This is a genomic window from Mesorhizobium sp. ESP-6-2 (assembly GCF_020164675.1).
In the GTDB taxonomy this organism is placed as follows: Bacteria; Pseudomonadota; Alphaproteobacteria; order Rhizobiales; family Rhizobiaceae; genus Mesorhizobium.
In genome coordinates, this window is record NZ_JAIUGT010000009.1 from 110917 (window position 1) to 166534 (window position 55618).

The window sequence follows — 55618 nt, forward strand, 5'->3', positions numbered from 1 at the left end:
CCTGGCTCGGCGGCCTGCCGTTCCGGCTGCTTTCAGCCGCGATTTCGGCGGTGATCTTCTATGAATGGACGCGCATGTCCCGCCCCTCCGGGACAACCGGGCTGGGTTTTTTGCCGGAAGCGCTGCTGCTGGTGTTCCTCGGTGCCATGATCGCCGGCCTACCGGCCTTGTGGCTGCTGCTGCTGATGGCTGCACTGGTCGCCGTCACGGCCATTGCCGCCCAACTGCGCGGGACCGGGCAGTGGGATGCCTCCGGCCTTGCCTATGCAGCCGTCTCGGGTCTTTCCCTTGCGCTTCTGCGTGACGGCGACCATTCCGGCCTCGTCGCCATCCTGTTCCTGTTCGCGGTGGTCTGGGCGACCGACATCTTTGCCTATTTCGTCGGCCGGGCCGTCGGTGGCCCGAGGCTGGCGCCGTCCATCTCTCCCGGCAAGACGCGGAGTGGCGCGCTCGGCGGCGCCGTGGGCGGGGTCGTTGCGGGGCTCATCCTGGCCGCCGCCGCCGGTGCGGGCAACCTGCCAATGCTCGGTCTCGTCGCGCTCGCGCTTTCAATCGTCTCCCAGGCTGGCGACCTCCTGGAATCCTGGGTCAAGCGCCGCCACGGCCGCAAGGATTCGGGCGCGCTCATTCCGGGCCATGGCGGCGTCATGGACCGTGTCGACGGGCTTGTCGCGGCGGCTTTCGCCCTATACGTCATCGGCTGGATTTCGGCGGGCGCCGATCAGCCGGCACAGGGGCTGTTTCCCATTTGAACGGCATCGTTCCACGATCGATGCGGGCGCGCCTTGGATTCGCCTGGATTGATGTCACAGTCGCGGCGCAACGATGTCGCGGAAGAACTGAGGATTTGAGTTGAACGAGATTCTTCACGCGATCTTCGGCATGGAAGGCTTCCTTCTCGGCACGCTTGTGCCCTTTCTGTTCGTGCTGACCGTGGTCGTGTTCGTCCACGAAATGGGCCACTATCTCGTCGGCCGCTGGTGCGGCATCGGCGTCAGGGCCTTTTCGATCGGTTTCGGCCCGGAACTCTTCGGCTTCAACGACAGGCACGGTACGCGCTGGAAGCTCTGCGCCATACCGCTTGGCGGCTATGTCAAATTTGTCGGCGACATGAACGCCACGTCCAGCCAGCCGACGACGGAAGAGATCGAAACGCTGACCGACGAGGAACGCAAGGTCGCCTTTCACACGCAGCCGATCTGGAAGCGGGCGGCGACCGTGGTGGCCGGGCCGCTGTTCAATTTCCTGCTGACGATCGTCGTCTTTTCGGTGCTGTTTTCAGCCTATGGGCGCTATGTCGCGGAACCCATGGTGGCCGAGGTGACCGCCGACAGCCCGGCGGCGAAGGCCGGCATCCTGCCCGGCGACCGATTCGTCAGCGTCGACGGCAGCAAGATCGAAACCTTCGGTGACGTCCAACGCCTGGTTTCGGGCCGGGCCGGCGACAGCATCACCTTCGTCATGCTGCGCGACGGCAAGGAAGTGACCGTGACCGCCACGCCGCAGTTGATGGAGCAGCAGGACGCGCTCGGCAACAAGGTCAAGGTGGCCGTGATCGGCGTCGTCAATAACCAGGAACTCGGCCAGCCCAGGCTGATCACCTACAGCCCCACCGGCGCGTTGACCGCGGCGGTGGAGGAAACCGGTCACGTCATCCAGCGCACCGGCCAGTTCCTGCAGCGCTTCGTCGTTGGGCGCGAGGACAAGTGCCAGCTCGGCGGCCCGGTGAAGATCGCGGACATGGCCGGCAAGGCGGCGAAGCTCGGCTTCGAATGGCTCGTGCAGCTCGTCGCGCTGCTGTCCGTAGGCATCGGCATCCTCAATCTTTTGCCGATTCCCCCCCTCGACGGCGGCCATCTCCTGTTCTACGGGGTGGAGGCCGTCATCCGCCGGCCGGTGTCGGAACGGATGATGGAAATGGCCTATCGGGCCGGTCTGCTTCTGGTTTTGGGCTTCATGGGTTTCGTGTTCTGGAACGATCTGTTTGGATGCTGAAATCATGAAGAAATTTGGCTTCGGCATGGTCGATGTTGAGACGCCGTTTACCATGCACGGGGATATGAGTGACGCGAAAGCCACGCACCAGGGTTAAGTAAATACAAATTAACCAGAAGCCTTGCGTGTAGGGAAAATCCGGTTAATACGGTACGGGAAATTACCGCACGTCCGGTTTTCTCGCCGTGGGGACTACGAGAAAAGGTTATTAAGCCCGATGAAGGCAGCATCCAAGTTTTTGAGCGCCGCTTCCGCGGCAGCCCTGTCCGCGGCTTTGGTCGTGCCAGGTGCGCTCGCAGTGCAGTTCGTTGCCACATCGGCGGCCGAAGCCGCTGTCGTCAGCAGGGTGGAGGTGAGCGGCAACCAACGTGTCGACGCCGATACCATCCGCAATTACATCACCATCAAGCCGGGCAAATCCTTCTCCAGCTCCGACATCGACAGCGCGGTCAAGGCGCTGTTCGGAACCGGGTTGTTCTCGGATGTGCAGATCAATCAGGTCGGTTCGACGCTGGTGGTCAAGGTTTCCGAGTACCAGGTCGTCAACCAGGTGTTGTTCCAGGGCAACAAGAAGCTCAAGGACAACGCGCTTGCGGCTGCCGTGCAGTTGAAGCCTCGCGGCACGTTCTCGCAGGCGGCGCTCGACGCCGATGTAGAGTCGGTCAAGGCCGCCTACAGGCGTATCGGCCGTGACGATGCCGCCGTAACCACCGAGGTCATGCAGCTCGGCGACAACCGCGTGAACGTGGTCTTCCATGTCAATGAAGGTGATCGCACGCAGATCGCGGCGATCAATTTCGTCGGCAACAGCGCCTATTCGAGCCGCCGCCTGTCAGATGTGATCACGACCAAGCGCTCGTCCTGGGTTTCGTTCATCCTGCGCGACGACGTCTATGACGACGACAAGCTGCGCGCCGACCAGGAGCTGCTGCGGCGCTTCTACTACAATCACGGCTATGCCGACTTCCAGGTCGTATCCGCTGTCGGCGAACTCGACAACGCGACCAACAAGTACACGGTCACCATAACCGTCCAGGAAGGCGAGCGTTATACGTTCGGCGACATCAGCGTCGAAAGCACGATTCCGGAAGTCGACTCGAAGGCGCTTGAATCGGTGGTCGAGACCCATAAGGGCGACGTCTACAACGCCAAGAACGTCGAGGACACCATCATTGCCCTGACCGAGAAGGTGGCCGGCTCCGGCTACGCCTTCGCGCAGGTGACGCCGCGTGGCGACCGCAATTTCGAGAATCATACGATTTCGGTGGTCTACACCATCGACCAGGGCACCAAGGCCTATGTCGAGCGTATCGAGATCCGCGGCAACGACCGCACACGCGACTATGTCATCCGCCGCGAGTTCGACGTCAGCGAAGGCGACGCGTTCAACCAGGTGCTGATCCAGCGCGCGAAGAAGCGGCTGGAAGATCTCAATTACTTTGACAAAGTCGAGGTTTCGACGGTGCCCGGTTCGGCGCCGGACCAGGTCGTGTTGGTGGTCGACGTGGTCGAGAAGTCGACCGGCGAATTCTCTGTCGGTGCCGGCTATTCGACCGGTGGGGACACCGCCGGTCCGTCCGTCGAAGGATCGATTACCGAACGCAACTTCCTCGGCCGCGGCCAGTTCATCAAGGTGTCGGCGGGTGGCGGCAAGAACTCGCGCGATTACAGCCTTTCGTTCACCGAGCCCTATTTCCTCGGGCGCCGTATCGCCGCCGGCTTCGATATCTACAAGCGGACCCGCGAATACGACGATTACGACAGCGATACGTTGGGCGCGACGGTGCGCTTCGGCCTGCCGATCACCGACAGCATCTCGACCCAGCTGGCCTACAATATCTCCCGGGAGAAGTATGAAGTAGACGATGGTTGCGGTCCCACCGATCCTCCAAATCCTCCCAGCGGCACCTGTGACATTTCCCGAGCCGTGTTGGATGGCATCGAGCAAAGCCCGTGGATCAAGTCGTCGGTCAGCCTGGGACTGGTCTACAACACCATCGACGACATGAAGAACCCGCATGAGGGTATCTATGCCACCACGACCGTGGAAGTGGCCGGCCTCGGTGGTGATGCAAAGTTCGTAAAGGTGACGGGACGCGGCAGCGTCTATCAGACGCTGTCCGAGCAACTCGACCTGGTTGGCCTTCTTTCGGGCGGTGCCGGCCATGTCGAGGGCTACGGCGGCGACGGCGATCTGCGCATCTTCGATCACTTCCAGAGCACCGACCGCATGATCCGCGGCTTCGCTTATGGTGGTATCGGCCCAGTCGATAGCGACGATGCGGGTGACCACCTTGGTGGCACCACTTATTTCAACGCGTCGGCAGAGGCTCAATTCCCGCTGCCGGTCGTTCCAGAAAGCTTCGGTCTGCGCGGAGCGGTCTTTGCAGACGCAGCAACTCTCTATGGCAGCAAGGTTGCCAATGATTTGGTTGACCAATCATCCGTGGGCATGAAATGGCGCGCCTCGGTCGGTGTCGGCCTGATGTGGGCTTCGCCGTTCGGCCCGATCCGTATCGACTATGCGATCCCGGTCAAGAAAGAAGCGAGGGATGACGTGCAGGAATTCAACTTCGGCATATCGACCCGCTTCTGATCGGCGGATAACGATGCTCCCGGGTCGTTGAGATCCGGGAGAAAATGTTCCGACCTAGCTGGATATAGCTTCTGGAATGACCGATCCGGTGTTCTTCGCGCCATCACGCCGGTATACGGCGGGCGAAGTCGCGAATCTGACCGGCTCGGTGCTTGTCGATTCCGGCCAGTCCGGCGTTTTCATCGACGCGCTGGCGCCTGCCAACGAAGGCGGCGAGAATGCGCTCGTTTTCGTTGATGGCAAACGCAATTCCGTGCTGATGCCGTCGCTGCGGGCGGCCGCTGTGCTGTGCCCGGCGGAGTTCGCTGGCAAGGCGCCAGCCGCCATCGCCGTCCTTGTACATCCCCGTCCGCAACAGGCATTCGCGCTGGTCGGACGACTGCTGTTTCCGACAGCGGCGACACCGGGGCCGATGACCGGTGAAACCGGCATCTCGCCGCATGCCCATGTCGATCCGAGCGCACATGTCGAGGAAGGTGCTGTCGTCGAAGCCGGGGCGGTGATCGGTCCGGCAGTGTCCATTGGCGCCGGCACCGTCATCGCGCCTCATGCCGTCATCGGCCGTTCCTGCCAGATCGGGCGGGACGGCTATATCGGCCCGGGCGCCAGCGTCCAGTATGCCTTGATCGGCAACCGCGTCATCATCCATGGCGGTGCCCGGATCGGCCAGGACGGCTTTGGCTTCGTTGCCGGTGCCAAGGGACCGGAACGTGTTCCGCAGATCGGCCGCGTTATCATCCAGGACGACGTCGAGATCGGTTCCAATTCCACCGTCGACCGCGGCGCCATGTCCGACACGATCATTGGCCAAGGCACCAAGATCGACAATCTCGTGCAGATCGCGCATAACGTCCGCATTGGCCGCAACTGCATCGTGGCCGGGCTTTCGGGTATCTCCGGTTCCGTCGTCGTGGGCGACAATGTCACCATGGGCGGCGGCGTCGGGCTCGCGGATCACCTGACTATCGGGTCGGGAGCGAAGCTTGCCGCGAGAAGCGGATTCATGAGCAATGTGCCCGCGGGCGAGATCTGGGGCGGCTATCCGGCACAGCCGATGGCGGAAGCCATGCGCGAGATAGCCATGCTGCGCAAGCTCGCCAGGACCCGCAAACAGGGCGAGGGGAGCAATGGCTGACATCACCGGGACGACGCTGGAAGCAGTCGACATATTGGGACTGATGAAGCTCCTGCCACATCGCTATCCGTTCCTGATGATCGACCGCATCGTCGACATCGATGGCGACGCATCCGCCACCGGCATCAAGAACGTGACCATAAACGAGCCGCATTTTCAGGGTCATTTCCCCGAGCAGCCGGTCATGCCGGGCGTGCTCATCGTCGAGGCGATGGCACAGACTGCCGGGGCCATCTGCATCCGCAGTCTTCGCACTGAAAAGCCGTCGCTGGTCTATTTCCTGACCATCGACAACGCCAAGTTCCGCAAACCGGTCGTTCCCGGCGATCAGTTAAAGATCCATGTGAAGAAAATCAAAAAACGCGGCAACCTGCTCAAATTCGCCTGTGAAGCCCTGGTCGACGGCAACAAGGCCGCCGAGGCCGAGATTTCAGCCATGATGGTCACCGGCGACTGACAAATCGAATGCTTATGAAAATCAACACATCCATCCATCCTTCTTCCGTCGTGGAGGAAGGCGCTCAAATCGGCCAGGGCGTCCGCATAGGACCGCTCTGCTATGTCGGCGCAGATGCCGTGATCGGCGACGGCGTCGAACTGGTCAGCCATGTCTCGGTGATCGGCGCGACGACGATCGGCGCGTCGACCAAGGTCTATCCGATGGCGATACTGGGCGGGCCGCCGCAGAACACCAAGCACAAGGGGGGCCGCACCACGCTCGTCATCGGCGAGAATTGCACCATTCGCGAAGGCGTGACCATGCATGTCGGCACCGATACCAGCCGCGGCGAAACGACGGTCGGTGACAATGGCAATTTTCTCGCCTACGCCCACATCGCCCACGATTGTGTCGTCGGCAAGAACGCCACCTTCGCCAACGGCGCGACGCTGGGCGGACATTGCGAAATCGGCGACAACGTCTATATCGGCGGTCTCAGCGCCGTTCATCAATTCGTGCGGGTAGGCGACAACGCTTTTCTTGGCGGGTGCTCGGCTTTTGTTGGTGATGTCATTCCCTATGCCATGGCGGCGGGGAATCGGGCCAGCCTGCGCGGCCTCAACATCATCGGGCTCAAGCGCTCCGGCCTGCCAAGATCCGAGATCTATCTGCTGCGCAGGGTCTACAAGATGATCTTCGATCGCTCCCGCACCGTTGGCGAGAACATCGAGTTCGCCAAGGCGGAGTTTGCGTCGTCCCCGACCGCCATGAAGATCATCGATTTCATCTCCAGTCGCGGCAAGCGGCACTATGCTGTGCCATCGCTCAAGCGGAGCGATGGCGATGACGGCGATGAAGAAGACTGAGGCGGCGGCAGCGGATTTCGTTCTCTCGCCGGGGGCCAGGGTCGGCATCGTCGCCGGCGGCGGCAGCCTGCCGGTGGAAGTCGCGCAAGGCCTGGCCGGGCATGGCTACCCGCCCTTCATCCTCTTGATGGAAGGTGAGGCCGACCGCCAGCAGGAGTTGCTCCGATACGAACACGACAGCCTCGCCCTCGAGCAGATCGGTTCACTGGTGGCGACGCTGAAGCGCCACGGCATCACTCATGTGGTCCTTGCCGGCGAAATCAGACGCCGGCCCCGGCTGACCGACATCCGCCCGAGCCTTGGCCTGCTGGCGATCGTGCCATCGGTGATCATGGCGCTGGCGCGCGGCGATGACGGACTTTTGAAGGTGGTGACACGCGGCCTGGAGAAGCGGGGCATCAAAGTGGTCGGCGCGCATGAGGTCGTTCCCGAACTGGCGGCCGGCGAAGGCACGCTGACCACGGCGAAACCAAAGCAATCGGACTGGCGTGACATCGAGGCGGCCAGGCTGGCCGCCAAGGCCATCGGCGCGCTCGATATCGGGCAGGCGGCGATCGCGATCGGAGGCCGGGCGATCGCGCTGGAAGGCATTGAGGGCACGAGCGGCCTGCTCGAAAGAGCGCGCGCGCTGCGTGGCCATGGCAGGCTTGCCGGAAAGACCCGCGGGGTGCTGGTCAAATGCGCCAAACCCGGCCAGGAGCTGCGGGCCGACCTGCCGTCGATCGGGCCGCAGACCGTGGAAGCAGCCCATGCGGCGGGGCTTGCTGGCATTGCCGTCGAAGCGGGGCGCTCGCTGATCCTGGAGGGACCCGCCACGCTGTCGCGGGCGAACGCGCTCGGCCTGTTCATCGTCGGGCTGCCAGCGGCGGAGCCGGCGCATGGCTGACAAGGCCCTGAAGATCGCAATCGTGGCCGGCGAGGAATCCGGCGACCTGCTTGGCGCCGACATTGTGCGTTCGATCAAGCAGTCGACGGGCCGGGAGGTGCAGCTCGTCGGTCTCGGCGGCCGCCATCTGCAGGCGCTCGGGCTGGTCTCGCCGTTCGACGCCGGCGAGATCGCGCTCATGGGCTTCAGTGCCATCCTGCGCGACCTGCCAAGGCTGATGCGGCGGATCGGCCAGCTGGCCAGGATGGTCGCGGATGAGAAGCCCGACTGCCTCATAACCATCGACAGTCCCGACTTTTCGCTGCGCGTGGCCAGGAAAGTGCGCGCGGCCAACCCGTCCATCCCGATCATCCACTATGTCTGCCCCAGCGTCTGGGCATGGCGGCCGGGCAGGGCGGTGGCGATGAAGCCCTATGTCGACCACATCCTCTGCATCCTGCCGTTCGAGGTGAAGGAGCTAGGCAGGCTCGGCGGACCACCAGGCACCTATGTCGGACATCGTCTCACCCATGACACGGGCGTGCTCTCGGCGGCCAGGACGCAGGCCCAACCGCGGGACCTTTCGCCGGATCGCCTGAAGACGCTGCTCGTCCTGCCCGGCTCGCGACGCAGCGAGGTGCGGCGGCTGCTCGAGCCGTTTGGGGAGACCGTGTCGATGCTGCGGGCACGCGGGCATCGCCTGCGGCTGATGTTGCCGACCGTGCCGCATGTTGCCGATGTCGTGCGCTCCGCGGTCGCTCGCTGGGACGAGAAACCAGAGATCATCCTCGACGCTGAGCGAAAGTGGCAGGCCTTCGGCAAGGCCGACGCGGCGCTGATCGCGTCCGGCACGGTTTCGCTTGAATTGGCGCTGTCCGATGTGCCGATGATCTCCTGCTATCGGCTGGACCCTGTTGCGCGCATCGTGGCGCCATATCTCGTTTCGGTCTGGTCGGCGCTGCTGCCCAATCTGATATCGGACCGGGCACTGATCCCGGAATTCTACAACGAGTATGTCAAGCCGAACAATCTGGCCCGCCAGCTCGAAGCGCTGTTCGCCGACACAGGCATGCGCAGATGGCAGAAGGACGGGTTCGCCGAGATCGCGCGTCGCATGACAACCGCCAAGCCGTCAGGCGACATCGCCGCGCAGGTGGTGATGGGGTACATCAAAAGAGTGAGTAGTGAGTAGTGAGTAGTGAGTAGGAAATGCCGCTCTTTTCCCTACTGACTACTGACTACTCACTACTGCCTTATCTTACCGCTTCGCGATCGGCACGTAATCTCGCTCCGGCGCGCCGGTGTAGAGCTGGCGGGGGCGACCGATCTTCTGGCGCGGATCCTCGATCATCTCCTTCCACTGCGCGATCCAGCCGACGGTACGGGCGACCGCGAACAGCACGGTGAACATGGTGGTGGGGAAGCCCAACGCCTTCAGCGTGATGCCGGAGTAGAAGTCGACATTGGGATAGAGCTTCTTCTCGATGAAGTATGGATCGGTGAGCGCGATCTTCTCCAGTTCCATGGCGATGTCGAGCAGCGGATCGTCCTTGATGCCGAGTTCGCCCAGCACTTCGTGCGCGGTCTTCTGCATGATCTTGGCGCGCGGATCGTAGTTCTTGTACACACGGTGGCCAAAACCCATCAGCCGGAACGGATCGTCCTTGTCCTTGGCGCGGGCGATGAATTCGGGAATGTGATCGACATGGCCGATCTCGCCCAGCATGTTCAGCGCCGCTTCGTTGGCGCCGCCATGCGCCGGACCCCACAGGCAGGCGATGCCGGCGGCGATGCAGGCAAACGGATTGGCGCCCGACGAGCCGGCGAGCCGCACGGTCGAAGTCGAGGCGTTCTGCTCGTGGTCGGCGTGCAGGATAAAGATGCGTTCCATGGCGCGGGCCAAGACCGGGTTGATCTTGTATTCCTCGCACGGCACGGCAAAGCACATATGCAGGAAGTTGGCGGCGAAATTCAGCTCGTTCTTCGGGTAAATGAAGGGCTGGCCGATATGGTATTTGTAGGCCATGGCCGCGATCGTCGGCATCTTGGCGATCAGCCGCATCGACGCCACCATGCGCTGGTACGGGTCGGATATGTCGGTGGAGTCGTGGTAGAAGGCCGACAGCGCACCAACCACGCCGCACATCACCGCCATCGGATGCGCATCGCGGCGGAAGCCGGTGAAGAAGCGCGACATCTGCTCATGCACCATGGTGTGGCGCGTCACGCGGTAGTCGAAATCGTCCTTCTGCGCCTTGGTCGGAAGTTCGCCATAGAGCAGGAGATAGCAGACTTCCAGGAAGTCGCCATGTTCGGCCAACTGGTCGATCGGATAGCCGCGATGCAGGAGGATGCCGGCGTCGCCATCGATGAAGGTGATCTCGGACTCGCAGCTTGCCGTCGACGTGAAGCCGGGATCGTAGGTGAAGGCGCCGGTGGTGCTGTAGAGCGTGGCGATATCGATGACGTCAGGCCCGACCGAACCGCTTCGCACCTTGAATTCGTGCGTCTTGCCGGCGAATTCCAGCTTTGCCGTGGCTTCCTGGGTCTTGCCGCCCAGTTCCCGTCTTGTCGCAGCTTCGGTCATTGCAAACTCCTTCTTGTTTCCTCATGCCGGCAAAGGCAAATTCTGCAAAGCGACACGTCGAAGTCACCGAATGCGCGTATTTCGCGACCGCATTTTAGGGGGTGCGTGCCAGATTGGGCCAAGGCCCAATGTTGCACTGCGAAACGCGCCTTTCAATGCCAATCTTCTTGGGCCAGATTGCTCCTAATCGATTTGATCCGCGATGCGCGCCAGGCTCTCCTCGCGACCAAGCACGGCGAGAACGTCGAACACGCCGGGCGAGGTGCTCTTGCCGGTCAAGGCGGCGCGCAAGGGCTGGGCGACGGCGCCGAGCTTGTGGCCGCCGGCCGTCGCATAGTCGCGGATCGCGGCTTCAGCCGAGGCCGCCGTCCAGTCGCCTGAAACCGCCTCGAGGGCGTCGTAAGCGCCACGCAGAACCTTGCGCGCATCGTCATTGAGCAGCAGGGCTGCCTTCTCGTCGATCGGCAACGGCCGCGCGGCAAACAGGAAGGCGGCGCCGTCGACAAGCTCGACCAGCGTCTTGGCGCGCTCCTTCAGCCCCGGCAACGCTGCCAGCAACTGCGCCCTGTTCCTGTCGTCGAGGCGTGCGGCCATTGCCGGGCCGCCCTCGAGATAGGGCAGGGTGGCGATGAAGATGTCGAACAGCTCGGCATCGTCCATGCGGCGCATATGGACGCCGTTCAGCGCCTCGAGCTTGGCGAAATCGAAGCGGGCGGCGCCCTTGTTCACGTCGCCGATGTCGAACCAGGCGATCATGTCCTGGATCGACATGATCTCGTCGTCGCCGTGGCTCCAGCCGAGCCGAGCCAGATAGTTCAGCAGCGCTTCGGGCAGGTAGCCCATGGCGCGGTAGGCCTCCACGCCCAGCGCGCCGTGCCGCTTCGACAGCTTGGCGCCGTCGGCGCCGTGGATCAGCGGTATGTGCGACATTGAAGGCACATCCCAGCCCATGGCGTTGTAGATCACGGTCTGGCGGGCGGCATTGGTCAGGTGGTCGTCGCCGCGGATGATGTGGGTGACGCCCATGTCGTGGTCGTCGACGACGACGGCATGCATGTAGGTCGGGTTGCCATCCGAGCGCAGGATGATGAAGTCGTCCAGATCCTTGTTGGGAAAGCGCACGTCGCCCTGGACACGGTCATGCACCACCGTCTCGCCCTTGGTCGGCGCCTTGATGCGGATCGCGCCCTTGACGCCAGGAGGCGCCTGCGAAGGGTCGCGGTCACGCCAGCTTCCGTCATAGCGCGGCGGCAGGCCCTTGGCCCTGGCCGCCTCGCGCATGGCCTCAAGCTCGGCAGGAGTCTCGTAGCTGTAATAGGCCTTGCCCATGCGCACCAGCTCCTCGGCCACCTCGCGATGGCGCGGCGCGCGCTCGAATTGCGAGACGGCCTCGCCGTCCCAGCCAAGACCGAGCCAGGAAAGGCCGTCCAGGATGGCGGCCGTTGCCGCATCGGTGGAGCGCTCGCGGTCGGTGTCCTCGATGCGCAGCAGCATAGTACCGCCGGTGTGCCTGGCGTAGAGCCAGTTGAAGAGCGCCGTACGCGCGCCGCCAATGTGCAGGTAGCCGGTGGGCGAGGGGGCAAAACGGGTGACAACCTTGTCGGACATACAACTCTCGGGAAACGTCTGGAGCGAGGTGCGGATCACGCGCACTTTCGCGCGTCGCGCGTTCATGTAGCATAGGGTGTCGAGGGCGCAAGGGGCAGACCCGATGGCTGGAGCGGGCCGGGGCGCGGAGGAAGGCGAGGACGTCGTTACCGGCGTCAGCGAACGCTCTCTCTTTGTCATGCCCGCGCCGGCCTCATTGCCGCTGGCGCCGTCGCCCTTACAGCAGCCCGGCAAGTCGATGCCGCCGGATGTTTCCGCGCCGCCTGGCGTCCCTGCTGTCCGCGCGGCCTCGCGCCTGCGCCGGGAGTTCGGTCGTGCTTCATGGCCTCGCCTGCGCAACGGCGTGGCCAGAGCCGCCGAGCTCGAACTCGATCGGGGCATAGCCTTCCTGCTCGTCCCGGTGTTCCTGGCGTGCGGATCGATTGCCTATTTTTCGTTGGCGGCGGAGCCGGGCTTTGCCAAGCCCGTCGCGGTCGCGATCCTGATGGCACTGTGCGCGCTCGTTTCGCGCTCATGGCCGAAAACGCACCTGTGCTTCATGGCGGCGCTGTTGTGCGCGCTCGGCATGCTCGCCGGCAAAGTCGAGACTTGGCGGGCGGGAACGCGGATGCTGGGCTCGGAAATCTCCACGCAAGTGACCGGCCGCGTCGTTTCGGTCGACCAGATGGAGACCGGCCGCATCCGGCTGACCATCGACGTGACATCGACCGCGCGGCCGAAACTGCGCTACGCGCCGGAGCGCGTTCGCCTTTCGGCGCGCAAGGTGCCGGCTGAAGTGACCGCCGGGTCCCTCGTGACCGGCTATGCCAGGCTGTTGCCGCCAACCGGACCGGTGCGGCCGGACAGCTATGACTTTTCCTTCGACAGCTACTTCGCCGGCATCGGCGCCAGCGGCTTCTTTCTCGGCAACCCCAAAATCGTCTCGGCCGATGACAGGCCGCTGTTGGCTGGCCTTTCAGCCGCGATCGAGAGCGCTCGCGAAACCATTGCCGACCATATCAGAGGCAGCATCGGCGGCGCCGAGGGCGAGATCGCCGCGGCGCTGATCGTGGGTGTGCGTGCAGGTATTCCCGACGAGATCAACGAAGCGATGCGACGCACCGGCATCTATCACATCATTTCCATCTCCGGGCTGCACATGGCGCTGGTCGCCGGCACAGTCATGGGTCTGCTGCGCGGCGGCTTCGCCTTGTTCCCGAACTTCTCTTCCCGTCGGCCGGTCAAGAAATACGCGGCCGCAGCCGCCCTTTTCTCGATCGCTGCCTATCTCGTCATTTCAGGCGTCGTCGTTGCCGCCGAACGGAGTTTCATCATGCTGGCGGTGATGCTGATCGCCGTGCTGTTCGATCGTGCGGCACTCACCATGCGCAACCTGGCGATTTCGGCGATCGCCGTCATCGTGGTGTCGCCGCACGAGGTGGTAGGGCCGAGCTTCCAGATGTCGTTTGCCGCCACCGCGGCCCTGGTCGGCGCCTATGCCGGCTGGTCGGATCGCAAAGCCGACAAAGCGCGGACCCCGCCGCCGCAACGGACCTTGCCCGGCCTCCTGACGCGAAAACTGCTGCTGGCGACAGGTGGGCTGGCAATGACCTCGATCATCGCGGGAAGCGCCACGGCGCTTTTCGCCATCTGGCATTTCCAGCGCGTGTCGCCGCTCAGCCTGTTCGCCAATCTTGCAGTCATGCCGATCGTTTCCGTCGTGATGTTTCTTGCGGTTGCCAGTGCGCTGCTGATGCCGTTCGGGTTCGATGGACCATCGCTTTATCTGATGGGCAAGGGACTGACCGCGATGATCGCCATATCGGGATGGATCTCGCAACGCTCGCCGGTCGACGCGGTCGGGTTGATTTCGCAGCAATCCGTTCTTCTGGTGGCGATCGCCCTGGTCATCGCGACGATGGCCACGACATGGCTGCGGCTGGCGGCACTTCCCTTCGCGCTCGCCGGCCTGTTGACCGTCTCGGACACGCGCACGCCGGACGTGCTGATTTCGGAGGATGCCCGCTTGGTGGCGCTGCCGATCGGCGGCGGCGAGCTCGCGATCAACCGGGCGCGCCCGAACGAATTCACGGTCGACAACTGGAAACGCGCGCTGAAATCCGAAACCATCGTTGCGCCGGAGCTGTTCGGCAGCGGAGACGGACAGTTCGACATCTTCGATCCCGCGCAACTTCCGGCGGGAGCGCCTTTCTATTGTTTCACCGGCCTGTGCATGGCCCGGCATCCCTCCGGGGCGATCATTGCGCAGGTGGAGGATCGCAAGGATGCCTGGAGGGCCTGCGCCTATGCGGATCTGATCGTCATCAACGACCCCGGGGGCTACGACCCCTGCCACAATCCGCTGGTTCTCGTCATCACCAAGCGGCAGCTCGCTCGCAAGGGAAGTGCCGCCGTATTCTTCGACCAGCAATCGGCGACGGCACCGGCCCAGGTCAGCTTTGCCGTCGACAGGCCATATCGGCCCTGGCACGAACAGCGAAAATTTTCACGTGAGGCAAGGGGACTGCCGCCTTACCGTAAACCCGAAAAGCCCACCGCCGAACCCGCTCAGTAGCGCCTGATCAGTCCGACCAGCTTGCCTTGCACCTTGACCCTGTCCGGTCCGAAAATACGTGTTTCATAGGCCGGATTGGCGGCCTCAAGCGCAATCGAGGCGCCCTTGCGACGGAAGCGCTTCAGCGTCGCTTCCTCCTCGTCGACCAGGGCCACGACAATCTCGCCGGGACTTGCGGTGTCGGCGTTGCGGATGATGACCGTATCGCCGTCGAAGATGCCGGCCTCGATCATCGAATCGCCCTTGACCTCCAGCGCATAGTGCTCGCCGCCCATGATCATGTCCGGCGGCACCGAAATGGAATGCGTCTGATGTTGGATAGCGTCGATCGGCACGCCCGCAGCGATACGGCCCATGACCGGGATCGACACCGCTGAAACCGCGTCGTCGTCATTGCCGGCAGCGGGCAGACGCGAAGACGTCGCCGGCTTGATCTGCCGGCTAGGGCTGCCCTGTCCGAGGCTGCCCTGGATGACGCTCGGGGAGAACTTCTTTGCCGCGTTAAGACCCGGCGCGATCGAGTCCGGCAGGCGCAGCACCTCCAGTGCGCGCGCCCGGTTGGGCAGGCGGCGAATAAAGCCGCGCTCCTCCAACGCTGTGATCAGCCGATGAATTCCCGACTTGGAGGCGAGGTCCAGCGCTTCCTTCATCTCGTCGAAGGACGGCGGAATGCCGCTTTCCTTCAGCCGTTCATGGATGAACATCAAGAGTTCATGTTGCTTGCGCGTGAGCATGGCGGCCCCCAAAGGCATTGCACGAAGGGTCTGGAACCAGAATCAGAAAACAAACCCAGAACAAACACTATCTGTTCCAGTTGTGTTCCGCAACCATTTAAAGTTTAATGAATTTGTTAAGGCGGCGGAAACGAAACGCCCTCCCGCAGCCAGCATCCTGCCAACGCGATCCGTCGTCAATGCGCTCTCAGGCTCTTTGAAACTATTTTGGTTAATGGCCTGTGGCCCGGCCGATCTCCACTCTTGGTACAAGCCTGAAAACTGTGTGACCGGCAGGTGCCGGCTGCCTTTCGGGGCGGATCAAAATCTCCGCGGCTCGTGAACGAAACGAAACCAAAATGCCAACTTCCTGCCGGAAAGTGGCCAGACATCACCGGACGCGACGGGCTGCGTTCGTTCGCTCCTTGCTTCCCGTTCGCTTGACTAAACCGTATAATAATGTACGGTTTTCGAAGAGGAACACCAATGACCACGCCGAAGCAGGCCGCGCGACGCGAACGGATAGAGGAGGCCGCCTATGCGGTGCTCCGGGAAACCGGCTACAAAAGCGCCTCCCTGCTTGCCATCGCCAAGCGGGCATCGGCCTCGAACGAAACCCTTTACAACTGGTACGGCAACAAGCAGGTCCTGTTTCGATCCTTGATCGAAGCCAATGCGGGAGAAGCAAGGAAGCTGCTGGAGGACGCTCTTCACCAAGCGCGCGATCCACTCGAAACCCTGAATTCGCTCGGGCCAGTCCTGCTGACCCTTGTGACGGGCGACAAGGCGGTGGCGCTCAATCGCGCCGCAGCCGGCGACGTCAACGATACAGGCACGCTGGGCCAATCGATCGCGCAATTCGGCCGCAATACCATAATGCCGCTTGTCGGCGACCTGCTTCGAACCGCAAGTCGGGCCGGCCTGATCGCCTGTGACGATCCTGTCGAAGCCGCCGACATCTACATCAGTCTTTTGATCGGCGATCTCCAGGTTCGCCGGATCGTCGGGGTGCTCGAGGAGTTGCCTCGGCCGGAAATCGAGCAAAGATCGAACCGGGCGTTCACCCTGTTCTTGCGCCTCTATGCGGCCAGCCCTTGCCCCGGCGGCAAAACAGCCGGCCCGTTTCCGGGGCGCTCTTCTCACCGAGGAACATCGTGACCATGAGCAAAATTCCCGATCTCGCAGCGATCGAGGCAATGGACACCGCGGATCCGCTGCGTGCCATGCGTGACCGCTTCACCTTGCCTCAAGGGGTGATCTATCTCGACGGCAATTCGCTGGGCGCCGCTTCCCCCGCCGTGTTCGGCGAGCTGCAGAAGGCCGCCACGCAGGAGTGGGCGCAGGATCTGATCCGCGCCTGGAACACCGCCGGCTGGTTCGACATGCCGGTCGAACTCGGCGACCAGCTCGGGCGCCTGATCGGGGCCGCCGCCGGCCAGACGGTGGTCTGCGATACCACCTCGATCAACATCTACAAGGTGCTGCATGCGGCACTCGGGATGCGGCCGGACAGGTCGGTCGTCGTCGCCGAGGGGGACAGCTTTCCGACCGATCTCTATATGGCCGAGGGCGTTGCCTCGACACGGCCGGGCACGGTGCTGCGGCTCGAGGGTGTCGATGCGCCGTCCATAGAAGAACTGATCGACGAGCGGGTTGCGGTCATCCTGGTCAACCACGTCAACTACAAATCCGGGCAGCTGCGCGACATGGTCGCGCTGACGCGCAGGGCGCATGAAGCCGGCGCGCTGATCGTCTGGGATCTCTGCCATACCGCCGGCGCCTTGCTCGTCGAGCTCGACCGTTCGAACGCCGATTTCGCCGTCGGCTGCACCTACAAATATCTCAATGGCGGCCCGGGTGCCCCGGCCTTCATTTACGCGGCCGAGCGCCACCATGGCGATGTCCGCCAGCCGCTCAGCGGCTGGTGGGGCCATGCGCGGCCATTCGCCTTCGAACAGGGTTTTGCTGCCGGCACCGGCATTCGCCGGTTTCTCTGCGGCACGCAGCCTGTGCTGTCGATGCGCGCGCTCAAAGGGGCGCTCGATGTCTGGAACGACGTCGACATGGCAGAGGTGCGCAGGAAGAGCATCGCATTGACCGATCTGTTCATCCAGCTCGTCGAGGCAAAATGCGGCGCCTACGGCCTCGAACTCGAAAGTCCGCGCGACGGCAATGAGCGCGGCAGCCAGGTGTCGTTCCTCCACCGGCACGGCTATCAGGTGATGCGGGCCTTGATCCAGCGCGGCGTGATCGGCGATTTTCGCGCGCCATCCACGATTCGCTTCGGCTTCACGCCGCTTTATGTCGGCTATGTCGATGTCTGGCAGGCGGTCGAGGTGCTGGAAGACATTTTGCGCACGGACGCCTGGCAGGAGGCGCGTTTCGCCGTCAAGGCGGCGGTGACTTAAGAGCCCGTCGCTCAGAAAAGCGCAGCGTTTTCGAGATAACGATCTGCACTCGGCAAAGCTACGTCAGAGCCGGGTACGAACCTTCCACAGCTCCGGGAATAGTTCGACCTCCAGCATCTTCTTCAGGTAGGACGCGCCTGATGTGCCGCCGGTGCCGCGCTTCATGCCGATGATGCGCTCGACCGTGGTGACGTGGTTGAAGCGCCAGCGGCGGAAATAATCCTCGAAGTCGACCAGCTTCTCGGCGAGTTCGTAGAACATCCAGTAGCGTTGCGGGTCGCGGTAGATGGTCTGCCAGGCGACAAGGACCTCTTCGTTCTCGGTCCGCGCTTCGCGCCAGTCCGTACGCCTTGCGTCGCCACCGATGTCGAAGCCGTTGCGGGCGAGCAGCAGCAGCGCCTCGTCGTAGAGCGACGGTTGCGCCAGGATCGCCTCCAGTTTCTCGCTGAGGTCTGGCCGGTGCTTGTGCGGTCCAAGCATTGCGAGATTGCGGTTGCCGGCCATGAACTCGATGGCACGGTACTGCCACGACTGGAAGCCCGAGGACTGGCCAAGCGCGTCCCGGAACTCGGTGTATTCGCTGGGCGTCATCGTGCGCAGCACGTCCCAGGCATTGTTGAGCTGCTCGAAGATGCGCGCGACACGCGAAAGCATCTTGAAGCTCGGTTCGAGACGGTCTGCGCGGATGGAGCGGATTGCGGCGCCGATTTCGTGCAGCGCGAGCTTCATCCAGAGTTCCGACGTCTGGTGCTGGATGATGAACAGCATCTCGTCATGGGCTGACGAAAGCGGCTCCTGCGCCTCGAGCACCTTTTCCAGATGCAGATAGTCGCTGTAGGACATGCGCTCCTTGAACGACATTTCCGCGCCCTCGGTGGAAGGGTCGTAGGGCTTGCTCAATTGATCTTCTCCGCGCGCAGCCGGAAGCGCTGGATCTTGCCGGTCTGCGTCTTGGGCAAAGCGGCGATGAATTTTACCGAGCGCGGGTATTTGTAGGGCGCGATCGTCGCCTTGACATGGTCCTGCAGGCGCTTGACGGTCATTGCGTCCGGCGCCACGCCTTGCACGAGCACCACATGCGCCTCGACGATCTGGCCGCGCTCGGCATCCTCGGCGCCGACCACCGCGCATTCGGCGACATCGGCATGCGCCAGCAGCGCCGCTTCGACCTCTGGGCCGGCGATGTTGTAGCCGGCACTGACAATCATGTCGTCGGAGCGCGCGGCGAAGTGGAAGAAACCGTCCTCGTCCTGCCAGAACGTGTCGCCGGTGAGGTTCCACCCGTCGCGGACATAGTCGCTCTGCCTGGCATCGGCCATGTAGCGGCAGCCGGTCGGTCCCCGCACCGCGAGCCTGCCTGCGGTGCCGCGCGGCACTTCACGCATTTCGTCGTCGACGATGCGCGCCTGATAGCCGCCAACGGCCTTGCCGGTGGAAGCGGGCTTCATGTCGTCGAAACGGTTGGAAATGAAAATATGGAGCATTTCCGTGGCGCCGATGCCGTCGAGGATCGGCTTGCCGGTCTTTTCAGTCCATTCCTCGAAGACCGGCGCGGGCAAGGTCTCGCCGGCTGAAACCGCGACCCGCAGCGACGATAAATCGGCCCCTTCGTCCATGGCCTTGAGCATTGCGCGATAGGCGGTGGGCGCGGTGAAGGAGATCGTCGCTTTGTAGGTTTCGATGATTTGGACCATGTTGGGCGGCGTGGCCTGTTCCAGCAGCGTCGCCGCGGCGCCGAAACGCAGCGGGAAGATGGCGAGCCCGCCAAGGCCGAAGGTGAAGGCCAGCGGCGGCGAGCCGACGAAGATGTCGTCGGGCGTCACCTGCAGGATCTCGCGGGCGTAGGCGTCGGCGATGATCAGGAGGTCGCGGTGAAAATGCATCGTCGCCTTCGGCACGCCCGTGGTGCCTGAGGTGAAGCCGAGCAGGGCGACGTCGTCACGCCCGGTCTCGACGGCGGTGAAGGTGACCGGCTTGTCGAGGGCGGCGCGATCGATTTCGGCGTCGTGGTTGGCGGTGCCGTCGAAGCCGATGACCTGCTTGAGGAACGCGCTGTCCTTGGCGCAGGCGGTCATCTCGTCCATCAGCCTGGTGTCGCACAGCGCTGTGGTGATTTCGGCCTTGTCGACGATCTTGGCGAGTTCGCCGGCGCGCAGCATCGGCATCGTGTTGACCACGACGGCGCCGACCTTGGTGGCGGCCAGCCAGCAGGCCACCATTGCGGGGTTGTTGGCCGAGCGGATCAGTACCCGGTTGCCTGGCTTGACGCCGTAATTCTCGACCAGCGCATGCGCCAGCCTGTTCGTCCAGTCGGATAATTCCTTGTAGGTGCGGCGGCGGCCATTGCCGATCAGCGCGGTGTGGTCGCCGAGGCCTTTCTCGACCAGCCTGTCGGTCAGTTCGACGCCGGCATTGAGCCGTTCGGGATAGTCGAAGCCGTCAAGCAGGAAGTCCGGCCATTGATCCGGTGGCGGCAGGTTATCGCGCGTGAATGTGTCGATATGCGCTGATGGCCCAAGCATTTTCGGCTGCCCCTGTCTGCCTCACGCCCATCGCTGAACAAGGCACAGGATCGCACCAGTCGAAATTTGTTTCAAGCCTAAAATGTTTTGCCCCGGAGCATTGACGTTGCCTCTGTCGATCGTCATTGCTAGCGGCTGAAACGATGCCGTCCGGGGGAGGGTGCCGATGCTCGAACATCGCATTGCCGATTGGGACAATGCCTACGCCAACGGCGCCAACATCGCCGGCAGCGATCGCTGGCCGGCTGCATGGGTCGAGCCGGCGCAGGCATTTCGCGATGCGCTTGCGGCAAAGGGCAGGGCTCAGCTCGACATCGCCTATGGCGACAGGCCGCGCAACAGGCTCGATCTCTTCCTTCCCGCCGCCACGCCCAAGGGGCTCGTCGTGTTCATCCATGGCGGCTACTGGCTGGAGTCCGACAAGGATACCTGGTCGCATCTCGCCAGGGGCTCGGTTGACAGCGGCTTTGCCGTGGCGATGCCGTCCTATACGCTCTGCCCCGACATACGCATCGCCGGCATCTCCCACGAGATCGGCGCAGCGATCGGCAAGGCGGCGGCGATGGTCGGGGGACCGCTTATGCTGACCGGGCATTCGGCCGGCGGCCATCTCGCCAGCCGCATGGCGACGACATCAACGCCCCTGGCAGCCGGCGTGGCAAGGCGCGTACGCCACGTCGTTTCGATTTCAGGCCTGCATGACCTGCGTCCGCTCATGCGCACCGGCATGAATGCGGCGCTGAAAATCGATGAAGCCGAGGCGCTGACGGAAAGCCCGGCGCTGCTGCGGCCCATGGATGGCGCGCGCATCACGTGCTGGGCCGGAGGCGGCGAGCGGTCCGAGTTCTTGCGCCAGAACGCCTTGCTGGCCAATATCTGGACAGGGCTTGGTGCCGTCACGAGCGCGGTGGTCGAGCCGGACCGACATCATTACGACATTGTCGAAGGCCTGGCCGATCCGGCGCATCCGCTGACACGAGTTTTGCTAGCGGAATCAACGATCTGATTTGTCGCTAGAATCAGCTGGTTATACGGGAAATATTCACCTCAGCATGAGAACGCTGCAAGCGTCTCCTGCAGCCGCAGCGGATACAAATGGTTCGCGCACGATCAGTCCGTTGGCGTCGGCCAGCATCCTCAGCATCGAGGAATCCTGGATGCTGAAAGGGGTTGCAACCAGGATGTCGGCCTTTTGCCTGACCACCGCCCGCACATAGTCCTGGCGCAGATCATTGGCCTGCATAGCGGCGCCCAGCCGTGCCTGACGGATATCTTGCCGGAAATTGCGGCCGCCGAGGCGTGCCAGGAGCGGTTTCAGGAACAGTTGCGAGCAGACGAGGCTCGCCACCGGATTGCCGGGCAGGCCGATGCACCTGATGTCGCCGAGGCGGCCAAACATCAGCGGCTTGCCGGGACGCATGGCGATCTTCCAGAAACCGAGCGTCATGCCTTCGCCGGTCAGCACGTCATGGATCAGATCGTGGTCGCCGACCGAGGCGCCGCCGAGCGTGACGATGACATCAGCGCCGGCCGCGACCGCTTTCCTGACCAGCGCCGCGATGGCTTCCTCGCGGTCAGCGGCAATGCCGAGATCAAGCGCATGCGCACCGACCGATTGCGCGGCGGCGGCGACGCCGTAGGCGTTTGACGAAATGATCTGGTCGGGGCCCAGTTCGCTGCCGGGCGGCAGCAGCTCGTCGCCGGTGGCGATGATGGCAACCAGCGGCCGCTTCACGACGCCCACCCGGGGATGGTTGGCCGAGGCGACAAGCGACAGTGCTGCCGGATCGAGCACCCGGCCTTTTTCCAGCAGGGTGTCGCCCTCCGAGAAATCGAGCCCGAAGCGGCGGATGTTGCGCCCCTCGGCGGTCGGTTCGACCACCTCGATGCTGCCGCCGCCGAGGTCACGAACGTTTTCCTGGATGACGATGGTGTCTGCACCTTGCGGCAGCGGAGCACCGGTGAAGATGCGCACGGCCTGCGCCTTGCCGACGGCGCCGTCAAAGCCGCGCCCGGCCGCCGCCATGCCTATCACCGAAAGCCGGGACGGCACGGACGCGACATCGATGGCGCGGACTGCGTATCCGTCCATGGCAGAGGCGTTGAAGGGCGGTTGGGTGCGCAACGCCACCACCGGCTCCGCGAGAACGCGATCCACGGCCTCGAGGAGCGAAACGCTTTCGCTCGCAAGCGGCGCAGCACCCTCCAGCAGGCGTTCGAGCGCTGCTGCGACCGGAAGCAGCGCCATCAGGCGACCGCCCCATCTTCGCCAGCGGCTTTGTAGTCGCCCGACTTGCCGCCGGTCTTTTCGACCAACCGGATGCCGGTGATGACCATGGCGCGGTCGACCGCCTTGGCCATGTCGTAAATGGTCAGGCAGGCAACCGAAGCCGCGGTGAGCGCTTCCATCTCGACGCCGGTCTTGCCGGTGACGCGCGCCAGCGCAATGATCTTCAGTCCGGGCAGGGCAGGATCGGGCTCGATGTCGACGGAGACCTTGGTCAAGAGCAGCGGATGGCAGAGCGGGATCAGCTCATGCGTCTTCTTCGCTGCCATGATGCCGGCTATGCGCGCGGTGCCCAGCACATCGCCTTTCTTGGCATTGCCGGCCAGGATCATCTTCAGCGTCTCGGGCCGCATCGAAACGAAACCCTCGGCGACGGCGGTGCGCGTCGTTTCGTCCTTGCCGCCGACATCGACCATGTTGGCCTCGCCCTGCGCGCCGAGATGGGTGAGGGCGGCCGTCATCGTCAGACAGCCTCGGCCGCTGCCTTGCCGGTGAGCAGCGCGCGCGTTGCCGCGGTCACATCCTGCTGGCGCATCAAACTTTCGCCGACCAGGAACGTGCCGATGTCGCTCTTTTGCAATCTGAGGCAGTCGTCATGAGAGAAGATGCCGCTTTCGCTGACCAGCAAGTAACCACCCGGCACCATCGCCCGCAGTCGTTCCGAGGTTTCGAGACGGGTCTCGAATGTCCGCAGATTACGGTTGTTGATGCCGATTAATTGCGACGACAGCTTCAGTGCGCGCTCCGTCTCGGCCTCGTCGTGGACCTCGATCAGCGCATCCATGCCGAGTTCGAATGCCGTCGCTTCAAGCTCGCTCGCCAAATCGTCATCGACGCTGGCCATGATGATCAGGATGGCGTCCGCCCCCCAGGCGCGAGCTTCATGGACCTGATAAGGATCGAACAGAAAATCCTTACGCAGCGCGGGCAGGGTGACGGCGGCTCTTGCCTTGGTGAGAAATTCCGGCGCGCCCTGGAAGGACGGTGCGTCGGTCAGCACCGAAAGACAGGCGGCGCCACCCTTTGCATAGGCCCGCGCGAGCGCTGGCGGATCGAAGTCGGCGCGGATCAAGCCCTTGGACGGGCTTGCCTTCTTGATCTCGGCGATCAGAGCGAAGCCGCCGGATCTGCGCTTCGCCTCAAGTGCCGCGAGGAAGCCGCGCGGCGCGTCAGTGTCTTTCGCCCGCGCCTTGATCTCGGCCAGCGGCACGCGCGCCTTGGCCGTCGCGATCTCGTCGCGCTTGTAGGCCTCGATCTTGCGCAGGATGTCCGACATCTGTCTAACCGTTCGAAATCTCGACCAGCCGGTCGAGCACCTGCAGCGCCCGACCGCTGTCGATGGCTTGCACCGCCGTTGCCATGCCGTCGGCGAGCGTCGTCGCCTTGCCAGCCACCACCAGGCCGCCACCGGCGTTCATCAGCACTGTGTCGCGAAAAGCGCCCACGGCGCCACCCAGCATAGCGCGCAAGGCCTCGGCGTTGTAGGCAGCGTCGCCGCCGCGCAGTTCTTCCTTGGTGTGACGGGCCAGGCCAACCGCTTCGGGCGTCAAGGTGAAGGTGCGGATCTCGCCGCCGATCAGTTCGGCGACATGCGTTTCGCCCGTGGTGGTGATCTCGTCGTAGCCGTCACCATGAACGACCCAGGCATGTTCGGTGCCCAGCGCCTTCAGCGTCTCGGCCACCGGTATGATCCATTCCGGCATGAACACGCCGACCATCTGCCGGCGCACGTCGGCCGGGTTGGAGAGCGGACCGAGCAAGTTGAAGATGGTCCTGGTGCCGAGCTCCACGCGGGTCGGGCCGACATGCTTCATCGCCGGGTGATGTGCCGGCGCGAACATGAAGCCGACACCGGCCTCGTGGATGCAGCGGCCGATGGCCTGCGGCGTGAGGTCGATCTTGACGCCGAGCGCGGTCAGGACGTCGGCCGCACCGGTCAGCGAAGACAACCCGCGATTGCCATGCTTGGCGACCGGAACCCCGCTGGCGGCGATGACGAAAGCGGATGCCGTCGAGATGTTGACGGAGTGCGAATTGTCGCCGCCGGTGCCAACGATGTCGATGGCCCCGACAGGTGCGTCGACGCGAAGCATCTTGGCGCGCATGGTGGCGACGGCGCCCGAAATCTCGTCCACCGTCTCGCCGCGCACACGCAACGCCATCAGGAAGCCGCCGATCTGACCGGGCGTAGCATCGCCCGACATGATGATGTCGAAGGCCTCGCGCGCCTCGTCGAAGGACAGGGCGGTGCCGGTCGCGACCTTGGCGATATGGGTTTTCAGCGCGCTCATCTTGTCGAGGCTTGGGCAACGGCAGCCTGGTCGACGCGGACGCCGTACTGCGTCTGCAACTGCGCCACCAACTGGTCGAGCAGGTCGTCCGACATGCCGGCGGTGAAGGACTTGCGCGCGTCCTCGGGCACCGAACTGGCGTCGGCCCCGGCGGGTTCGAACACCTCGGCGACCTTGAACAGGATTTGGGCGTCGCTGGTGGGAGAGGGGATCAGGCCGGTGCCGCCTTCGCCGACGCCGAACATCACCGCTGCACCTTCCTTGCCGAAATCGGCGTCGTCGGCCTCGCGCTTCAGGCCACGCTTGGTCTGCTTTTCCAGCTTGAGCTCGCCGGCGATGACGTCGAGCGTTGCGCCGGCCTTGAGCCGTTTTTCCAGCTCCTGCGCCTTGGCGGTCAACCGCTTGGCCGTCTCGGCCGCAGTCCAGTCGGCAACGACTTTCTGGCGAACTTCGTCCAGCGTGCGGTCGCGGGCCGGCGTGATCGAAGCCACTTCATAGAAAATGAAGCCGTTATCGGCCGTGGTCAGCGCCTCGTTTTCGGTATTCGGTTCGGCTTCGAAGGCAGCCTTGATCAGAGCAGGCGATTCCGGCAGGTCCTTGACGATGGAGCCATCGGGCCGCAGGCCACTGCGATCGATCGCGTCGATGGTGACGACCTTCAGCTTCAGCTTGGCGGCGGCGTCGGCCAGCGAACTGCCGGCGGCGCGACTGTCCTCGTAATTGTCGTGCACGTCCAGAAGGATGCGGCTTGCCTCGCCCAGCGCCAGGTCCTTGCGGATCTGGTCCGACACTTCGGCCAGAGGCTTCACGACTTCGGGCTTGATCTCGGTGACGCGCAGCAGCACGGGACCGAAGGCACCCTGCACGACAGGGCTCACCTCATTGACGTTGAGCGCAAAAGCAGCGTCGGCGACCGCCTTGTCGGCGATCTTGTCCTTGGCGAGCGTTCCGAGCAGCGTGTCGGCCGGGGTCTTGCCTTCCGCAGTGACGAGCTTGTCGAAGGTTGCGCCGGACTTCAACGAATCGAGCGCGGCCTTGGCCTCGTCCGGCGTCTTGAACACAAGCTGCTCTATGGTGCGCATCTCCGGAGTGGTGTAGCGCGCCTTGTTCTTGTTGTAGTCGTCGCTGACCTGGGCGTCGGTCACCGAGCTCGTATCCATGATGTCCTGCGGCTCGAGCCTGACATAGGAAAACTTGCGGTATTCGGGCGCGGCATAGGTCTTCTTGTTGGCCTCGAAATAGGCCTGCAGCGCGCTGTCGCTCGGCGCCTCGATGGGTTCGACCAGCGCCTTCGGCAAGGTCAGATAGTCGACCGTACGATCCTCGCCACGGTACAGGGCTACCGCCTTGAAGAAGGTGTCAGGCGCCTTGAGGCCGTCCGAAACCGCCTCGACGATCTGCTGGCGCACCGCGACCTGGGCCCGATTCTTCAAATAGTCCTCCGGGCGCATGCCGACCTCACGCAGCCTGTATTCGAAGGCTCTCCGATCGAACTGTCCGCCGGGGCCCTTGAACGCCGGATCCTCGCGGGTGAGTTCGGCCAGCCGGTCCTTGGACAGGCCAAGGCCGAGCTTACGAGCCTGTTCGTCGAGGACCGCGCCCGAAACAAGCTGCGCCAACACCTGGTTGTCGACGCCGAGCGCCTTTGCCTGTTCGTGGGTGAGGCGCTGACCGAATTGCTGCGACATGACGGCGAGCTGGCGGTCATAGGCGAGGCGGTATTCGTTGATCGACACCTTGGTGCCGCCAGCCGTGATGACGGAGTCGTGGCCGGCAAGGCCACCCATCAGCCGTCCCGATACGCCCCAGACCGCAAAACTGACCACCAGCAGCGAAAGCAGTAACTTCGCGACCCAGGTGCCCGCCGCGCTTCTCAATATACCAAGCATCGTTACTTCCGATTTATGCGCATTTTCGGATGCGCCGAGTCTGAAACAAGCGCAATAGCGCCCTTCCGGTCCACTGTCGATTGCTTTGTGGCTTGATTTTGGTAGTGAGAACGCCAGCCGAATGTCACCCGGAGAAGCAAACGATGACGCCAGGAATTCGCCCGCTCGTCGCAGGCAACTGGAAAATGAACGGTACCAGCGCCTCGCTCAACGAACTCAGGATGATCGGCAACGGTTTCATGAGCGGGCTCGACGCAGACACCGAGGCGCTGGTCTGCGTTCCCGCGACCTTGCTCGCCCATGCCGCCGAGATTCTGTCGCGTACGCCGGTTCATGCCGGCGGTGAGGATTGCCACGCCAAGGAGAGCGGCGCCTATACCGGGTGCATCTCCGCGGAGATGCTGAAGGATGCGGGCGCGACCCACGTCATCGTCGGCCATTCCGAATGCCGCGAACAGCGCGGCGAGGATGATGCGACAGTTCAGGCCAAGGCCTCCGCAGCCTGGCGCGCCGGGCTTGTGGCCATTGTCTGCATCGGCGAGACGCGGCAGGAGCGCGAAGCGGGCGCGACGCTGGACGTGCTGTCACGCCAGGTTGCCGGTTCGGTGCCGGCAAGCGCTACCGCGTCCAACACGATCGTTGCCTATGAGCCGGTGTGGGCGATCGGCACCGGCCTGACGCCGACCGTCGCCGATGTAGCCGAGGCGCATGCGCATATTCGCGAAAAACTGTCGGAGAAACTCGGCACCGCCGCGGGCAAGATGCGCATTCTCTATGGCGGTTCGGTCAAGCCGTCCAATGCAGTGGAACTGCTTGGGGTCAGGAATGTCGACGGCGCGCTGGTTGGCGGCGCCAGCCTGAAAGCGGCCGACTTCCTGGGCATCGCGGAAGCCTATCGCAGCATCGCCTGATGACTTAGCGCGGCGCCGAAGCGGGCGCGGCGCACGGGAAATCGTTGTAAAGGACGCCTTGCTTCCCATATTCCGGCCACGGGCTTGGAAATGCCGTGAAAGCATTGTATTGAGCCGCCTCCAATTCCCCGGTCGTGTCCGCGGCCGGGCAGGGCATTGCCAGGATAAACTATGCAAACCGTACTGATCGTCATCCATCTCATGGTCGTTCTGGCCCTTGTCGGCGTTGTGCTGCTGCAGCGCTCCGAAGGCGGCGGCCTTGGTATTGGTGGCGGATCCGGCTTCATGACGGCGCGCGGCGCCGCCAATGCGCTGACCCGGGCGACGGCGATCCTGGCGGCCGCTTTCTTCGTGACGTCGCTGACCTTGTCGATCATTGCCCGCTACGGCGAGAAGCCGATCGACATTCTCGACCGCGTTCCCGCAACATCGGACGGCGCCGGCAAGGGCGTACTCAACCAATTGCCGGGCACGACCACCCCGACGCCGCCTTCAGGCAACGCCGCGCCGACGCCGCCTTCCGGCAACGGAGCCGCGACGCCGCCGCCAGCCAATGCTCCGGCCACGCCGCCAGCGACCAACGGCACCAGCACCGCGCCCGCAGCCCCGCAGGTTCCGAACCAATAGTCTGGGCTCCTTCTCAAGACTATGTGACGGCAAGGTAGTGCCGGCGTGTGAACGCCGGCTACCGGCGCTCGCGGCCGTCGCAACCGAACTGCTTTCAGTTCGGGTTCTCGCGGCCAGGCTCTCGGCGCTCTGATCTTCATAAGCCGATCTGTTGTCGTTTGACCACAGTCGCGGCAAATGCGGCGGCATCACGAAGATTCGACGGGAAGTGCAGCGGCCTCGCGCTTGAGGCGCCCGCGCTTATTCGACTATAGATTGCGCGCGGCATTTTCGGTGTCCTTGGGGGACGCCGGGCGACGCCGTGGGCAACAAATATTGAACGATCGGATCTTCGCCATGCAGCTTCGCAGCTTCATCTTCCTGGGACTTTGCGCCGCACTCGGCATGAGCTCCCCGGCTTTCGCCGGCGTGCCAGCCAATCTGGCCGCCAATCAGTCGGTCGGCAAGACCGACGCCATCAACGTCGCAGCCAAGAGCGATGCGGCGCAGTTGAGGCTTCTCAAGAAGAAGAAAAATCCGACACCGGACGATCTCGCCCAGATCAAAAAGATCGAGGCCAAGATCGTTGCCGACAAAGAAGCTGCCAAGGCCAAGGCGCTGGAAGCCAGGAAGATGGCGATGCGCGAGGCGGCGAAGGCGAAGGCCGAGGCGGAACGGCAGGCGTTCCTGGCCAAGAGAGGCAAGACTGCCCCGGCGACCGAAGTGGCCGCGGCCAAGTCGGTCAAGAAGATCACGAAGATCATCGAGCCGTTGACGCCGATCGAGCCGATTCCTTCGGCCGAACCGGAATCGGCCGAGGTGATGAACGTTGCGCTGACCGGCAATAATGGCGAATTGCGCAGCGAGCTGCCTGGCCAGAAGCAGCGCACCGGCGGCGGCCTGTTCGCCGGACTGTTTGGCGGCCAGATGGCATCGTCCTCGATCAATTATCTGCCTGAGACCCGTGCGCTGGATTCGGCGCTCGCCAGGAAAAACGCCAAGAAGCCGTTCAAGGTAAAGCCGGAGTTCGTCCCACAGGACGTGGAATTCACCGGCTACGAGGCCGGCACGATCGTCATCGATACCAGTGCCCGCCGGCTCTACCTGGTGGAATCATCGTCCACCGCGCGCCGCTACGCCATCGCGGTCGGCCGCGAAGGATTGCAGTTCAAGGGCACCGTGGCGGTCGGCGACAAGCAGGAGTGGCCACGCTGGATCCCGACGCTGGACATGCAGAAGCGCGAGCCCAAGCATTATGCCCAGTACAAGGACGGCATGCCCGGCGGCGGTCAGAATCCGCTCGGCGCCCGCGCCATCTATCTCTATGACGGCAAGAAGGACACGCATCTGCGCATCCACGGCACCATCGCGCCGCAGTCGATCGGAACCAGCGCTTCCAATGGCTGTTTCCGCATGATGAACGAGCACGTCATGGACCTCTACAGCCGCGTCAAGGTCGGCACCAAGGTCGTCATTATCTGACGTTTTCAACAGCTTGCCAAAAGGGCCGGTTCAGCCGGCCCTTTTGTTTTGCCTCGCTCCCGGTTGCGTTCCAGTGGAACGGGCCAGCCCGTTCGACATGGGCCTATCCGAAAACCGGATCCCATTTTTCGGATCATGGTTCGAGCGCCTTCTTGGGAAAAAGCCTTAGCGGCGGTTTTTTCTCTGGCGGAATCAATCCGGCCGCGTTAAGCGATGACTCCCATGGCGCGATATGTATTCATCACAGGCGGCGTGGTTTCCTCACTTGGAAAAGGCATTGCCGCAGCGGCCCTCGGGGCTCTCTTGCAGGCGCGGGGCTATCGCGCACGCATCAAAAAACTCGATCCCTACCTCAATGTCGATCCAGGGACGATGTCGCCGTATCAGCACGGCGAGGTGTTCGTCACCGATGACGGCGCGGAGACCGATCTCGATCTTGGTCATTACGAGCGGTTCACCGGCCGTTCCGCCAACCAGCAGGACAACATCACCACCGGCCGCATCTACAAGAACATCATCGAGCGCGAGCGGCGCGGCGATTATCTCGGCGCCACCGTGCAGGTCATCCCGCACGTCACCGACGAGATCAAGAATTTCGTCCTCGACGGCAATGACGACTATGATTTCGTGCTGTGCGAGATCGGCGGTACCGTGGGCGACATCGAGGCGATGCCGTTCCTGGAGGCGATCCGCCAGCTCGGCAACGACCTGCCGCGCAACAACGCCGTCTATGTGCATCTGACGCTGATGCCCTATATCCCGACTGCGGGCGAATTGAAGACCAAGCCGACCCAGCATTCGGTCAAGGAGCTGCGCGGCATCGGCATCGCGCCCGACATCCTGCTCGTCCGCGCCGACCGGGCCATCCCCAAGGAAGAGCGCAGAAAACTGTCGCTGTTCTGCAATGTCAGGGAAAGCGCGGTCATCCAGGCGCTCGACGTGCCTCACATCTACGACGTGCCGATGGCTTACCACAAGGAAGGGCTCGATTCGGAAGTGCTGGCCGCGTTCGGCATCGACCCAGCGCCGAAGCCGCGCATGGAGCCGTGGCAGGCCGTGTCCAACCGCATCCACAATCCGGAAGGCGAGGTGACCATCGCCATCGTCGGCAAATACACCGGCCTCAAGGACGCCTACAAATCGCTGATCGAGGCGCTGTCGCATGGCGGCCTGGCCAACCACGTCAAGGTCAAGCTCGACTGGATCGAATCGGAGATCTTCGAAAAGGAGGATCCGGCGCCGTGGCTGGAAAAGGTGCATGGCATCCTGGTGCCCGGCGGGTTCGGCGAGCGCGGCTCGGAGGGCAAGATCCTGGCGGCGAAGTTCGCGCGTGAGCGCAAGGTGCCGTATTTCGGCATCTGCTTCGGCATGCAGATGGCCTGTATCGAGGCGGCGCGATCTCTGGCCGGGGTCGATCAGGCCTCCTCGACCGAGTTCGGCCCGACCAAGGAGCCGGTCGTCGGCCTGATGACGGAGTGGCTGAAGGGCAATATGCTGGAGAAGCGCCGGGCAACCGGCGATCTCGGCGGCACGATGCGGCTCGGCGCCTATCAGGCGGAGCTCGCCAAGGGTTCCAAGATCGCCGATATCTATGGCGACACGCAGATCTCCGAGCGTCACCGCCACCGCTACGAGGTCAATATCGACTATAAGCAGCGGCTGGAGGATTGCGGCCTGGTGTTTGCCGGCATGTCGCCCGACGGCGTGCTGCCCGAAACGGTCGAATACCCCGACCATCCCTGGTTCATCGGCGTGCAATACCACCCCGAGCTGAAGAGCCGGCCGCTCGACCCGCATCCGCTGTTCGCCAGCTTCATCGAGGCGGCGGTCGAACAATCGCGCCTGGTGTAGGCGCGCCAGGCGGGGTTCGGCATCCGATGCAGATTTATGTCGCCCTTCTCTACAGCATCGTCCTGGGAGAAGGGCGCCGGGTCGTGATGTCCGAACTGAAGGCGATGGCGGAAGGCCTCGGGCTGAAGAATGTCCGTACGCTCGTGGCGACGGGCAATCTTGTCTTCGATAGTGAAAAGATCTCAATCGCCGCGCTTGAGAACCGACTGGAGGCCGCCTTCGAAAAGGCCTTTGGCCGCCATGTCGACATCATTGTCCGTGGCGCCGGAGATTGGCTGAAACTTGCGGCCTGCAATCCCTTCCCAGCCGAATCGGCGGAAGCCGGCGATCAGGTCGCGGTGCGAGTGATGCGCAAAGCTGTAGCCAGAGATGCGATATCGGGGCTTCAGGCCCATGCCGCCGAGGACGAGAAGGTGGTCCTGGTCGACGGCGACATATGGCTCGTATTCTCGCGAGAGAGGCCAAGCTCGCGGTTGCTTGCGGCCGCCAACCACAAGCGCATGGGCATCGGCACGTCGCGCAACTGGAACACGGTTCGCAAGCTGGCAGAGATGGTAAGATCCTAATCTGGGGCGGCGTTGCGCCGCCCCAGACGACATCACATCAAGCCTTCGCCGTCTTGGCGCCGGCACCCACGGCCACGGTGCGCAGCATGTAATAGATGATGCCGGCAATTCCGACGCCGAAGAACCAGCCATAGACGCCCCACCAGGATGGCAGCCAGTTGGTGAAGTTCGGCAGGATCGAGGAGAAGAGGGCGCCAATGCCGGCGGCGATGAAGGCATTGACATGCCAGCCGCCCTGGAAGCGGAACTCGCCATCCTCGCGATAAAGCGCTTCGACGTCGACCTCGCCCTTCCGGATCAGGTAGTAGTCGACCATCATGACGCCGAAGATCGGCCCCATCGTCGCGCCGATGATGTTGACGAAGGATGCAGCGCTGCCTTCCCAGGGCGCGAAGGGATAGAGTACGAGCGCGATCAGTGCCGCGATGTAGCCACCCTTCTTGAAGTCGATCTGGCGCGGGAAGACGTTGGAGAAGTCGAAGGCCGGCGAGACGAAATTGGCCACGACATTGATGCCGAGCGTCGCCACCGCGAAAGTCAAGGCGGCGAGCGCGGCCAGGAACCAGCTGCCGAATTTCGCCGATATCTGGTCGGGGTGCAGCAGCACCTCGTGATAGACATCGTAAGCGGCAATGGTGGTAACGCCAGCGACCAGCGAGAACAGGATGAGATTGACCGGCAGGCCCCAGATATTGCCCTTGCGCAGCGATGCCTTGTCCGGTGCATAGCGGGCGAAATCGCAGAAGTTGAGATAGAGAGCCGAAAAATAGGTCACCCAGATCGCGGCGACGGCGAACAGCGACGTCCACGATCCCGGCGTGCCTGGCACGCCCGCATCCTTGGTCTTTTCGAGCAGCACATCCATCGGAATGTCACTGGTGAAGGCGAAAGTCCCGGCTTTGACGCAGAGATAGACGGCCAGGATCAGCATCATCACCCAGACGGCCGGGCCGGCCCAATCCTGGAAGCGGCGCACCGTCTCCATGCCGTTCTGGATAATCAGCAGCTGCAGCGCCCAGATGACCACGAAGCAGATCACTTCCAGCCCGGAGTGGCCGAGGAAATGGGTGTTGGCGTTGAAATCGGCGAACCACTGCGAGCGGATCAGCAGCGCGACAATGGCGCCGGAAGCGGCCGCCGTCTGTGCGCCGTACCAGAAGCAGGCGACGATGGCGCGCACCAGCGCCGGTATGTTGGCGCCCCAGATGCCGAAGGAGGCGCGGGCGAGCACGGGGTAGGGCACGCCGGTCTTCACGCCGGCATAGCCGACCATGTTCATCAGCGCGTAGATGACGAGCGAGCCGATGCCGATGGCGATGATGAAGTTGACGAAGCCGCCGCAGAACAGAAAAAGGCTGGCGGCGAGATAGTAACCCCAGAGGCTGTGGACGTCCGAGGTCCAGACGTTGAAGATCGAGAATGGTCCCCAGTTTCGTATCTTGGCCGGTGCGAGATCTTCGTTATATAGATCCGGCGATGCGCCTTGTATCGTCATTGCAATTGTCCCCTTCTTGCAGCACGCGCCCTCACGCGTTGACCGTCGAGGTTACGCCTGACGCGAGGGAAGGGGCAATCGGCTGATTTGCCGGCTTTGGCCTTAAAGATATTCAATGGGGATCGCGCTTATCGCGCGGCACGATACTTGCCGCTCTGATCGGCGAGTCCGATTCGCGACGCTTTCAAGCGCCGGCGCGACGACATCGCAGTCGCAGCGGGTAAACCCGTCTTTTTTTGCCAAGCGTCCGTTTTTTTATGGAACCAAGTGGATGATGGCGCGTTTGATGGGGTTCGGTCGAACACGTCGCGACCGAGCGGGAGGATACGATGGATTATTTGCATTTTTTTTCGCCCGTGCGGATCTCACGCGGGCAGGGACACCCTATCGAAGAAATCGACACTGTTGCCGAGGCCATGGTGTTTTTGCGTAAATGGCCGACCGGGCGACGTGGCCCCGTCTATCAATGCGCGCTGAACTGCTGCGCGGCCGCCCTGTCGGGGCAGATGTCGGCTGAAGAAGCCAGGAAGGCGTTCACGGGCTTCGCCCGGATCACGCGGCTTCTGGATGACGACATGGCCTTGTCGGTGGGCAACGAGCCAGCGGGGCGCGTGTACGCGCTGCGGCGGTAACGTTCAGGACCGACTGTAGTCGAAACGGCGCCGGCCCCCGGCGCCGATTTGACTGTTTGTCCGTCTGCCATTGTGTCTGCGAACGCCTGTGCGGCGCGGCCCAGGATGGCTACCATCCGCTTGTGGTCGGCAAGTTCGGAAAGCAGCCAATCCTGGAAAGGCGCCCCCCGTCTTGTTCGCCGCAGTTGAAAGAGCAGCGACCCGGTCGCAAAACAGCGTGCAACTTTCCTGCGGTGTAGCAAGGGGTGCAAGCTTCCGATTTCTTGGCGCGATTTCGCCCAGCACTCGAAAAAATGAGAAGACAGCACTTCAGGTTACAGGATTTGGCTGGCGCAGAAGGACCGCCTTCAGACTTACTGCTCGAGCGAGGGGCTTGCCTACTTCGCATATGTCGCCGATATGAGGGTCGGTGGCCATGCCGCCCGCATCAACCAACCAATTGACGCTAAAAATGTCGAGATGCCAAGAGCATAGGGTGGCAATCGCCCCGATGATGGACTGGACGGACCGCCATTGCCGGTTCTTCCATCGCCAACTGACGCGCCGTGCGTTGCTCTACACCGAGATGGTGGTGGCGGACGCGGTCATCCAGGGCGCGCGCGAACGCCTGCTTGGTTTTGATGATGCGGAACATCCGGTCGCGCTGCAGCTCGGCGGCTCCGATCCGGGGAAGCTGGCCGAGGCGGCGCGCATCGGCGAGGCTTTCGGCTATGACGAGATCAACCTCAATGTCGGCTGCCCGTCGGACCGCGTCCAGTCCGGTACGTTCGGCGCTTGCCTGATGAAGGCGCCTGATCTCGTCGCCGACTGTGTCGCGGCGATGAAGGCGGCGGTGGCCATTCCCGTAACCGTCAAATGCCGCATCGGCGTTGACGAGCAGGATCCCGAGCCGGCGCTGGATGCGCTTGCAGACGGCGTTTTCGCGGCAGGCGCCGACGCCCTTTGGGTGCATGCGCGCAAGGCATGGCTGGAGGGACTGAGCCCCAAGGAAAACCGCGACATCCCGCCGCTCGACTATGGCCGCGTCTATCGGTTGAAGGCGAGAAAGCCGAACGAATTCATCGGTATCAATGGCGGCATTCAGTCGCTTGAAGAGGTGCGGACGCATCTCGATCACCTCGACGGCGCCATGCTCGGCCGTGCCGCTTATCATACTCCAGGCATTCTGACCGGCATCGATTCGATGTTTTATGGAGAGCGGGCCGGTCCCTTCGATTTCGCCGCGCTGATCGATGTCATGGCCGGCTACGCCGCACGCCATATCGAACAGAGCGGGCGGCTCGGCCACGTCACCCGCCATATGGTCGGGTTGTTCCACGGATTGCCCGGTGCGCGCCGCTACCGCCAGATACTCTCCACGGATGCAACGCGCCCCGGCGCCGGGCCGCAGGTGCTGAAGACGGCGTTCGCTGCGGTCGACCTCAGCGGAGCGGTGGACAAGGCGGCCTGACGCCCCCTTCGACCCGAGCCTCAGTCCCTGAGGATCATCCGGTCGCCGCGCACGTCGAAGCCCGAAAGCGAACCGATGAAGTTCATGCCGAGCAGGCTCTGACCGAGCATACCGGGTGCCGCGACCATCACCGGCATATTCTTGCGCACGATCCCGCCGATCGCCATTTCTCTGGTTTTCACAGCCGCGGCGCGCGCCATGCCGTTGGCGGTCGAGACCGGTATGGTGAAATCGAGCGTGGCCGGATTGATTCCGGCTGCCTGGGCGTCCTGCGACGTCAACACGGTGCTGGTCGCCCCGGTATCGACCACGGTGCGCACGGGCGCGCCATTGATCAGGATACGTGCCTCGAAATGGCCATTGTCGGCCTTGTCGAGCGTCACCGTGGTATGGCCGTCCTCGATGCCCAGCGCCAGCGGGCTGCCGGGAACGAGGCCAGCGGTTACACGGCTGGCGAAATCCTGCAATTCGTAGCGATATTGATAGCCGGCGACCAGCGCCAGTGCGATCGCCGCCCAGGCGCCGAGGTTGCGCGCCATGGCGCCGAGCGGGCGGCCTGACCGGAGCAAGCCGGCGCCGATGAGCGCGCCGAAGGCGCCAAGCCAGATCAGCCGGCCGAAATCATCGTTCTCGACGCCGAGCGTGTTGCCGGCGGAATCGTTGAACATCAGCAGCACCGCGCCGACGCCGATGACGAGCATCAGGATCCAGAACAGGCGGTTCATGTCGGGAATCCGTTCACGAGAGCGCGTTGCGTTCGCGTGCCATGCGGGTGCGGCGGGTTTCGCGGCGCGGCCGGCGCTCGACCGTCTCCAGCCTTGCCGGCAGTTCGGCCATGACATCGCGGCGCGCCTGCGCCGTCATGCCGATCCAGGCGCCGATCTCGTCGCGTGTGCGACCGCAACCGAAGCAGAAGCCGGTTTTCGTATCGATCGAACAGACCAGAATGCATGGGGATTCGATGGCCGTCATGGACCTTTCCTTGGCTGACTTCCACATGGTGCAACGGCGTGACCTTTGCAAGCCCTAGGGAATGCGGCGCCCGCAGCCGCTTTTACGGCAGGGCAGGAGGTTGTGCAGGCGCATCAAGGCGGCTATGCCGCTGGCCAATCTGCAAGGACGAAATCAACGACATGACCAGCGCAAAGCCCTTGGACGATTTCCGCAACCTGCTGGCCGCCCTGCCGATGGCCGACAAGACAGCCGAGGCCCGTGTGCGCATGCTGTTTTCCAAGGCCGACAAGCCGAGGAATTCGCTTGGTCGCATCGAGGACATCGCTGCCTGGCTGGCCGCATGGAGCGGCCGCGCGCCGCCGGCGGTGACTCGGCCTCTGGTCGCGGTCTTTGCCGGCAACCATGGCGCTCTCAGGCACGGCATTTCGCCGCGGCCAGTGGCGGCGACGGCCAACGCCGTCGAGCTGTGCGCGGCTGGAGGTGCTGCGGTCAACCAGGTCTGCATCGCCAACGATCTGGGGCTGAAGGTCTTTGACCTCGCCCTTCATATCCCGACAGCCGACATCACCGAGGATGCGGCCCTCGACGAGCGAGGCTGCGCGGCCACCATGGCCTTCGGCATGGAGGCGATCGCCGGCGGCGCCGACCTGCTTTGCCTCGGCGATCTCGGCGTCGGCAATTCCACCATCGCCGCCGCCCTGTTCGCGGCCCTTTACGGAGGCAAGGGCACCGACTGGGTCGGCGCGGGATCCGGCGCCGACGCGGCGATGCAGGCGCGCAAGGCCGAGGTGGTCGATGTCGCACTCGCCTTCCACGGCGCTCATCTCGACGATCCGCTCGAAGTGCTGCGGCGGGTTGGCGGCCGCGAGTTCGCGGCGATCGCCGGCGCCATCCTGGCAGCGCGGATGCAGAAGATACCAGTGCTGCTCGACGGATTCGCGGCAACGGCCGCGGCAGCCGTTGTGCATGCCGCCAACCCCGCTGCGCTCGACCATTGCCTGCTCGCCGGCCTCTCGGCGGAGCCCGCGCACGCGCGGGCCGCCGAGCGCCTTGGCCTTCGCCCGTTGCTTGATCTTGGCGTGAGCCACGGCGAGGGAGTAGGGGCGGCACTGGCCGCCGGCATGGTCAAGGCAGCCGCGCTGACCAGTTCGGGCATGGCTGCGGCAGTTCGCGGCTGACGGCCATGAGCAGAATTTCGCTGAGGGTTATCGGATCAGCTCTGGAGCCTGGGAATGCGATAGACCACAGCGACGTATTTTGAATTGGGTCGCCTTCCAGCAATCGAACCTCCTAGGTGTTCCGCAATTCTTCTGCTGGCGACGTTTTCTTCCGCTACGGGGTATTCGAAACAATCGGGCTCAAGTTTCTCGGACGCCCACGCTACCACAGCGGCGATTGCCTCTCGGCCGATGCCTTTTCCCTGAGCCTCTTCCCGTATCCAGATTCCGAGTTCTGGGCATGCCGTCAGCGTCGCATGCAGGCCGAGGAGCCCAAGACAGCGATCGTCTCGCGAACAACGCACCACAAAATGCAGATCCGATCCGTCGAGGATTGGCTTTAGCCTGGATTGCCATGCCTCGGCGAAAGCAGTTGTCGATCGAGGCGGTTGCCACTGCATGAACCGGGTGATCGCTGGCGTGATGCAGGCAAAAAGCTCATTGGCATCGCTGGGCGTAAACAACTTGAGGGAGAGGCGTCCTGATTTGATCTCGAGGCTGCCTGGATTCCAACCGGCGATCGTCATTGCAGGCAACGACCTGTCATATCGGGCCGAGAACTCAACGCCGCCGCGCGGCGACCGCCGCGGTCGGCAGGGCCGGCAATTCCTCCATCACCCGGCTCAGCGGGAAGATGGCGATCGCCTCGGTGCCTTCGCGCAGCTTGGAATGAAGTTGGAACTCGCCGCCATGCATGGCAAGCAGTCCCTGCACGATCGGCAAGCCGAGGCCGGTGCCCTGCTCGGCGCTCTTGATGGCGATCGAACCCTGGCCGAAGGCCGAAAGCACCACCGGGATCTCGTCTTCGGGTATGCCGGGACCATTGTCCTTGACCGAGATGTATTGGCCGCCGCCGGCCGTCCAGCCGACGCGGACGCGGATCTCGCCGCCGGTCGCGGTGAACTTGATCGCGTTGGACAGAAGGTTGAGCGTGATCTGGCGCACCGCGCGCTCGTCGGCGAACAGGCGCGGCAAGGCATGTTCGAAATCCTGAATGACGCGGATATCCTTGTTGCGCGCCTTCAACTCCATCATATGGCAGCAGTCCTCGACGATGCCGAGCAGCATCACCGGCTCCTCGTTGAGCTGGTAGCGGCCGGCTTCGATACGCGAAAGGTCCAGTATCTCGTTGATCAGGTCGAGCAGATGCTGGCCGGATTCGTGCACGTCATTGGCGTAGTCGCGATAGGTGGGATTGCTCATTGGCCCCAGCACCTCGTTCGCCATCACCTCGGAAAAGCCGAGAATGGCGTTGAGCGGCGTGCGCAATTCATGGCTCATCGACGCGAGGAAGCGCGACTTTGCCAGATTGGCGTCTTCCGCCCGCCGCCGCGCTTCGTCGGACATCGACTTCGCCGTCTCGAGCTCGGCCACCAGCGCATCCCTCTCGGAGCGGAACGACAACATCATCAAGGACGAACGGTTGAGGTTGCGTGCCACATAGGCGAAGAAAGGCAGCGACACGACCAGCAGTGCAGCCATGACCGCTTCGACCGGCATCCACAACCTGACCCCGGTATAGGCATAAAGTGCCACAGGAACAGCGAAAGTAGCCAGCAGGGCGCCACTCAGTGACGATGCCATGACCGCGGTTACCGCCATGGCGAACAGCAGGACCACGGCCTTTATCACCTGGAACTGGTCGACCTGGCATGTGCCGCAGCCGAGCCAGACGAACCAGCTCCAGCCGAGCCCGCACACGAAATGGGCTACCAGGAATTCGCTTCGCGTTTGCAAGGGGTTGAGCTCGGACGCTTCCGTGCGTTCGATGCGCCGCGCCATGAACGTCACGATCGTGTAGCAGGTCAGGGTGAAAAGCGCCCAGAGGATGATCTCGTTGCCAATGCCGGCCAGCCGGCCAACCGCGGCGATCGCCAAAACGAGCAGAGGAATGGCGACACCGCCGCCGGTCATCGCGCGGGCATGAAGCTTCAGCAGTTCGCGATCGAAATCCAGGTTGCCGGCCTGCTGCGAAAGACGGTCGCGCGTCTTGCGCACCGCACGCGCGACATCGCTGTTGCGATGACGTTTCCTGCGGTCCACAATGAATTTGTCCGCTGTGTTCGAGCGTTGCAAAGGCATGAAGACTTCAATTTATGCGGGCAGCGTTTTCAAGGTGTTAAGCTACGTTCGAATGATTAACCAACCGTTTGCCATATGAGCCGCTCCTGGTCGCAAAGACCGCGGCGGCGATACGCTGCGCCGCGCCCGCGAAGCCCATGGCGCAAGTTGCTGGACTATGGGTTGACGGTCGTCGTTCTGGGGCTGCTGATCGTGCTTGCGGCGCGCCTCGATCGCGTGGAGACGCGAAAGACACAGGGCGTCGCCATCATCAATGATGGCGACTCGATCACGCTCGGCGCCGAACGCATCCGCATGCGCGGCATCGACGCGCCGGAATACACCCAGACCTGCCGCAAGAACGGCGCCGACTATTCCTGTGGCACGCTTGCGCGCCAATCTCTGGTGCGCCTGATCGCCGGCAGGCCCGTCATCTGCAGCGGCTGGCAGCGCGACCGGTACGGCCGGCTGCTCGGCGATTGCAAGGCCGGGGACACCGATCTCAACCGCGCACAGGTCGAGGCAGGCTGGGCGGTCGCTTTCGGCGATTACGAGAGCGAGGAAGCCGTTGCCCGTGCCGCCAAGGCCGGCATCTGGGCAGGTACGTTCGACCAGCCGCAAGATTGGCGCGACAGCCACCATGGCGAGTCCGTCGAGAGAAAACATGGCACGCTCGCCTCCATCGGCGATGCCGTGCGAGAGATTTTCCGCTTCTGGTAAGCCGGCGGAAGCTGAACCCTGCCATTACCGGCAAGAACTGGAGGATCGAATGAAGCTCTTCGACGGCGGCCGAGCACCCAACCCAAGACGGGTTCGCGTTTTTCTGGCCGAGAAGGGAATCTCGGTTCCGCTGGTGTCCGTCGACATGGGCGCGCTGGAACACAGGCAACAGGCGGTCAGCTCGCGCAATCCACTGCGGCGACTGCCGGTGCTGGAGCTTGACGACGGCACCGTCATTACCGAGTCCGTCGCCATCTGCCGCTACTTCGAGGAATTGCACCCCGAGCCGGCGTTGTTCGGACGCGGGGCGCTCGGCAAGGCGCAGGTCGAGATGTGGCAAAGGCGGATGGAATTCAACCTGCTGACCTGCGTCGCGCAGGCTTTCCGCCACACCCATCCGGCCATGAAGGAATGGGAAATCCCGCAGATCTCCGAATGGGGCGAGGCCAACAAGCCGAAGGCAATCGAATTCCTGAGACTTCTCGACGGCGAGCTGGGAACCCGCGAATTCGCCGCCGGCGACGCCTATTCGATCGCCGATATCACCGGGTTGATCGCCATCGATTTCATGAAACCTGCGCGCATCAAGGTGCCGGACGAGTGCGGCAATGTGTTGCGCTGGTATCGGATGGTTTCGAGCCGGCCGAGTGCCGCGGCCTGAGGATGACTGCGGAACTCGAAAGCTTCGCCGCGACGGTTCGCTCCTGCCGCATCTGCGTCGACAATCCGATCGGCCGGCCACTGCCGCACGAGCCGCGCCCGGTGCTGCGGCCCTCGTCGAGTGCCCGCATCCTGATTGCCAGCCAGGCGCCCGGAACCAAGGTTCATCTGTCGGGCATGCCGTTCACCGATGCTTCGGGCGACCGGCTCAGGGACTGGCTCGGCGTCACCAGCGAGGAGTTCTACGACACCGAGAAGTTCGCCATCGTGCCGATGGGCTTCTGTTTCCCCGGCCAGGATGCCAAGGGCAGCGACTTGCCGCCAAGGCGGGAATGCGCGCCGGCCTGGCGCGCGCCGTTGATGGGGCTCATGCCGCAGATCGACCTGGTGCTGACGATCGGCATCTACGCGCAGTCCTGGCATATGGGTGCCGCGCGGCGCCCGTCCCTGACGGAAACGGTGAGGGACTGGCGCTCCATCTGGGAGAAATCCGCTGGCCAGAAGGTGCTGCCGCTGCCGCATCCGTCCTGGCGCAACACCGGCTGGCTGAAGCGGAATCCCTGGTTTGAAATGGATTTGCTGCCTTTCCTCAGGTCGGAAATCCGCTATCGCCTCGGTTAGACATTCAGCAAGAAACCACCGGCTTTTCCGCCAATCAGCAGAATTTTTTTCTTGTGAAAGGCTATAACAACGCCGATTATGGCCAATCCATTCCTTCAGGAGCATTCGATGGACCGCCTTGACCGAAAAATTCTCCGCCTCCTGCAGGAGGACGCGACGCTCGCGGTCGCAGATGTCGCCAAGAAAGTGGGACTGTCGACGACCCCTTGCTGGCGGCGCATCCAGAAGCTCGAGGAAGAGGGCGTCATCAAGCGGCGTGTCGCCATTCTCGATCATGAAAAGGTCAATGTGCGGGTCACCGTCTTCGTCTCGATCCGCACCAATTCGCACAGCCATGAATGGCTGCGGCGCTTTTCCGAAGTCATCCAGGAGTTCCCCGAGGTGGTCGAGTTTTACCGCATGAGCGGCGATGTCGACTATCTCCTGCGTGTCGTGGTCCCCGACATTGCAGCCTATGATGCCTTCTATAAGCGGCTGATCGCCAAGATCGAGATTCGCGACGTCTCGTCCTCCTTTGCCATGGAGCAGATCAAGTACACGACCGAAATCCCGCTCGATTACATGGTGCTGGACAAGGAATCGGGTGCGAACGCGGCCTGAGCGCGCGTGACCTTGGTGCATGCAAGGTCACGCAAGCTCGCCTTGCTTAGTTGTTCTTTTTGTTGAGGAAAGTCCAAGGCGAGTTGACCGGTAGGGTGACTGTGTCCGGCACGGTGTCGACGCTGGTCACTTCTGCTTTGCGCACGGTATAGCCCGATTGGATGACCGAGACGCCGTCCAGGATGAAAAGCTGGCTCTTCTCCATGCCCGGTTTCAGCGCGCCGGTTACGGAAACCGGCTGGTAGGCCTGCGACATTTTGTAGGGATGAGCCGGGGTGACCAGGACGATCTGATTGGGCGGCGGTGTCGGCATGTGGCTGCAGGCGCCGGTCCACGGCACCAGCAGGAACTGATAGACGAGGTCGCCGTCGCGATCGACGGGCAGGGCGTAGCCGGCCAACTCGATGGTCTTGTCCTGCAGATTCAGGGACAAAGTCTCGCCGTGGTCCGGAACCTTGGCCGCGATCATCGGCAAGCCGGCATCCTCGGCGGCGGCTTGAGTGGCGGGCCGCAGATCCTTCCAGAGTATATGAGCGGTCTCGGCCGAGGCGCCGGCGGCGATGAACCCGAACATCGCGACCGCCAGCGCGGCGGTTTTGAGATGGTTGTTCATTGGGCCGCTCCCTTTGGTCCGAATTAAGCCGCTGCCATCAGTAACGTCAACGTTCGGCCCGCATCACATGTCGGCGAGAACCCGCATGCGGATTTCTTTCGGCAAGCCGGTCCAGCGTCTTTGGACCCGTTAACTCCTTCACGGCGTCCCGGCCGATCCAGCGCGCCGTCTTGTCGGATGATCCGGCCAGCTTTTGCGCAAGCGTAAGGGCAGGGGCATGCAGTGCCGCCGAGCGTTTGCCAATCTGCCGCAGCGCCCAATTGACCGCCTTCCTGACGAAATTGCGCGGATCGCCGGCATGCGCCTCGATCAATGGCAGATAGGCGAGAAACGTCGCGTCCGGCTCCTGCTTCAGATGCACTGCGCTCCAGGCCACCTGGCAAAGCCCGCGCGGCGCACGAACTCGCGTTCGTCAGCAACAAACTCCTCGATCAACTCACGCCGGAACGGCGTTTCGGCAAAGAGATCCGAGACGCTGTCGACGATCTCCCAGGAATCGAAATCGCTGGCCCAGCGGCGGCACTGCTCGGCCGTGATCCTTTTCGGCTCGCCGGTGAACGCCGCCATCAGCCGCGCCTCGCGAACACCGCTGTCCCACAGGGCCAGCGCCCGCTCGTGATTGCGCTTCAGCTTGCGCGCCAGCGGCCGCAGATCCGAATTGCCGACACCAAGCGCCGTCGCGGTGTTTATGCCGAACCGGGCCATGCCGGCGCGGTTTTCCTGCGTGCCGATCGAGCGCAGGTGAGCGACGATCTCGTCCGCGCTCCAGCTCGGGCCGGGCAGGGACATCTGCGTTCTACTTTTCCAGCCGTGCCAGCAGTGAGGATGTGTCCCAGCGCCTGCCGCCCATCGCCTGGACGTCCTTGTAGAACTGGTCGACGAGCGCCGTCACGGGCAGCCTCGCGCCGTTGCGGTCGGCTTCATCAAGGCAGATGCCCAAATCCTTGCGCATCCAGTCGACCGCGAAGCCGAAGTCGTATTTGCCTGCATTCATCGTCTTGTGCCGGTTCTCCATCTGCCACGAGCCCGCTGCGCCCTTGGAGATCACATCGATGACCTTCTCGATGTCGAGCCCGGCCTTCTTGCCGAAATGGATGCCTTCGGACAGTCCCTGCACCAGCCCGGCGATGCAGATTTGGTTGATCATCTTGGTGAGCTGGCCGGCGCCTGCCGGTCCCATAAGCCCGACCATCCGGGCATAGGCGTCGATGACGGGCCTGGCTTTGTCGAAGGCTGCCTGATCGCCGCCGACCATGACGGTCAGAATGCCGTTCTCGGCGCCGGCCTGGCCGCCGGAGACCGGCGCGTCGAGGAACGAGAAGCCGCGCTCCTGTGCGGCCTCCGCCAATTCGCGCGCGACCTCGGCCGATGCCGTGGTGTTGTCGATGTAGACCGCGCCCTTTTTCACGGCCTGAAAGGCACCGTCCTTTGCCGTCGTCACAGAACGCAGATCGTCGTCATTGCCCACGCACGAGAAGACAAAGTCCTTGCCTTCGGCAGCCTGTGCGGGCGTCAGGGCGAGAGCGCCGCCATGCTGGGCGACCCATTGCTCGGCCTTTGCCCTGGTGCGGTTGTAGACGGTGACGTCATGGCCGCCCTTGTTCTTCAGATGCGCGGCCATGGGATAGCCCATGACGCCAAGACCGAGAAATGCCACCGATGCCATGGCTTGTCCTTCCGACGGGTACAGAGATTGCAGTTGCGGAAGGTCTAGGCCATGCCACGGATTCGTCAAGGCGCGCGCCGAGCCATCGACTGGCACAGGTAAGCCTACCGTTTCAGGTGAATGGTGATCCGGCGCTCGATCCATTCGACGCCGTGGCGCAGGATCTCGACCATCACCAGATAGACGATCGCCACCCAGACATAGGCCTGGAAATCGAAGGATTTGGCATAGGCGAGTTTCGCATTGCCCATCAGGTCGTAGACGGTGATGATGGCCACGATGGCGGAGGCCTTGATCATCAGAACGAGTTCATTGCCATAGGGTCGCAAGGCCACGATGATCGCCTGGGGCAGAATGACCTTGCGCAGCGTCTGCAGCTTGTGCAGGCCGAGCGAAGCGGCGCCTTCCCACTGGCCCCTTGGAACGCTCTCGATGGCGCCGCGCAGGATTTCGGCCTGATAGGCGGCCGTGTTGAGCGCAAAGGCGAACACGCCGCAGTTGAAGGCGTCGCGGAAGAACCACCATAGCCCGACCGATTCGAGCTGCACGCGGAAAGAACCGACCCCGTAATAGACCAGATAGACCTGGACGAGCAGCGGCGTGCCGCGGAAGAAATAGACGTAGCAATAGGCAGGCCACGACAGCAACCGGTTGCTCGACATGCGGCCATAGGTGACGGGCAGCGACAGGATGGCGCCGGCCACCATCGACACCGCCACCAGCGACAGGGTGGTTCCAAGTCCCTGCAGGTAGGCCGGAGCATATCGTGCGAAGAACTCGCCGTCCCAGGCGGACACTAGATAGGCCAGTATACCGAAGCCGAAGAGGATCCAGAGACCGACGAGTGCGTATCCCACGACACGGGCACGCGGCCAGCCGCGCGCCGGCGGCGGCGGCCGATCGACGGCAATGGTGTCGGTGACGCTCATCGCGCTTCCCTCTGTCCAAGCGACCGCAAGATGAAGCCGGTGGCGATCGAAGACAGGATTGCCAGGATGAGAAAGACCAGCGCCGCGACGCTGTAGAACAGGAACGAATGTTTGGTGACGCGCGCCGCGACGCCCGCATTGCGCAAGGTCTCGGCGAGGTTGACGACCGAGACCAGGGCTGTGTCCTTGAGCAGGCTGAGCCAGCAATTCTCGAGACCGGGGAATGCGATGCGCAGCAATTGCGGCAGGATCACCTTGCGCATGGTCAGCCACTTCGACAGACCGATCGCATAGCCGCCCTCATACTGGCCCTTCGGAATGGCGCGAAAGGCCGAAAGGAATACCTCGCTGGCATAGGAAGAGAAGATCAGCGAGAGCACGATCATGCCGGCGATGAAGCTGTCGACATCGATCGTCGCCTCGGGTCTGAAGAAGCGGATGATGTATTGCAGCAGGATGGGCATGCCGAAGAAGAACAGGAAGAGCGTCACCAACTCCGGAAGGCCGCGAAACATGGTGGTGTAAATGTTCGCGGCCAGCCGCAGCGAAGGCTCTTCGGATTGCTTCGCCCAGGCAATGAAAAAGCCGATCGTCAGGCCGATCGGAAGCGTGGCGAGCGCCAGCGCGATGGTGACCACCGCGCCATAGGCGATATCGTCAAGCCAGCCATTGGGTCCCCAACTGAGAAGTGTCCATATGCTTTGGGCTGGCATCGAGTGGTGTTATCTCCAGAGCTCCCAGATCGGGTAAGGCGGCAGGGAGACCCTGCCGCCCTTGGAGTGATTATCAGGACTCGGCGCCGTAGACGTCGAACTTGAAGTACTTGTCGTTGATTTCCTTGTATTTTCCGTTGGCCCTGATGGCGTCGATCGCGGAATTCAGCTTGTTGACCAGATCGGTCTCGCCCTTGCGGACGGCAATGCCGGCGCCAGGTCCGAAAATCTCGACCGGCTGCGGCGAGGGCTGGCCGAGGATCTTGCAGCAGGCGCCGTCAGGCGAATCCAGCCACTGCTGCAGCACCACGATATCATCCTCGATGGCATCGAGGCGGCCGTTGGCCAGGTCCGCCTGTTCCTCGGGGCTGCTCGGATAACCCTTGATCGTGCTGTCGGTATAGGTCTTCGAGGCATAGTTGAAATGGGTCGTCGTGGTGGCCACGCCGATACTCTTGCCGGCGAGGTCCTCCTTGGTCACGCCCTTCAGCGTCGAATCCTTCGGCACGGCGAGCGCCGAGGGCGTGTTGTAGTATTTGTGAGTGAAGTCGACCTTCTCGGCACGCTCCGGCGTGATCGACATCGAGGCCACGATGGCATCGAACTTGCCCGCCTGCAGCGCCGGGATGATGCCGTCCCAATCCTGGGCGACAAAGGTGCATTTGACCTTCATCTCGTCGCAGAGCGCCTGGGCGATGTCGATGTCGAAGCCGACGAGCTTGCCGTCCGAGGTCAGGTTGTTAAAGGGCGGATAGGCGCCTTCGGTGCCGATCCTCAGGGTCTTTTCCTGGGCCTGGGCTACGCCGAGCGTCAGCAGCGCGGCCGAAGCGGCGAGCGCGATACGCAGTGCAATACGCATAATGATCCTCTCTTTATGGTCCCGGCCGTCGTTCCGAAACGGCTCTGTGGGGCGGTGCTTTTGACCGCCCGCTGGCCCGATACTCCCACTCTTTCCAAGAAAAAAGCAACTGCAAAACCACGAAAATCGGCAATGTCCTTCTGCCGTTACGTTACTTCTCAAGCAACGAGGCCGGTCGCACGCTCGACGAAGTCGGCTATCGATTTCACGTCGTCGAGATCGAACGCCGGCAGGCTTTTGTCCTCGATGAGGAAGTCGGCCGCGATGGCGACGATCCCGGGATCACCCGCCGAAAGCGGCGTCCGATCCTTCGCGTCCAGGCGTCGGGTTTCGATCTTGAGATGGGCTTCGCGCTTGTAGCCTTCGACCAGCACGATGTCGGACGGCGCAAGCCGCGACAGGATCGCTTCCAGCGCCGGCTCATCCTCTCCGCGCAGTTCGTGCATCAGCGCCCAGCGATTGGCGGAGACGATGGCGACTTCCATGGCTCCCGCCTGCCGGTGGCGAAAGCTGTCCGCGCCCGGCTTGTCGATGTCGAAATCATGATGGGCGTGCTTTACGGTCGAAACCGTCCAGCCGCGCCCAACGAGTTCCGCGACCAGTTTCTCAGTGAGGGTCGTCTTGCCGGAGTTCTTCCAGCCGGTGATGCCGAAGAGGCGCTTGTTCATCTCAGATGCTCTGCAGCAACCGCGCCGCCTTGGCAAGATCGTCGGGCATGTTGATGTCGAAGAAAGGATCGACAGCCTGGCCCGCGGTTTCCAGCAGTAAAAATTCAAAATCCCGCGATGTCTCTCACCATCATCGAGCCCGTGCGCCATCGCGGAAAATCACAGGATTCTCCGCGAGCCTCTCATATGCCGTCCGGGGCCATGGCAGGACCAGTGCTTTCCGCGACGATCCTGCGCCGGCCGACGACTCGCTCACGATAAAGCGCGTAAAGGCCGGAGCCCACGATTGTGCTGGCGCCGATGATCATCGTCATATCGGGGACATCGCCGAAGACCAGCAGGCCGAGCACAATGGACCAGAGCAGCGCCGTATAGCGGAACGGCGCTATGAAGGAAATCTCGCCCGAGCGCATCGCCATGATGATGAATTGATAGCCGATGAGCACCAGCACTGCTGCGAGCGCCAGCAGCGCAGTGGCTTTTCCCGTCATCGGTGTCCAGCCGCCCATCGGGGACAGCAGCAGCGCGCCGACCACGGTCATGGCCAATGCCGTTGCGGTGGAGACGAGCAGCGTGGGGATAGCCTGCGGAATCCGCTTGGTGGCGAGGTCGCGCACCGCGCAGCAGGCGACGCTGGCCAGCGCCACCAGCGAAAACATGCTGAACCCGTCGAAGCCCGGGCGCACCACGACCAGCACGCCGGCAAATCCGGCAGCGATCGCCAGCCAGCGGCGCCAGCCGACCGCCTCGCCGAAGACAAGGGCCGCGCCCATTGTCACGGCCAGCGGCAGTGCCTGCAGGACGGCCGAGACGCTGGCGATCGGCAAATGGGCAAGCGCGACCAGGAAGGTCACCGTCGCGCCGGCCTCGGCAAGGACGCGCAGCGCCACCAGCGGCTGTAGCATCGAGCGCGGCCGGACCAGCGCGCCGCGCTGCCAGGCAAGCAGGCCGACGAAGAGCGAGGCAAATGCGCCTCTGATCAGCATGACCTGCGCCATGTTCATCGACTGTGACGAATATTTGGTGATGGCGTCATTGAGGGTGAAGCCGGCCATCGCCACCACCATGAACAACGCACCGCGAAGATTGGGAGAAAGGGGCAAGAGTTCTACCGGTTCTGCTTTGAAAAAAGCCTGTAGCAGCCGGGACCGAAACAGCAATGACAAAGGGCTGGGCCACGGCCTTGATCGCGGCCCAGAATTTCAACCGCGGATGGCCGACCGTACGTCTTCGGCGCCAATACCTCGTTGCCGTCCTTGCCCGAGATCGTCCAGTGGAAAGATCAGCCGCCGGTGACGCTCATATGCCGCGACACGGAGGGGCGGCTGGTGCGGCGGTCGATGATGAAATCATGCCCTTTCGGCTTGCGCCCGATCGCCTCGTCGATCGCCGCGCCGACCAGGTCGTTGCCTTCGGACGCGCGCAACGGTTCCCTGAGATCGGCGGCATCCTCCTGGCCCAGGCACATAAAGAGCGTGCCGGTGCAGGTCAGCCGGACGCGGTTGCAGCTCTCGCAGAAATTATGGGTCATCGGCGTGATGAAGCCGAGCCGGCCACCGGTTTCCGCGACATGGACATAGCGGGCCGGACCGCCGGTCTTGAACGGGATGTCTGTCAACGTGAACTGGCGCTCCAGCGAGGCGCGCAGCAGCGACAGCGGCAGGTACTGGTCGGTGCGGTCGGCATCGATCTCGCCCATCGGCATGGTTTCGATGACGGTCAGGTCCATGCCGCGGCCATGCGCCCAGCGCATCATCTCAGGCAATTCGGCGTCGTTGAAATCCTTCAGCGCCACGGCGTTGAGTTTTATCTTCAGTCCCGCCGCCTGCGCCGCATTGATGCCGGCCATGACCTTGCCGAGATGGCCCCAGCGGGTGATTGCGTGGAACTTGTCGGCATCGAGCGTGTCGAGCGAAACATTGATGCGCTTGACGCCGCAATCGGCGAGCTCGGCAGCAAAACGCGAAAGCTGCGAGCCGTTGGTGGTCAACGTCAGTTCTTCCAGCGCGCCGCTTTCGAGATGACGCGACAGCTGGCGGACCAGGTGCATGATGTTCTTGCGCACCAGCGGCTCGCCGCCGGTGAGGCGCAATTTGCGCACGCCTTTTGCGATGAAGACGCTGCACAGCCGGTCGAGTTCCTCGAGCGACAGCAGGTCCTTCTTGGGCAGGAAAGCCATGTCCTCGGCCATGCAATAGGTGCAGCGAAAATCGCAGCGGTCGGTGACCGACACGCGCAGGTAGCTGATCGTGCGGCCGAAGGGATCGATCATGTCCATGCGTGAAGCGTTTCCCGTGGCTGTGAACGACGGCGTTATATATCGCTATGTGATACGATCCGGCCTGTTGTTCAAGATAGCCGCTCTCGATCTTTGGTAACATTCCCTGACCGACACCGGATGTCGGCTGCCTGGTACGGGCTTTTCCAATCCGGCGAAGCGGCGTAGGGAAGGGCGGTTCGAAACGGAAAATATCATGACCGCGCCGAAGGAACTGCGGGTCTCCAAGGACCGCAAACTGCTCTCCGTGACCTTTCCCGGCCACCAGCCATTCGAGCTGCCGGCCGAGCTGCTGCGCGTCGCCTCGCCGTCGGCCGAGGTGCAGGGCCATTCGCCCGACCAGCGGGTGACTGTTCCCGGCAAGCGCGATGTCACCATCCTCAAAATTGAACCGGTCGGCAACTACGCGGTGCGCATAACCTTCGACGATTTCCATGACACCGGCATCTTCACCTGGAATTACCTGCACACGTTGGGCCACGAGAAGGATGCGCGCTGGAATGCCTACCTTGCCGAGCTTGCGCAAAAGGGTCTCAGCCGCGACCGTTAGCCGGCGGGCGTCGTCAAGATGTCATGGAGCCGGAGTAGGGGCGGCGGATTGGGAGACGAGACAATGTCCATCATAACCACCGTCGAACAGCTTGAAGCGCTCTATGGCCTGCCCGGCGAAGCCTCGGTGGTCAAGGAAGTCGACCACGTCATTCCCGAATACGCCGCCTTCATCGAGGCCTCGCCTTTCGTCGCGCTGGCGACGAGCGGGCCGGAAGGGCTGGATTGCTCGCCGCGCGGCGATCTCGCCGGCTTCGTGCGCATCGTCGATCCGAAAATCCTGATGATGCCGGACCGGCGCGGCAACAATCGCGCCGATTCGCTGAAGAACATCATTCGCGATCCCCGCGTCGGGCTGCTGTTCCTGGTGCCGGGCTCCGGCACGACGCTGCGCATCAACGGCCGCGCGCACATCACCACGGATGCCGCGCTTTGCGCGTCGTTCACGGTCGACGGCAGGCCGGCACGCTCGGTGACCGTCATCGATGTCGATACGGTCTATTTCCAATGCGCCCGCGCCATCGTGCGGTCGGAATTGTGGAACCCCGCAAGGCATGTCGACCCGAAGACCCTGCCGACGCCAGGAAAAATCCTGGAGATCACCAGCCGCAGGAACATCGACGGCGCCGCCTATGACAAGGAATGGCCGGAGCGGGCGAAGAAGACGATGTGGTGATCCGCCGGACCGCAATGGCGGTCAGGCTTCCTTCAACACCTCGTAGATCTTGCGCATCTGCTCGCCGATCATGTCGCACTGTTCCGGCGTCGACTGGCTCATCGCTTTCTCGATCAGCGCCATGTGCACCTTCAGCGCCTGCATCAGCAGCGCCTCGCCGGCTTCGGTGAGGGCCAGCCGCAGAATGCGCTTGTCCTTCTCGTCGCCTTCGCGGCGCAGCAGGCCCCGAGCCTCAAGCTGCGGCAACAGCATGGTGATGTTGGAGCGGCCGACGAGCAGCTTGCGGGCGAGATCGTGCTGCGACATGCCGGGATGGCGATAGAGATTCATCAAAACATCGAGCTGCGCGGGTTTCAGATCGAGCGGTGCCAGCTTCACGGCAAGCGTGCGCTCCAGCACATGGCAGGCGCGCGCAACCGCGACCCAGTTGCGAAACCGCGGGTTGTCCCAGGGCAACTCTTGTTTATTGTTCATCTTTGAACTATTATGTTCATGCTTGAACGTATGGATGGATTCCCACTATGGCATCATTCGGACTGAAGGTCATCCGGGGTATATTCGGGGCCGCCGAACATGTCGCCCCGCGCCTTACGGGGCGCGCCGCATTCGAGTTGTTCTGCCGTACACCGAACGCCAGGGTGCTGAGCGAGGGCGAACGTCGCGCCGTCGACCGAGCGGCAGATTTCATGGCCGAAGCGCGGCATCACCGGCTGAAGGCCGGATCCGGCTGCATCATGGCGCATGAATTCCGTCCGGAGCCGGGCAGGGCATCCGCCGGCACGGTTCTCGTCGTCCATGGCTGGCGCTCGCGCACCGAATACATGCGCATGCTGATCGAGGGCTACCGCGCCGCCGGCTACAGGGTCGTCTCGCTCGACCTTCCCGGCCACGGCCAATCGCATGGCCGGCGGTTGAACATGGTCAATGCCGTGGATGCGGTGCGAATCGCGGGCGAATGGTTCGGCCCATTCGCGGCGGTGGTCGGTCATTCCTTCGGCGGTGCCGTCGCTGCCAATGCAATTGCTGGATCGATCAGGAACATTGCGCCGCTGGCGGCCGGGCGCCTGGTGCTGATCGCCGCGCCCAGTTCATTGCCGGCCATCTTCGCCGACTTCAGCCGCATGCTCAATGTCGGTCCGCGCTCGCAGGCCGCCATGGCGGACCGTGTCGAACATCTTTCCGGCCGGCCGCTCAGCGAATTCACCGGCGATCGCCAGCTTGCCCAGGCGCCGGTGCCGACTCTGGTCATACACGCACCCGACGATCGCGAAGTCTCGGCCGATCATGCCAGGCGCTATGCCGGTGCCGGTGACCATGTGCGGCTGCATTGGGCCGAAGGGCTCGGCCATCGCCGCATCCTGGCGGACAAGGGCGTGGTGGAACGCGCCGTCAGCTTCGTGGCCGCGCACCGGGAGCCGTCGCTGGTCCATTGAACCCCAATCAGGGCTCGCCGGGTTCCACCGGCAGTCCGGCCGCCTTCCAGGCGGTGTAGCCGCCAAGGATATGCTTGACCGGCGACAATCCCATGTCCTGCGCGGTCTTGGTGGCGAGCGCCGAACGCCAGCCGCCGGCGCAGAAGAAGACGAAGCTCTTCCCCGAAGCGAAGAACGGCTTGTGGTAAGGGCTCTCGGGATCGATCCAGAATTCCAGCATGCCACGGGTGACATGTTTGGCGCCGGGAATCCTGCCGTCGCGTTCAATCTCGCGAGGATCTCGCAGGTCGACAAAGATGGTGCCTTCGTCCTCGATCAGGGCTGCCGCTTCCTCCGGCGAAAGCACTTCGATCTCGGCATTCGCCTCATCCAGCAGTTCGCGATAACCCTTTTTCACCGTCCGATCCTCCCGGCCCGTTTAGACTGGCGCTCCGTCCGTTCGGATTTCGAGCACAACGCCCGGCGTTTGTCATCCCGCGTCGGTACCGGCCATCGTCTTCCAGGCGGCTATTGCCCCCTCCACGGTCGCCATGGCCACACCACGTTTCGGCGAAGCCGATGAGGTCGCCGGCATGGTCGCCTGGCTCGCCGGTCCCGAGGGTCGCTTTGTGACCGGCGCCGCACTGACCATCGATGGCGGCGCCAACGCCTGACGTGGCCGCCCCGCTTCGGCGGCCGGAGCCGAGTGTGTCCGCTCCGGCCGTCACGATGTTGTGAAACCGTTCTGCCACAGCCGCTCCAAAATTTATGAAAGCTTAACGAAATCGGTATGAATCGGTATAGTCGCGTCTTACATCCGCCATGCGGTGGGCAAGACGCACGAGCGTGCGGAACGGAGCCGGTTGCGGCTGGAGCGGGTGACCATGAAATTGCCGGGAAACAAAGCTACCGCGTTGCCGCTTGCAGCGCTCGTGGCGACGCTGGCCCTGGGTACGCCGCAAGCAGGCGCGCAGGGGCTTTTCGACATGCTTTTCGGCGGCGGCGTAAGGCACGAGCCGCGAGGTGAGTTTCCCCCTCCGCCGCCAAAGCGCAAGCCAAATCCCAAAGTATCTGCCGGCGGCGGCGGCGGCAGCGGCAGCGTAAAGATCAGCAGCCCTTCCTACTACACCTACAAAGCCGACAAACTTGTGCGCGTCGACTTCTCGGCGCTTACGGCAGCACCGCCGCCGGCAACGCCGCAGGACGCTGCCTTCGTGCCGTCGGCCACCGGCAATGCCTTCCGCGAGGCAATCGCCGGACTGAGCGACTACGAGCTCTATGCGGAGCCCGATATCGCCAAGGCGCTGATCGCCTATTATTCGGCCAATCCGGATTTCATCTGGGTGACCGGAGCGAACGCCAACAGCCGCGCGCAGGATGCGGTGCGGGTGCTTGGCGAGGCGGCGAGCTACGGCCTGGCACCGTCCGACTACACGGTCGACGTGCCGACCGCCGCTGCGTCGACTGCCGATGCCGCCGCACGTCTGAAGGAGTTCGTACGCTTCGAAATGGCGCTGTCGGCTCGCGTGCTTCGCTATGTCCATGATGCCCAAAGCGGCCGCGTCGAACCCAACCGCATGACCGGCTACTATGACTTCCCCGCCAAGCCGATCGACATGGAAGGCGTTTTGAAGACGCTGGCGCACACCCAGGAAGTGCGCACCTATCTCGAATCGCGGCATCCGCAGAACGCGGAGTACCAGGCGCTGCGCGTCGAACTGGAGTCGCTGCAAGCGAGCGCCGAAAACGAGATCGTCGTCGATCCCAAGCTGTTGCTGAAGCCGGGCGAAACCAGTCCGGAACTTCCCAAGCTGCTGAGCCTGATCGCCCGCAATCTCGACGACGAGACAGGCGGCGCCTATGGCGAAGTGCTGTCGCGGCTCGTCACCAGCGACGTCTACCTCCCTGAGCTGGTCCCTGTCATCAAGGCGGTGCAGCAAAAGGCGGGCATGAAGGGCGACGGTGTCATCGGGCCGCGCACCGTCGCGTCACTGGCCGGAACGTCCAAGGCTGACCGGCTGCTCAAGGTGCAGGTGGCGCTGGAAGAACTGCGCTGGCTGCCATCCGATCTCGGCAGCCCGCGTGTCTTCATCAACCAGCCGGCCTTCACGGCGAGCTACATCGACAATGGCGAGGAAAAGCTGAAAACCCGTGCGGTCATCGGCAGGACCACCAACCAGACCGCCTTTTTCTACGACCAGATCAAACAGGTCGACTTCCATCCTTATTGGGGGGTGCCGCAGTCGATCATCGTCAACGAGATGCTGCCGAGATTGCGCAGCGATCCGGGTTATCTCGACCGGGCCGGCTATGAGGTGACCGATTCGCGCGGCAAGCGCATCCCGTCATCGGCGGTCAACTGGGGCGGCTATGGCGCGAACATCCCCTACAGCGTGCGCCAACTGCCGAGCGAGGCCAATGCGCTGGGCGAATTGAAGATCCTGTTCCCCAACAAGCACGCCATCTACATGCACGACACACCGCAGAAGTCGTTCTTCCAGCGCGACATGCGCGCGCTCAGCCATGGTTGCGTGCGTCTGCAGGATCCGCGCGGCATGGCGGCTGCGGTGCTGGGCACCTCGGTCGACGATATCGCCGAGAAGCTGAAGCACGGCCATTCGACCGAGAATGTGACGCGCACGATCCCGGTCTATGTCGCCTATTTCACCGCATG

54 protein-coding genes and 1 pseudogene (2 of these 55 running past the window's edge) are annotated in these 55618 nt (G+C 63.3%); 29 read left to right on the forward strand and 26 right to left on the reverse strand.

Annotated elements, in window-relative coordinates:
* The 8 genes from LB532_RS22445 to lpxB form a co-directional block, all read left to right on the forward strand.
* Nucleotides 1-752 carry the 3' portion of a phosphatidate cytidylyltransferase gene (locus LB532_RS22445; protein ID WP_140638185.1) on the forward strand. The gene continues 64 nt to the left of window position 1, outside the view, so only the last 752 of its 816 coding nucleotides appear in the window; the start codon falls outside the window, past its left edge; its stop codon occupies nt 750-752.
* 100 nt (nt 753-852) lie between these two features.
* Entirely contained in the window at nt 853-1995 is a 1143-nt protein-coding gene (gene rseP, locus LB532_RS22450; RefSeq protein WP_140638184.1) for an RIP metalloprotease RseP, read from the forward strand.
* Between the two features lie 217 nt (nt 1996-2212).
* Nucleotides 2213-4591, forward strand: coding sequence for an outer membrane protein assembly factor BamA (gene bamA / locus LB532_RS22455; protein WP_140638183.1), 2379 nt, complete (start codon nt 2213-2215; stop codon nt 4589-4591).
* A gap of 76 nt (nt 4592-4667) precedes the next feature.
* Nucleotides 4668-5726, forward strand: coding sequence for a UDP-3-O-(3-hydroxymyristoyl)glucosamine N-acyltransferase (gene lpxD, locus LB532_RS22460; RefSeq protein ID WP_140548367.1), 1059 nt, complete (start codon nt 4668-4670; stop codon nt 5724-5726).
* The gene (gene fabZ, locus LB532_RS22465) at nt 5719-6183 is read left to right on the forward strand and encodes a 3-hydroxyacyl-ACP dehydratase FabZ (protein ID WP_140638182.1); all 465 of its coding nucleotides are present in this window, start codon (nt 5719-5721) and stop codon (nt 6181-6183) included. The genes lpxD and fabZ overlap by 8 nt, the downstream gene beginning before the upstream one ends.
* A 14-nt stretch (nt 6184-6197) precedes the next feature.
* Nucleotides 6198-7031 (forward strand): acyl-ACP--UDP-N-acetylglucosamine O-acyltransferase, encoded by an 834-nt coding sequence (lpxA, locus tag LB532_RS22470; protein WP_140638181.1) that lies wholly within the window; start codon nt 6198-6200, stop codon nt 7029-7031.
* Nucleotides 7018-7917, forward strand: a complete 900-nt coding sequence (locus LB532_RS22475) for an LpxI family protein (protein WP_411908891.1) — start codon at nt 7018-7020, stop codon at nt 7915-7917. The genes lpxA and LB532_RS22475 overlap by 14 nt, the downstream gene beginning before the upstream one ends.
* Nucleotides 7910-9088: a lipid-A-disaccharide synthase gene (lpxB, locus tag LB532_RS22480; protein ID WP_140638179.1), complete on the forward strand. Its 1179-nt coding sequence runs from the start codon at nt 7910-7912 to the stop codon at nt 9086-9088. The genes LB532_RS22475 and lpxB overlap by 8 nt, the downstream gene beginning before the upstream one ends.
* A gap of 66 nt (nt 9089-9154) precedes the next feature.
* Here the strand turns inward: lpxB and gltA are convergent, their stop codons facing one another.
* A complete protein-coding gene (gltA, locus tag LB532_RS22485; protein ID WP_140498678.1) occupies nt 9155-10483 on the reverse strand; it encodes a citrate synthase in 1329 nt (442 codons plus the stop codon).
* Between the two features lie 183 nt (nt 10484-10666).
* Entirely contained in the window at nt 10667-12091 is a 1425-nt protein-coding gene (gene gltX, locus LB532_RS22490) for a glutamate--tRNA ligase (RefSeq protein WP_140638178.1), read from the reverse strand.
* Nucleotides 12092-12194: 103 nt separating this feature from the next.
* On the opposite strand from gltX, the gene LB532_RS22495 reads away from it, so the two are divergent.
* Entirely contained in the window at nt 12195-14645 is a 2451-nt protein-coding gene (locus tag LB532_RS22495) for a ComEC/Rec2 family competence protein (RefSeq protein WP_140638177.1), read from the forward strand.
* Here the strand turns inward: LB532_RS22495 and lexA are convergent.
* Nucleotides 14639-15379 carry a transcriptional repressor LexA gene (lexA, locus tag LB532_RS22500; protein ID WP_140638176.1) on the reverse strand — a complete coding sequence of 247 codons (741 nt, stop codon included), beginning with the start codon at nt 15377-15379 and terminating at the stop codon, nt 14639-14641. The genes LB532_RS22495 and lexA overlap by 7 nt on opposite strands.
* Nucleotides 15380-15844: 465 nt before the next feature.
* Between lexA and LB532_RS22505 the strand changes: the two genes are divergently transcribed.
* A complete protein-coding gene (locus tag LB532_RS22505) occupies nt 15845-16516 on the forward strand; it encodes a TetR/AcrR family transcriptional regulator (RefSeq protein ID WP_140638175.1) in 672 nt (223 codons plus the stop codon).
* Nucleotides 16517-16518: 2 nt separating this feature from the next.
* Nucleotides 16519-17766: a kynureninase gene (kynU, locus tag LB532_RS22510; protein ID WP_224557197.1), complete on the forward strand. Its 1248-nt coding sequence runs from the start codon at nt 16519-16521 to the stop codon at nt 17764-17766.
* A 63-nt stretch (nt 17767-17829) separates the two neighbouring features.
* On the opposite strand, the gene kynA is transcribed toward kynU, so the two are convergent.
* Together kynA and LB532_RS22520 are read right to left on the reverse strand one after the other, a co-directional pair.
* A complete protein-coding gene (gene kynA / locus LB532_RS22515) occupies nt 17830-18666 on the reverse strand; it encodes a tryptophan 2,3-dioxygenase (protein ID WP_140638173.1) in 837 nt (278 codons plus the stop codon).
* The gene (locus tag LB532_RS22520) at nt 18663-20288 is read right to left on the reverse strand and encodes an AMP-binding protein (RefSeq protein WP_140638172.1); all 1626 of its coding nucleotides are present in this window, start codon (nt 20286-20288) and stop codon (nt 18663-18665) included. The genes kynA and LB532_RS22520 overlap by 4 nt, the downstream gene beginning before the upstream one ends.
* 166 nt (nt 20289-20454) lie before the next feature.
* Here LB532_RS22520 and LB532_RS22525 point away from each other — a divergent pair, with 166 nt between their 5' ends.
* Nucleotides 20455-21294, forward strand: coding sequence for an alpha/beta hydrolase (locus LB532_RS22525; protein WP_140638171.1), 840 nt, complete (start codon nt 20455-20457; stop codon nt 21292-21294).
* A 36-nt stretch (nt 21295-21330) separates the two neighbouring features.
* On the opposite strand, the gene glp is transcribed toward LB532_RS22525, so the two are convergent.
* Genes glp through LB532_RS22550 form a run of 5 tightly spaced genes read right to left on the reverse strand, consistent with a single transcriptional unit; the run spans nt 21331 to nt 26755 of the window.
* Nucleotides 21331-22536, reverse strand: a complete 1206-nt coding sequence (glp, locus tag LB532_RS22530) for a gephyrin-like molybdotransferase Glp (protein ID WP_140638170.1) — start codon at nt 22534-22536, stop codon at nt 21331-21333.
* Entirely contained in the window at nt 22536-23036 is a 501-nt protein-coding gene (moaC, locus tag LB532_RS22535) for a cyclic pyranopterin monophosphate synthase MoaC (protein WP_140638169.1), read from the reverse strand. Before moaC ends, glp begins: the two co-directional genes overlap by 1 nt.
* 2 nt (nt 23037-23038) lie before the next feature.
* Nucleotides 23039-23851, reverse strand: a complete 813-nt coding sequence (gene trpC / locus LB532_RS22540; RefSeq protein ID WP_140548397.1) for an indole-3-glycerol phosphate synthase TrpC — start codon at nt 23849-23851, stop codon at nt 23039-23041.
* 4 nt (nt 23852-23855) lie between these two features.
* Nucleotides 23856-24866, reverse strand: coding sequence for an anthranilate phosphoribosyltransferase (gene trpD, locus LB532_RS22545; protein WP_140638168.1), 1011 nt, complete (start codon nt 24864-24866; stop codon nt 23856-23858).
* Nucleotides 24863-26755 carry a SurA N-terminal domain-containing protein gene (locus tag LB532_RS22550; RefSeq protein ID WP_140638167.1) on the reverse strand — a complete coding sequence of 631 codons (1893 nt, stop codon included), beginning with the start codon at nt 26753-26755 and terminating at the stop codon, nt 24863-24865. The genes trpD and LB532_RS22550 overlap by 4 nt, the downstream gene beginning before the upstream one ends.
* 143 nt (nt 26756-26898) lie before the next feature.
* Here LB532_RS22550 and tpiA point away from each other — a divergent pair, with 143 nt between their 5' ends.
* The 5 genes from tpiA to LB532_RS22575 all read left to right on the forward strand — a co-directional run bounded on the left by tpiA (nt 26899) and on the right by LB532_RS22575 (nt 32171).
* Nucleotides 26899-27666 carry a triose-phosphate isomerase gene (tpiA, locus tag LB532_RS22555; protein WP_140638166.1) on the forward strand — a complete coding sequence of 256 codons (768 nt, stop codon included), beginning with the start codon at nt 26899-26901 and terminating at the stop codon, nt 27664-27666.
* Nucleotides 27667-27837: 171 nt separating this feature from the next.
* The gene (secG, locus tag LB532_RS22560) at nt 27838-28293 is read left to right on the forward strand and encodes a preprotein translocase subunit SecG (protein WP_140638165.1); all 456 of its coding nucleotides are present in this window, start codon (nt 27838-27840) and stop codon (nt 28291-28293) included.
* Nucleotides 28294-28629: 336 nt separating this feature from the next.
* Nucleotides 28630-29754 carry a L,D-transpeptidase gene (locus LB532_RS22565; protein WP_140638164.1) on the forward strand — a complete coding sequence of 375 codons (1125 nt, stop codon included), beginning with the start codon at nt 28630-28632 and terminating at the stop codon, nt 29752-29754.
* A gap of 213 nt (nt 29755-29967) precedes the next feature.
* Nucleotides 29968-31605, forward strand: a complete 1638-nt coding sequence (locus LB532_RS22570) for a CTP synthase (protein ID WP_140638163.1) — start codon at nt 29968-29970, stop codon at nt 31603-31605.
* A gap of 26 nt (nt 31606-31631) precedes the next feature.
* Nucleotides 31632-32171, forward strand: coding sequence for a DUF1697 domain-containing protein (locus LB532_RS22575; RefSeq protein ID WP_140638162.1), 540 nt, complete (start codon nt 31632-31634; stop codon nt 32169-32171).
* A 37-nt stretch (nt 32172-32208) separates the two neighbouring features.
* Here LB532_RS22575 and LB532_RS22580 read toward each other — a convergent pair whose 3' ends face one another.
* Nucleotides 32209-33666: an NCS1 family nucleobase:cation symporter-1 gene (locus LB532_RS22580; RefSeq protein ID WP_140638161.1), complete on the reverse strand. Its 1458-nt coding sequence runs from the start codon at nt 33664-33666 to the stop codon at nt 32209-32211.
* A 329-nt stretch (nt 33667-33995) separates the two neighbouring features.
* On the opposite strand from LB532_RS22580, the gene LB532_RS22585 reads away from it, so the two are divergent.
* Together LB532_RS22585 and dusA are read left to right on the forward strand one after the other, a co-directional pair.
* On the forward strand, nt 33996-34298 hold the full coding sequence (locus tag LB532_RS22585; protein WP_140638160.1) for a DUF982 domain-containing protein: 303 nt from the start codon (nt 33996-33998) through the stop codon (nt 34296-34298).
* Between the two features lie 451 nt (nt 34299-34749).
* Complete coding sequence (gene dusA / locus LB532_RS22590) at nt 34750-35748, forward strand: tRNA dihydrouridine(20/20a) synthase DusA (RefSeq protein WP_140638159.1); 999 nt, start codon at nt 34750-34752, stop codon at nt 35746-35748.
* A 20-nt stretch (nt 35749-35768) separates the two neighbouring features.
* Here the strand turns inward: dusA and LB532_RS22595 are convergent, their stop codons facing one another.
* Complete coding sequence (locus LB532_RS22595) at nt 35769-36473, reverse strand: TIGR02281 family clan AA aspartic protease (protein WP_140638158.1); 705 nt, start codon at nt 36471-36473, stop codon at nt 35769-35771.
* Nucleotides 36474-36486: 13 nt separating this feature from the next.
* Nucleotides 36487-36720 carry a DUF1289 domain-containing protein gene (locus LB532_RS22600; RefSeq protein WP_140638157.1) on the reverse strand — a complete coding sequence of 78 codons (234 nt, stop codon included), beginning with the start codon at nt 36718-36720 and terminating at the stop codon, nt 36487-36489.
* Between the two features lie 161 nt (nt 36721-36881).
* Between LB532_RS22600 and LB532_RS22605 the strand changes: the two genes are divergently transcribed.
* Nucleotides 36882-37880: a nicotinate-nucleotide--dimethylbenzimidazole phosphoribosyltransferase gene (locus LB532_RS22605; protein WP_140638156.1), complete on the forward strand. Its 999-nt coding sequence runs from the start codon at nt 36882-36884 to the stop codon at nt 37878-37880.
* A gap of 35 nt (nt 37881-37915) precedes the next feature.
* Here the strand turns inward: LB532_RS22605 and LB532_RS22610 are convergent, their stop codons facing one another.
* Nucleotides 37916-38446: a GNAT family N-acetyltransferase gene (locus tag LB532_RS22610; protein WP_140638155.1), complete on the reverse strand. Its 531-nt coding sequence runs from the start codon at nt 38444-38446 to the stop codon at nt 37916-37918.
* Nucleotides 38447-38480: 34 nt separating this feature from the next.
* Entirely contained in the window at nt 38481-40001 is a 1521-nt protein-coding gene (locus LB532_RS22615; protein WP_140638154.1) for a sensor histidine kinase, read from the reverse strand.
* 75 nt (nt 40002-40076) lie between these two features.
* On the opposite strand from LB532_RS22615, the gene LB532_RS22620 reads away from it, so the two are divergent.
* The 4 genes from LB532_RS22620 to LB532_RS22635 all read left to right on the forward strand — a co-directional run bounded on the left by LB532_RS22620 (nt 40077) and on the right by LB532_RS22635 (nt 42581).
* Nucleotides 40077-40700, forward strand: coding sequence for a thermonuclease family protein (locus LB532_RS22620; protein WP_140638153.1), 624 nt, complete (start codon nt 40077-40079; stop codon nt 40698-40700).
* A 49-nt stretch (nt 40701-40749) separates the two neighbouring features.
* Entirely contained in the window at nt 40750-41361 is a 612-nt protein-coding gene (locus LB532_RS22625) for a glutathione S-transferase (protein ID WP_140638152.1), read from the forward strand.
* Nucleotides 41301-41981, forward strand: a complete 681-nt coding sequence (locus tag LB532_RS22630; RefSeq protein WP_140638151.1) for a uracil-DNA glycosylase family protein — start codon at nt 41301-41303, stop codon at nt 41979-41981. Before LB532_RS22625 ends, LB532_RS22630 begins: the two co-directional genes overlap by 61 nt.
* Nucleotides 41982-42089: 108 nt before the next feature.
* Nucleotides 42090-42581, forward strand: a complete 492-nt coding sequence (locus LB532_RS22635) for an Lrp/AsnC family transcriptional regulator (RefSeq protein WP_006205209.1) — start codon at nt 42090-42092, stop codon at nt 42579-42581.
* Nucleotides 42582-42627: 46 nt separating this feature from the next.
* Here LB532_RS22635 and LB532_RS22640 read toward each other — a convergent pair whose 3' ends face one another.
* The 9 genes and pseudogenes from LB532_RS22640 to moaA form a co-directional block, all read right to left on the reverse strand.
* The gene (locus LB532_RS22640; protein WP_140638150.1) at nt 42628-43194 is read right to left on the reverse strand and encodes a DUF3299 domain-containing protein; all 567 of its coding nucleotides are present in this window, start codon (nt 43192-43194) and stop codon (nt 42628-42630) included.
* Nucleotides 43195-43240: 46 nt separating this feature from the next.
* Nucleotides 43241-43983, reverse strand: a pseudogene (locus tag LB532_RS22645) (DNA alkylation repair protein).
* A 7-nt stretch (nt 43984-43990) separates the two neighbouring features.
* Complete coding sequence (locus tag LB532_RS22650; RefSeq protein WP_140638149.1) at nt 43991-44860, reverse strand: NAD(P)-dependent oxidoreductase; 870 nt, start codon at nt 44858-44860, stop codon at nt 43991-43993.
* Nucleotides 44861-44964: 104 nt separating this feature from the next.
* Entirely contained in the window at nt 44965-45789 is an 825-nt protein-coding gene (locus LB532_RS22655) for an ABC transporter permease (protein WP_140638148.1), read from the reverse strand.
* A complete protein-coding gene (locus tag LB532_RS22660; RefSeq protein ID WP_140525212.1) occupies nt 45786-46502 on the reverse strand; it encodes an ABC transporter permease in 717 nt (238 codons plus the stop codon). The genes LB532_RS22655 and LB532_RS22660 overlap by 4 nt, the downstream gene beginning before the upstream one ends.
* 73 nt (nt 46503-46575) lie before the next feature.
* Nucleotides 46576-47361 (reverse strand): ABC transporter substrate-binding protein, encoded by a 786-nt coding sequence (locus LB532_RS22665; protein WP_140498631.1) that lies wholly within the window; start codon nt 47359-47361, stop codon nt 46576-46578.
* Nucleotides 47362-47519: 158 nt separating this feature from the next.
* Entirely contained in the window at nt 47520-48029 is a 510-nt protein-coding gene (gene mobB / locus LB532_RS22670; RefSeq protein ID WP_140638147.1) for a molybdopterin-guanine dinucleotide biosynthesis protein B, read from the reverse strand.
* A gap of 182 nt (nt 48030-48211) precedes the next feature.
* Nucleotides 48212-49132 carry a DMT family transporter gene (locus LB532_RS22675; RefSeq protein ID WP_140584427.1) on the reverse strand — a complete coding sequence of 307 codons (921 nt, stop codon included), beginning with the start codon at nt 49130-49132 and terminating at the stop codon, nt 48212-48214.
* Between the two features lie 179 nt (nt 49133-49311).
* Nucleotides 49312-50307 (reverse strand): GTP 3',8-cyclase MoaA, encoded by a 996-nt coding sequence (gene moaA / locus LB532_RS22680; RefSeq protein WP_140638146.1) that lies wholly within the window; start codon nt 50305-50307, stop codon nt 49312-49314.
* A gap of 196 nt (nt 50308-50503) precedes the next feature.
* Here moaA and LB532_RS22685 point away from each other — a divergent pair, with 196 nt between their 5' ends.
* Both LB532_RS22685 and LB532_RS22690 read left to right on the forward strand, forming a co-directional pair.
* A complete protein-coding gene (locus LB532_RS22685) occupies nt 50504-50857 on the forward strand; it encodes a gamma-butyrobetaine hydroxylase-like domain-containing protein (RefSeq protein ID WP_140561222.1) in 354 nt (117 codons plus the stop codon).
* A gap of 63 nt (nt 50858-50920) precedes the next feature.
* Complete coding sequence (locus tag LB532_RS22690; protein WP_140638145.1) at nt 50921-51532, forward strand: pyridoxamine 5'-phosphate oxidase family protein; 612 nt, start codon at nt 50921-50923, stop codon at nt 51530-51532.
* A gap of 21 nt (nt 51533-51553) precedes the next feature.
* Here LB532_RS22690 and LB532_RS22695 read toward each other — a convergent pair whose 3' ends face one another.
* Entirely contained in the window at nt 51554-52006 is a 453-nt protein-coding gene (locus LB532_RS22695) for a MarR family winged helix-turn-helix transcriptional regulator (RefSeq protein ID WP_056587725.1), read from the reverse strand.
* A 47-nt stretch (nt 52007-52053) separates the two neighbouring features.
* On the opposite strand from LB532_RS22695, the gene LB532_RS22700 reads away from it, so the two are divergent.
* Nucleotides 52054-52965: an alpha/beta hydrolase gene (locus tag LB532_RS22700; protein WP_140638144.1), complete on the forward strand. Its 912-nt coding sequence runs from the start codon at nt 52054-52056 to the stop codon at nt 52963-52965.
* Nucleotides 52966-52972: 7 nt separating this feature from the next.
* Here the strand turns inward: LB532_RS22700 and LB532_RS22705 are convergent, their stop codons facing one another.
* Entirely contained in the window at nt 52973-53362 is a 390-nt protein-coding gene (locus LB532_RS22705; protein WP_140638143.1) for a rhodanese-like domain-containing protein, read from the reverse strand.
* A gap of 46 nt (nt 53363-53408) precedes the next feature.
* On the opposite strand from LB532_RS22705, the gene LB532_RS22710 reads away from it, so the two are divergent.
* Together LB532_RS22710 and LB532_RS22715 are read left to right on the forward strand one after the other, a co-directional pair.
* A complete protein-coding gene (locus LB532_RS22710; protein WP_224557241.1) occupies nt 53409-53618 on the forward strand; it encodes an SDR family oxidoreductase in 210 nt (69 codons plus the stop codon).
* 210 nt (nt 53619-53828) lie between these two features.
* A protein-coding gene (locus tag LB532_RS22715) for a murein L,D-transpeptidase (RefSeq protein WP_140638142.1) crosses the window boundary here: on the forward strand, nt 53829-55618 show its 5' portion. It continues 109 nt past the right edge of the window; 1790 of the gene's 1899 nt are visible here — the first part of the coding sequence; it begins with the start codon at nt 53829-53831; the stop codon falls past the right edge of the window.

Excerpts from the sequence above, each read along its gene's own strand:
- bamA (WP_140638183.1), top strand. The coding sequence starts at position 2,213 with ATGAAGGCAGCATCCAAGTTTTTGAGCGCCGCTTCCGCGGCAGCCCTG.
- lpxD (WP_140548367.1), top strand. The coding sequence starts at position 4,668 with ATGACCGATCCGGTGTTCTTCGCGCCATCACGCCGGTATACGGCGGGC.
- fabZ (WP_140638182.1), top strand. The coding sequence starts at position 5,719 with ATGGCTGACATCACCGGGACGACGCTGGAAGCAGTCGACATATTGGGA.
- lpxA (WP_140638181.1), top strand. The coding sequence starts at position 6,198 with ATGAAAATCAACACATCCATCCATCCTTCTTCCGTCGTGGAGGAAGGC.
- LB532_RS22475 (WP_411908891.1), top strand. The coding sequence starts at position 7,018 with ATGAAGAAGACTGAGGCGGCGGCAGCGGATTTCGTTCTCTCGCCGGGG.
- lpxB (WP_140638179.1), top strand. The coding sequence starts at position 7,910 with ATGGCTGACAAGGCCCTGAAGATCGCAATCGTGGCCGGCGAGGAATCC.
- gltA (WP_140498678.1), bottom strand. The coding sequence starts at position 10,483 with ATGACCGAAGCTGCGACAAGACGGGAACTGGGCGGCAAGACCCAGGAA.
- gltX (WP_140638178.1), bottom strand. The coding sequence starts at position 12,091 with ATGTCCGACAAGGTTGTCACCCGTTTTGCCCCCTCGCCCACCGGCTAC.
- LB532_RS22495 (WP_140638177.1), top strand. The coding sequence starts at position 12,195 with ATGGCTGGAGCGGGCCGGGGCGCGGAGGAAGGCGAGGACGTCGTTACC.
- lexA (WP_140638176.1), bottom strand. The coding sequence starts at position 15,379 with ATGCTCACGCGCAAGCAACATGAACTCTTGATGTTCATCCATGAACGG.
- LB532_RS22505 (WP_140638175.1), top strand. The coding sequence starts at position 15,845 with ATGACCACGCCGAAGCAGGCCGCGCGACGCGAACGGATAGAGGAGGCC.
- kynU (WP_224557197.1), top strand. The coding sequence starts at position 16,519 with ATGAGCAAAATTCCCGATCTCGCAGCGATCGAGGCAATGGACACCGCG.
- LB532_RS22520 (WP_140638172.1), bottom strand. The coding sequence starts at position 20,288 with ATGCTTGGGCCATCAGCGCATATCGACACATTCACGCGCGATAACCTG.
- LB532_RS22525 (WP_140638171.1), top strand. The coding sequence starts at position 20,455 with ATGCTCGAACATCGCATTGCCGATTGGGACAATGCCTACGCCAACGGC.
- glp (WP_140638170.1), bottom strand. The coding sequence starts at position 22,536 with ATGGCGCTGCTTCCGGTCGCAGCAGCGCTCGAACGCCTGCTGGAGGGT.
- moaC (WP_140638169.1), bottom strand. The coding sequence starts at position 23,036 with ATGACGGCCGCCCTCACCCATCTCGGCGCGCAGGGCGAGGCCAACATG.
- trpC (WP_140548397.1), bottom strand. The coding sequence starts at position 23,851 with ATGTCGGACATCCTGCGCAAGATCGAGGCCTACAAGCGCGACGAGATC.
- trpD (WP_140638168.1), bottom strand. The coding sequence starts at position 24,866 with ATGAGCGCGCTGAAAACCCATATCGCCAAGGTCGCGACCGGCACCGCC.
- LB532_RS22550 (WP_140638167.1), bottom strand. The coding sequence starts at position 26,755 with ATGCTTGGTATATTGAGAAGCGCGGCGGGCACCTGGGTCGCGAAGTTA.
- tpiA (WP_140638166.1), top strand. The coding sequence starts at position 26,899 with ATGACGCCAGGAATTCGCCCGCTCGTCGCAGGCAACTGGAAAATGAAC.
- secG (WP_140638165.1), top strand. The coding sequence starts at position 27,838 with ATGCAAACCGTACTGATCGTCATCCATCTCATGGTCGTTCTGGCCCTT.
- LB532_RS22565 (WP_140638164.1), top strand. The coding sequence starts at position 28,630 with ATGCAGCTTCGCAGCTTCATCTTCCTGGGACTTTGCGCCGCACTCGGC.
- LB532_RS22570 (WP_140638163.1), top strand. The coding sequence starts at position 29,968 with ATGACTCCCATGGCGCGATATGTATTCATCACAGGCGGCGTGGTTTCC.
- LB532_RS22575 (WP_140638162.1), top strand. The coding sequence starts at position 31,632 with ATGCAGATTTATGTCGCCCTTCTCTACAGCATCGTCCTGGGAGAAGGG.
- LB532_RS22580 (WP_140638161.1), bottom strand. The coding sequence starts at position 33,666 with ATGACGATACAAGGCGCATCGCCGGATCTATATAACGAAGATCTCGCA.
- LB532_RS22585 (WP_140638160.1), top strand. The coding sequence starts at position 33,996 with ATGGATTATTTGCATTTTTTTTCGCCCGTGCGGATCTCACGCGGGCAG.
- dusA (WP_140638159.1), top strand. The coding sequence starts at position 34,750 with ATGTCGAGATGCCAAGAGCATAGGGTGGCAATCGCCCCGATGATGGAC.
- LB532_RS22595 (WP_140638158.1), bottom strand. The coding sequence starts at position 36,473 with ATGAACCGCCTGTTCTGGATCCTGATGCTCGTCATCGGCGTCGGCGCG.
- LB532_RS22600 (WP_140638157.1), bottom strand. The coding sequence starts at position 36,720 with ATGACGGCCATCGAATCCCCATGCATTCTGGTCTGTTCGATCGATACG.
- LB532_RS22605 (WP_140638156.1), top strand. The coding sequence starts at position 36,882 with ATGACCAGCGCAAAGCCCTTGGACGATTTCCGCAACCTGCTGGCCGCC.
- LB532_RS22610 (WP_140638155.1), bottom strand. The coding sequence starts at position 38,446 with ATGACGATCGCCGGTTGGAATCCAGGCAGCCTCGAGATCAAATCAGGA.
- LB532_RS22615 (WP_140638154.1), bottom strand. The coding sequence starts at position 40,001 with ATGCCTTTGCAACGCTCGAACACAGCGGACAAATTCATTGTGGACCGC.
- LB532_RS22620 (WP_140638153.1), top strand. The coding sequence starts at position 40,077 with ATGAGCCGCTCCTGGTCGCAAAGACCGCGGCGGCGATACGCTGCGCCG.
- LB532_RS22625 (WP_140638152.1), top strand. The coding sequence starts at position 40,750 with ATGAAGCTCTTCGACGGCGGCCGAGCACCCAACCCAAGACGGGTTCGC.
- LB532_RS22635 (WP_006205209.1), top strand. The coding sequence starts at position 42,090 with ATGGACCGCCTTGACCGAAAAATTCTCCGCCTCCTGCAGGAGGACGCG.
- LB532_RS22640 (WP_140638150.1), bottom strand. The coding sequence starts at position 43,194 with ATGAACAACCATCTCAAAACCGCCGCGCTGGCGGTCGCGATGTTCGGG.
- LB532_RS22650 (WP_140638149.1), bottom strand. The coding sequence starts at position 44,860 with ATGGCATCGGTGGCATTTCTCGGTCTTGGCGTCATGGGCTATCCCATG.
- LB532_RS22655 (WP_140638148.1), bottom strand. The coding sequence starts at position 45,789 with ATGAGCGTCACCGACACCATTGCCGTCGATCGGCCGCCGCCGCCGGCG.
- LB532_RS22660 (WP_140525212.1), bottom strand. The coding sequence starts at position 46,502 with ATGCCAGCCCAAAGCATATGGACACTTCTCAGTTGGGGACCCAATGGC.
- LB532_RS22665 (WP_140498631.1), bottom strand. The coding sequence starts at position 47,361 with ATGCGTATTGCACTGCGTATCGCGCTCGCCGCTTCGGCCGCGCTGCTG.
- mobB (WP_140638147.1), bottom strand. The coding sequence starts at position 48,029 with ATGAACAAGCGCCTCTTCGGCATCACCGGCTGGAAGAACTCCGGCAAG.
- moaA (WP_140638146.1), bottom strand. The coding sequence starts at position 50,307 with ATGGACATGATCGATCCCTTCGGCCGCACGATCAGCTACCTGCGCGTG.
- LB532_RS22685 (WP_140561222.1), top strand. The coding sequence starts at position 50,504 with ATGACCGCGCCGAAGGAACTGCGGGTCTCCAAGGACCGCAAACTGCTC.
- LB532_RS22690 (WP_140638145.1), top strand. The coding sequence starts at position 50,921 with ATGTCCATCATAACCACCGTCGAACAGCTTGAAGCGCTCTATGGCCTG.
- LB532_RS22695 (WP_056587725.1), bottom strand. The coding sequence starts at position 52,006 with ATGAACAATAAACAAGAGTTGCCCTGGGACAACCCGCGGTTTCGCAAC.
- LB532_RS22700 (WP_140638144.1), top strand. The coding sequence starts at position 52,054 with ATGGCATCATTCGGACTGAAGGTCATCCGGGGTATATTCGGGGCCGCC.